This window comes from Mycolicibacterium sediminis, from assembly GCF_010731735.1.
Classification (GTDB): Bacteria; Actinomycetota; Actinomycetes; order Mycobacteriales; family Mycobacteriaceae; genus Mycobacterium; species Mycobacterium sediminis.
This window is the reverse complement of the sequence record NZ_AP022588.1, coordinates 6,043,617-6,100,537: the sequence shown is the minus strand read 5'-3', so window position 1 is coordinate 6,100,537 and position 56,921 is coordinate 6,043,617. Positions and strand designations below refer to the sequence as shown.

Sequence of the window (56,921 nt, the reverse complement as noted above, 5' to 3'; positions counted from 1 at the left end):
ATCCGGGAACGCATGGCGGGCAACATCTGTCGCTGCGGCGCATATGCGAACATCGTCGACGCCATCGCGTCGGTCGCGGGGGAGCGGTCGGCGTGAAGACCTTCGAGTTCCGCCACGCCACGTCCGTCGACGACGCCGTCGCAGGGGCCGCCGCGGGCGGTACCTACTTCGCCGGCGGCACCAACCTGCTGGACCTGATGAAGGGCGGGGTCGCCCAGCCGACCGCACTGGTGGACCTGCGGCGGCTGGGCCTGACCGACATCACCCCGACCGACGAGGGCGGGGTGTTCGTCGGGGCGGGCGCGAGCAACAGCGCCGTCGCCAACCACAGGCTGATCCGCAGCCAGTACCCGGTCGTGTCGCACGCGATCCTGAGCGGGGCGACGACGCAGCTGCGCAACATGGCCACGGCAGGTGGAAACCTGCTGCAGCGCACGCGGTGTCCGTACTTCATGCAGACGACGTTCACGTCGTGCAACAAGCGGATCCCGGGCAGCGGGTGCGCGGCCCGAGGTGGATTCCATCGCGAGCACGCGGTCTTCGGGGCCAGCGAGGAGTGCGTGGCGACCCATCCGTCCGACATGGCGGTCGCACTGGCCATCCTGGACGCGGTCGTGCACGTGCAGGGGCCCGACGGGCGGCGGGTGGTGCCGATCGACGGGTTCTTCGCGCTGCCGGGCGACACCCCCGACGTGGACAACACGTTGCGGCCCGCGGAGCTGATCCTCGGCATCGAGTTGCCGCCGTCGCGGTTCGCCGACCATTCCTGGTATCTGAAGGTGCGCGACCGGCACAGCTACGCGTTCGCGCTGGTGTCCGTCGCGGCGGGGCTGGCGATGGAGGACGGGGTCATCGCGTCGGCGGCGCTCGCGCTCGGCGGGGTGGCCCCGAAGCCGTGGCGGTTGCACGCGGCCGAGGCGGCACTGGTCGGCCGTCCCGCGGACGAGGCGGCGTTCCACGCGGCCGCCGCCCTCGCGATGGACGGCGCGGACCCACTGCCGCAGAACGAGTTCAAGGTCGACCTGGGGCGGCACGCGGTGGTGCGGGCGTTGACCCGCGCCGCCGCCGTCGAGTGAGCGGTGACGTGCACGGCCACTCGCGCTCTGGTCGCGTGAGCGCTATCTGAACGCGGGCATCGCGGCCGCGGGGGAGTGGTGTGTCTCCGGCGGGCGTCAACGATCGATGACGCCCCCGGGTGGACCGTGCCCTTCCTGGCCGTGCGTTCGCGCGTTTGCGCGTCGAGTGAGCGGTGACGTGCACGGCCACTCGCACTTTGGTCGCGTGAGCGCTATCCGAACGCGGGCATCGCGGCCGCGGGGGAGTGGTGTGTCTCCCGCGGGCGTCAACGTTCAGTGACGCCCCCGGGTGGACCGTGCCCTCGCTGTCCCGCCCGTTCGCGCGTCGAGTGAGCGCTATCCGAATCCGAGCGCGGACCCTACCGGCCGGGGATGTACTGCAGCGCCTTGACGAACGGCGGCATGATCTTCGCCCACAGCTTCGGCGGAAGCCCGCGCGGCCCACCGAGGTTCAGGATGCGCGTGGTGGCGATCGTCTGCGGCTCGGTGTACTTGATGAGCCCCTCGGGGCCGTGGCGACGGCCCATCCCGGACACTCCCATGCCACCCATCGGCGCACCGGTGCTCCCCCAGGTCGGCGCGTAGCCCTCGTCGACGTTCACGGTGCCGGCGTGGATGCGCGCGGCGATCTCCTCGCCCTCCCGCTTGCTGGCCGCCCAGACGCTGGCGTTCAGGCCGTACTCGGTGTCGTTGGCGCGGGCGACCGCCTCGTCGACATTGGCCACCGGGTAGATCGAGACGAGGGGTCCGAACGTCTCCTCGCGGTAGCACTCGGCGTCCTCGGGGACGTTCGTCAGCACGGTGGGCTCGAAGAACAGCGGCCCCAGGTCGGGCCGCGGCTTGCCGCCGGCCACGACGGTCGCACCCTTCACGACCGCGTCGTCGACGTGAGCGGAGACGGCCTTCACCTGCTCCTCGGAGATCAGGCTGCCCATCTCGACGCCGAACTCGTAGCCGCCGCGGAAGGTCATGTTGCGGACCCGCTCGCCGAACACACGGGTGAACTCGTCGGCGATGGACTGCTCGACGTAGATCCGCTCGATCGAGATGCAGAGCTGCCCGGAGTTGGCGAAGCAGGCGCGCACGGCGGCGTCGGCGACCTCGCGCAGGTTGGCGCCGGCCGTCACGATCATCGGGTTCTTGCCGCCGAGTTCGGCCGAGAAGCCGATCAGCCGGCGGCCCGCCTGCTCGGCGAGCAGCTGGCCCGTCGCGGTGGACCCGGTGAACATCAGGTACTCGGTGTTCTCGACCAGGGCCGTACCGACCACCGAGCCCTGCCCTGGGACGACGGCGAACAGGTCCCGCGGCAGACCGGCGTCGTACAGCAGCTCTACGCACGCCAGCGCGCAGTACGGCGTCTGGCTGTCGGGCTTGAGCACCACGGCGTTGCCGGCGAGCAGTGCGGCGATCGCGTCGGACACCGCCAGCGTCATCGGGTAGTTCCACGGCGAGATGACGCCGACGACGCCCTTCGGCTGGTACCGCACGACGGTCTTCGTGAGGCCCGGCAGCATGCCCGTCACCCGCTGCGGACGCAGCAGCTTCGGCGCGACGCGGGCGTAGTGCCGCGCCGTCATCGCGATGTCGAGGATCTCCTCCTGCGCGGCGTTGCGGGACTTGCCCGTCTCGGCCTGCGCCATGTCCATCAGCGAGTCGAGGTTCTTGAGCACCAGGTCGCGGTAGCGGTGGAAGATCGCGGCGCGCTCGGACACGGGCCGGGTCGCCCACTCCTTCTGCGCCACCCGGGCGCGGGCGATCGCGTCCAGGGCGTCCTGCGCGGTGCCGACCGGAATGGTGGTCAGCTCCTTGCCGGAGAACACCTCGACGACCGACCGGGTGGGCCGCTCGGACGCGTCGGGGATGGCGATCAGATCGGCGAGACGCCCAAACGTAGCTGCGGACGGTGCGGGCATGGCGACTCCTCGGAAGGTGTGTTACTGGCCAGTAACGCTATTTGCAGTTCTACCCGATCGGACGAGACCAGCGCCAGCGGCCAACTGCGTGCATCGCCCGGCCGATCTGAGCGCGGGTCACCGCAGCGACGTCCGCGGACCGGTGTATACCCGCGCGATCCGCCGACGCGACACGGCATCGGAGATCCCCGGCAGCAGGCGACTGGCGAGGACCGCGGCGCGCGTCCTTCGGCCGGGGACGATCATGCGACGGCCGGCGGCGACGCCCGAGATCGTCTCCGCCGCCACCTGTTCCACCGACAACTTGGGGATGGTTAACGTGTGCTCGCGGTTCTCGGGCGTGCGGTCGGCATCGAGCGAATCGACCATCGGCGAGTCGAACTCGCCGGGACAGACGAGGACGACGTGGACGCCTCGGGGTTCGACCTCGTAGGCCAGCGACCGCGTGTAACCCACGATCGCGTGCTTGCTCGACGAGTACGCGGTGTACCCGAAGACGCCGATGAGGCCGGCCACCGACGAGACGTTGACGATCGTCCCGGGGTCGTCGCCGAACGTGGCAAGGGCGGCGGTGCAGGCATTGACGGTCCCGAAGAGGTTGACGTCCATCACGGCGCGGTGATCGTCGATGGTGAGCTGTTCGGCGTGGCCCTCGATGAGGATGCCCGCCGAGTTGATCAGCGTGTCGATGGCGCCGGTGGTCTGCGCAAGTTCCTCGAACGCGGTGCGGGTGGCGGCCGCGTCGACGACGTCGAGGACGAGGGTGCCGACGTTCGCGCCGGGCATCTGGCGCCGCAGTCCGGCCGCAGCCATGCCCAGGCGGGTCTCGTTGCGCGCGACGAGGGTCACCGCGACGCCCTGCCGCAGGAGCTGCCGCGCGATCTCGAGGCCCAACCCCGACGACCCGCCGGTGATGACGCAGTGGTGCCACGGCGGGACGCGTTTCACGACGGGCCTGCAGGCTTCGGCGGAACGTGGCTGAGTGCCTCCTCGGCCATGGCCGTGATCGTGAGGCTGGGGTTCACCCCCACGTTGGCGGGCATCGTCGAGCCGTCGGTGATGAGGAGGTTCTCGTAACCGAACGCGCGACGGTACCTATCGACCACGCCCTCTCCGGCAGTCGTCCCGATGACGGCGCCGCCCAGGATGTGTGCGGTGGTCGGCGCCCCGAGCAGCGACTCGGCGATCGAGGACTGCGGGTATCCGCCGATGATGCGAGCTGCCCGCTGCGCCACCTCGTTCGCGATGGGCAGGTAGCTGCTCGGCGCGGGCCCGTGGGAGCGCTCGGTGACCAGCCGCCTGCCGAAGCGCGCGGGTCGCAGCCGCAGCGACGAGTCGACGCTCTGCATGACGGTGAAGATGACGGTCCGTCGCGACCAGCCGCGGATGCGGACGGGATTGAGCCACCGCCGTGGGTGTCGCACGATCTCCCAGAGGAACTTCACCGGCCGGCCCCGGCCGCCGGTGAGCGGGCCGAAGATCAGCCCGAGCGGGTCGCCGCCGAGGCCGTAGGTGTTGTTGGTGAAGTGGGTCTGCTCGTCGGGGTGCACGCTGGAGGTGATGGCGATGTCGGCGATCAGGTCGGCGTCGCGGCGCAGCGTGGTCGCCGCGACGATGGCCTCGCTGTTGGTGCGGACGACGTCGCCGACGCGCTCCGAGAGCCGGGGGAGGGATCCGGAGTCGCGCATCGTGTGGAGGAGTCGCGTGGTGCCCAGCGCGCCACCGGCCAGCACCACGCCGGCCGTGACGTCGCGCCGGCGGTCCCTGCGGAACCGCCGCCCGGTCCGGACGCTGGTGACGACGTAGCCGTCCGAGCCGTCGGCGCGACCTGCGGGCGCGATGTCGGTGACGGTCCGTTCGGCCCGGATGCGCGCGCCGTGTCCCCGCGCGAGGTGCAGGTAGTTCTTGACGAGGGTGTTCTTGGCGCCGTGCCGGCAGCCGAGCATGCACTGCCCGCAGTTGACGCAGCCGGTGCGATCGGGACCCGCGCCGTCGAAGTACGGATCGGTGACGGTGACCCCCGGCGTCCCCAGGAAGACGCCCACCTCGGTGGGGTGGTGGCCGGCGGCGACGCCGAGTTCCGCTGCGACCGAACGCATCATCTGCTCGCTCGGACCATCGGCCCGGCAGGTGACGGCACCGAGCATCCGCTGGGCCGTCGCGAAGTGCGGCGCGAGCACCGCGCGCCAGTCGGCGAGGCCGGCCCACTGCGGGTGCCGGTAGAAGTCGTCGGAGTGCGGGACGTACAGCGTGTTGCCGTACACCAGGGACCCGCCGCCGACGCCGACCCCGCTGAGCACCGACACGTGCCGCAGCGGCGTCAGCGCGAGGATGCCCTTGAGACCGAGGCCGGGCCCCCACAGCAGGCGGCCGACGTCGTAGGCCGTCCGGGCGAAGTCCGCGTCGGAGAACTCGCGGCCCTGCTCGAGCACGGCGACGTCATAGCCCTTCTCGGCCAGTCGCAGTGCGGCGACGCTGCCGCCGAATCCGGAGCCGACGATCAGCCAGTCCAGCCGGTCGCTCGCGTGTGCGGTCATCGTCGACGCACGCCTCCATCCCGGATCGGGCGACCCGAAGGCCGACGCTAGCGCCGCGTCGTCGCCGCGCACAGGTGCATTGCGGACCCAGAGTTACTACATTCGGCAACGGGGCCGTGAAAGGGGATCGCGTGGTCGAGTGGGACGTACCGCGCTCGGGTTCGGGCGCGCTGGTCATGATCGACCTCGCCCGGGAGCGTGGGTTGACCGTCGAGAACGCGCTGCGCGACACCGGGTTGACCATGTCGCGGCTGTCGGACCGGGGCAGCGAGATCTCCACCCGGCAGGAGTTCGCCGTCGTCGGCAACGTCGTCGAGGCACTCGGCGACCCTCCCGGTCTCGGCGTCGAGGCTGGCTCGCGGTTCCAGCTGCCGCTCTACGGCACGTTCGCGTTCGCGCTCATCAGCAGCGCCACCGTGCGCGCGGCCGTCGACACCCTGCTGCGCTCGATTATCCTGACGTTCGCCTTCAGCTCGGTCGCTCGGGCCGCGCGCGACGGACGGACGGCCTTCACGTTCACGGCCAACGGCATCCCGTCGCACCTGCGGCGCTTCGTGGTCGAACGGGACGTGGCCGGGCTGCGCCGGCTGCAGCGGGAGGTGTTCGCCGACCCGCCGCCGCTGCCGGTCGAGTTCGCCTTCCCCGCACCGGACGACGCCGGCGTCTACGACGACGCGTTCGGCGTGCGGCCGCTGTTCGGGGTGGCGGAGTCGGCGGTGGTGGCCGACGACGCGCTGCTGGACCTGCCGATGCCGCAGGCCAACGAGCAGGTGCTCGCCCTGGCGCTCGAGCAGTGCAGCGTCCTGCTCGAGCGGCGGAGACCGCTGCGGGAGACCGGGCGGCTGGTGCGCGACATCCTCGTCCGGAACCTGGGCAGCGTTCCGGACGCCCGGCTCGTCGCGCGGGAACTCCATGTCAGCGACCGGACATTGCGGCATCGGCTGGCCGCGGAGGGGACGTCGTTCCGGGCGCTGGTCGAGGAGGTGCGCGAGCGCTTCGCCGAGGAGTTCCTCGCCGGCGGGATGGCCGTCGCCGAGATCGCGGAGCGGCTCGGCTACCGGGAACTGTCGAGCTTCTCGCAGGCGTTCCGCCGGTGGAAGGGCGTCGGGCCGCGGGAGTACCGCAGGCTGTCGGCTACCGCGCGCGTGCGGTGAAGCGCTCCAGCAGCACCGACACCGTCAGCACGACGATGCCCGCCACGGCCAGGATGGCGCCCGCGGCCGCAGGTGCGCTGTATCCGAGGCCGGCCGAGATGACGAGACCGCCGATCCACGCTCCCGCCGCATTCGCGATGTTCAGCGCGGAGTGGTTCAGCGCCGCCGCCAGCGTCTGCGCGTCGTGCGCGACGTCCATGAGGCGGGTCTGCAGGGCGGGGCCGATCGAGGCGCCCGTCGCACCGATGAAGAACAGTCCGAGCATCGCCGTCCACGGGTTGTGGGAGGCGAACACGAACAGCGCGAGCACGATGCCCAGCGCGGTCATCGACGCGTACAGACCGCGGATGACGGACTTGTCGGCCATCCGGCCGCCGACGAGGTTGCCGACGACCATGCCGAGCCCGAAGGCCATCAGGCCGAGCGGGATCAGCGCGCGGGCCAGACCCGCGACGTCGGTCAGCGTGGTCGACACGTAGGTGTAGACGGCGAACATGCCGCCGAAGCCGACCATGCCGACCAGCAGCGACAGCCACACCTGGACGCGCTTGAGTGCGCCGAGTTCGGTGAGCGGACTGGTGACGTGCATGCCGCGCATCGTGGGCAGCCAAAACCAGATGGCCGTGAGGGTGAGGAGTCCGACGGCGACGACGAGTCCGAACGCGCTGCGCCAGCCGAAGTGCTGCCCGAGCCACGACGCCGCCGGGACGCCGATGACGGTCGCGACCGTGAGGCCGGTCAGCACGTGGGCAACGGCCTTGGCGCGGTTCTGCGGCCCCATCAGGTGGGCGGCGACGAGGGCCGCGATGCCGAAGAACGCGCCATGCGGGAGGCCCGCGATGAACCGGGCGGCCATTAAAGTCTCGTAGGAGGGCGCGAACATGCTCGCGAGGTTGGCGACGGTGAACACCACCATCAGGCCGAGCAGCAGCGTCTTGCGGCGCATCCGTGCGGTCAGCGATGCGATCAGGGGCGCGCCGACGACGACGCCCAGCGCGTATGCGGAGATGACGTGGCCGGCGATCGGCTCGGTGATGTTCAGGCTGGCGGCGATGTCGGGGAGCAGGCCCATCGCGACGAACTCGGTGGTACCGATGCCGAAGCCGCCCAGGGCGAGGGCCAGCACGGCGAGCCACCGGACCGTGGGGTCGGGCGCGACGACGGAGCGGGGCCCGACGAAGTCGTCTGGCTTGGCGAGAGTACGAGTCACGTCGTCAACGGTAGGCTTACTTCGGCCGTCATGTAAAACGACTTTTGCTTTTTTCGGGCGAAAGTGGCGCACCTTACGATCGTCGGGTTCAATCGAAGGCATGGCCAGCGTCGGCGACGTGTTCGCCCTGATCCGGGAACTCCGCGGCACCACCCGCGCCGAACTCGGTCAGCTCACCGGCCTGTCCCGGACGGCGATCGGTGCCCGCGTGGCAGTCCTACGGCAGCTCGGCCTGGTCGCGGAGAGCGAGCCCGCCGCCTCGACCGGCGGGCGTCCCGCTACCAAGCTCACCTTCGACGCCGACGCGGGCATCGTGGTGTGCGTGGCGATCGGCATCAGCCGGACGCGCATGGCGGTGTGCAACCTCGCGGGCGAACTCGTCGCGACGTCGGACATCGACCAGGAGGTCCCGCTCGGCCCCGACGATCTGATGCCCGACGTGGTGAAGGCGCTCGACCTGCTGCTCGACGGCTACGCGGGCGTGCCCGTCTACGGGGTGGGTCTGAGCCTGCCCGGGCCCGTTGACCGCGAACGCGGCTGCAGTCGCGACTCGCCGATCCTGCGCGGCTGGGACGGGGTCCGGTTGCGGCCGTACTTCGCGGAGCTGGCGAGTCTGGCCGCCGGTGGGCGGGAGCGTAGCGACCTGGGGTCTGACATCTCCGTGCCGGTGATCATGGACAACGACGCCAACGCCATCGCGGTGGGTGAGCGCGGCGGCGAATTGGAACGGCTCGACGACCTACTGGTGATCAAGGCCTCGACGGGCCTCGGCGCGGGCATCATCGCCGGAGGAGTGCTGCAGCGCGGGGCGACCCAGGCCGCCGGGGAGTTCGGGCACAACAAGACCGCTGCGGCGCATGGCCTTCCGTGCCGGTGCGGCGACACCGGCTGCCTCGAGGCCGTCGCGGGCGGATGGGCGCTGGTGCACCGGCTGCAGCAGCAGGGCCGCGCGGTGCGGCACATGCGCGACGTCGTCGACCTCGTCCACGCCGGTGACCCCGAGGTCCGCGGGATGGTCCGCGACAGCGGTAGGCACGTCGGCGAGGTGATCGCCGCGGCGGTCAACCTGCTCAACCCCGCGGTGCTGGTGGTCGCGGGCGACATGGCGGCCGCGTACGACGTGTTCGTTGCCGGCCTGCGAGAGACGTTGTACGGCAACGCGACCGCGATGGCGACGCGTGCGCTGCAGGTGGTGCCCGCGGCACACGGTGGGCACTCCGCGGTGGTGGGCATCGCCGCGCTGGTCCTCGACGAGGTGCTCAGCGCGCGCGCCGTCGACGCACTGACCACGAGGCCCTAGCCGGGGATCTGGGTCTGCTGGTAGAGCGCGAGCCGCCAGCCGGAGTCCGTGCGGTGGTAGACGCTCGACATGGCCCCGACGAACGCGGGCTCGTCACCGTCCCGGTATCCGGTCCCGACGTACACCAGCGCCGCGGTGTCGTCGTCGATCGTGACGAACCGGACGTCATCGATCTGGTACGTGCGCCACGGCGGCGACTGCGACAGCGACTCGACGACGGCGTCGCGATCCATCACCATGCCGTTCGCGAGCACCATGACCGCGTCGGGCAGCATCAGCGTGCCGTAGTAGCGGGAGCCGGAGGAGGTGCACAACGCATCCCAACCGCCGCGCTCCAGTTCGAGGAGTTCGTCGACCGAAGGATTCATGCCCTTCGGGTTACCCGCTCGGCGGGCCGTCAACGCGTCAGGTCGCCTTCGCGATCACGTTCTCCGCGAACCACTCCAGGTTGCGGATCTTGTCGTCGAGCGGCTCGGTGTCCGGCCCCATGACGTAGGGGATCCGGAAGCCGACGATGACGTCGGTGACACCCTTGTCCTCGAGCCGCTTGACCCCGTCGAGGGTGAACCCGTCGATGGAGATGACGTGGATCTCGAACTCGTCGGCGAGCCCGATCCGCTCCTCGGTCTCGCGATACTGCTGCAACTTCTTCAGCAGGGGGTCGAGTTCCTCGGGGTCGCCGCCGCCGTGCATCCACCCGTCGTTGCGGGCGGCACGCTTGAGAGCGGCGTCCGCGTGGCCGCCGATCAGGATGGGCAGCGGCTTGGTGGGCGCCGGCGTCATCTTGAACCTGGGGAAGTCGTAGAACTCCCCGTGGTACTCGAAGTAGTCGCCGGACGTCAGACCGCGGATGACGTCGATGCACTCGTCCATCCGCTTGCCGCGCTTGGCGTATGGGACGCCCATGATCTCGTAGTCCTCGGGCCACGGGCTCGTCCCGACGCCGAGGCCGAGGCGGTTGTCGAACAGCGCGGCCAGCGACCCGGCCTGCTTGGCCACCAGCGCGGGCGGCCGGATGGGCAGCTTGAGCACGAAGATGTTGAAGTGCAACCGGGTGGTCACCGCGGACAGGGCACCGATCAGCGCGAACGACTCGATGAAGGCCTTGCCGTCCAGGAACTCCCGGTTGCCGTCCTCGGTGTACGGATACGTCGAGTCCGACTCCTCCGGGTACGCGACGCTGTCCGGGATGGTCATCGCGTGGTACCCGGCCTCGTCGGCCGCCTTGGCCAACGGGATGTAGTACTTCGGGTCGGTCATGGCTTCCGCATACGTGAACCGCATGCGCCAATACTAGAACACGTTCTAATTCAGCGAGGCGGAACGGTGCGTCGCCGGGTCGGTCAGCCGAACGGCGGCGTGCCCATGCCCGTGACCGAGTAGCCGCCCTGCGCCGTGCGCTCGGCGATCCGCGCGGCCGCGGTGCGACCGTTGGCGGTCAGCAGGGCCTCCGGACGCTTGAGCGCCTCGTCGGTCAACGTCCCGAAAACCGTTCCGCGCCAGTGGTACTTGCCGTCGATGGGGCTGAGGTGTCCGGTGAGGCGGGCGCGGACGGCGTGATCCTCGTCGGCGACGCGGAGGGTGGCCGGTCCCTCGTAGACGTCCTCTGCGCCGTCCTCGACCGACTCGTCCGGTGCGGCAGGCGTCACCGGTCCGCCGGGCAGGAAGTTGGTCCGGCGCCACAGCCGCCGCGCGACCGGGCCCATGAGCCCGACCTCCTCGAGGAACGCCGCCAGCGGCGCGAAGCCCCCGGCCTGCACCTGGTGCCGGTGCGGGCTGCGGCGGGCCTGTGCCCGTGCCTCGAGGGCAGGCAGTCCGACGCGCCGGTACTGCACCGGGTTGGTGAAGAGGTGCTGGAAGAACACGCCGCCCACGCCGTTGAGGTTGGCCACCCACCACCGGTTGAGCCGGGGCATCTCCCGAACCCGGCGGCGGACTCCGTCGCGTGCGAACTGGATGTGCCGGGCCTCCTCCGTCACGTGAATCCGCATGAGGCGCTGGACCATCGGCTGCAGGTCCGGGTCGTCCATCATCTGGCGCTGCAGCGAGTCGAAGATCTCCTCGCCGACCAGGGCGGCCACCCACAGCAGGGAGCCCTTGAAGGTCAACGGCAGCGCGTTGATGATGATCCGCTGGTACCGCCGCGGCTGAACCGGCTTGGCCCCGAGCCGCTCGATCGCCTTGCCGAACATGACCATGTGGCGGGTCTCGTCGCCCATCTCGGTCAGCGCGTAGTGGGTGGCGTTCGAGGTGGGGTCGGCGTGCATCAGGTCGCGCAGCAGCGCCTGGTTGAGGATGTTCTCGAACCAGATGCCCGCCGACAGCGTGTTGACGAGTTCCTGGCGCGACAGCTCGATCTGCTGCGCCCGGGTCATGGCGTCCCACATCGGGGTCCCGTACAGCGACACCACCTTCGGCGGCAGGAAGAACTTGTCCGGGTCCAGCGGTGCGTCCCAATCGATGTCGACGATCGGCTCGAACGACTTCTTCACCGACCCCCGCAGTAGGCGACCGGAGAAGTCGTCGCGCGACGGAGTGGCGGAGGTCCTGATCGAAGCGGTCACCGTTGACGTCCCTTCGTTGGGTGCCCTCACGGTATGGATGCCGAGCCGACCGTGTCAATACCCCGGGTACCGGATACTCGAGGTAGCGAATTGACGCAGGCGTTTCGCGCCACCGGCCGCGGGTATCGGCTCGAGATGACCACCACCGACGGTGACGCGGCCCCGGACGTCGAGGACCGCATGCCGGACCCCGACGACCCACGCAAGCCCGAGTCGCCCGGCGACCTCACCAAGCCGTCCGTCCTGTTCGTCCTGCGCAAGACCGCCCGCGAGTTCAGCCGGGACCAGTGCACCGACCTTGCCGCAGCCCTCACGTACTACGCAGTGCTGTCCCTGTTTCCGGCACTCCTGGCGCTCGTCTCGCTGCTCGGCGTGTTCGGGCAGGGCCGGCGCACCACCGACGCGGTGCTGGAGATCGCGGGCGGCATCGCGCCCGCGTCCGTGATCGACACCATGCGTCCGACGATCGAGCAGCTCGTCAACTCGCCATCCGCGGGCTTCGCCCTCGTGCTCGGCATCCTCACCGCGCTGTGGTCCGCGTCCGGGTACGTCGGCGCCTTCGGCCGCGCGATGAACAGGATGTACGAGGTCGAGGAGGGCCGGCCGATGTGGAAGCTGCGGCCGCAGCAGCTCCTGCTCACGTTCGCGGGCCTGGTGCTGGCGGCCGCCGTCGCCTTCATGCTCGCGATCAGCGGGCCCGTCGCCCGCACCATCGGCGACACGCTAGGCCTGGGCGACGCTGCGGTGACGGTGTGGAACGTCGCGCGGTGGCCGGTGATCCTGCTGGCGGTGATCCTGGCCGTCGCGATCCTGTACTACGCCACCCCCAACGTGAAACAGCCGAAGTTCCGCTGGATCAGCATCGGTGCCGGGCTGGCGATCGTCACGTGGATCGTCGCCTCGATCGGGTTCGGCGTGTACGTGGCCAACTTCAGCAGTTACAACAAGACCTACGGTGCGCTCGCCGGTGTCATCGTCTTCCTGCTGTGGCTCTGGATCACCAACCTGGCGTTGCTGTTCGGCGCGGAACTCGACGCGGAACTCGAGCGCGGCAGACAACTTCAGGCCGGCCTGCCCGCCGAGCGCGACCTGCAGCTCCCGCCCCGCGACACCACCCAGATCGAGAAGGTTCGGGCGGCGGAGGAGAAGGACGTCGAGCGCGCCGCGGCACTGCGTCGCACCCGAGGTGGCGACGACGGAGACTGATCGTGATGGCAGGATCGGCCCATGGGTTCGTTCCTGCTGCGCGCCGCGACGACCGGTGTCGCACTGTGGATCGTGACCCAGCTGGTCGACGGGATCCGATTCGTCGGCGGCGACGACGTGGTCCAGCGGGTCGCCATCGTCTTCGTCGTCGCGGTGCTCTTCGGTCTGGTCAACGCGATCGTCAAGCCGGTCGTGCAGCTCATCTCGATCCCGCTCTACGTCGTCACGCTCGGCCTGATCCACGTCGTCATCAACGCGGCGATGCTGTGGCTCACCTCGTCGATCACCGAGCACACCACCCACTGGGGCCTCTACATCGACGACTTCTGGTGGACGGCCATCTGGGCGGCCATCGTGCTGTCCATAGTGAGTTGGCCGCTCTCGCTCATCACCGGCCGCTAGTGCGGCACACTGGATGACATGCCCGAACTCCCCGAGGTTGAGGCGCTCGCCGACCACCTGCGGCGCCACGCGGTCGGCCTGACCGTGGGAAGGGTCGACGTGGCCGCGCTGTCGGTCCTCAAGACGTTCGACCCGCCCGTCGCCGCGCTGCACGGCCGCGAGGTCACCGGCGCCAACCGGTGGGCCAAGTACCTCGGCTTGGAACTCGGCGACCTGCACCTCATTACCCACCTCTCGCGGGCCGGCTGGCTGCGCTGGTCGGACAAGCTCTCGGCCGCACCGCTCAAGCCCGGCAAGGGGCCCATCGCGCTGCGCGTACACCTCGGAACACCCGGCGAGGCACCCGGATTCGACCTCACCGAGGCCGGCACGCAGAAGCGGCTGGCGGTGTGGCTGGTCGACGATCCGACCAAGGTGCCCGGCATCGCCGTACTCGGGCCCGACGCCCTCACCCTTGACCTCGACGGCCTCGCGGCCGCGCTGAAGGGCAACGCCGGTCGGATCAAGACCGTGATCACCGACCAGAAGGTCATCGCGGGGATCGGCAACGCCTACAGCGACGAGATCCTGCACGTGGCGCGACTCTCGCCGTTCGCGAGCGCCAACAAGCTCACCGAGGCGCAACTCGACGCGCTGCACGCGGCGATGGTCACGGTGCTGACCGACGCGGTGACCCGCTCGGTCGGGCAGCAAGCCGCCACGCTGAAGGGCGAGAAGCGGTCCGGCATGCGCGTCCACGCGCGCACCGGCCTGCCCTGCCCGGTGTGCGGTGACACCGTGCGCGAGGTGTCGTTCGCCGACAAGTCCTTCCAGTACTGCGCGACGTGTCAGACCGGCGGCCGGGTGCTCGCCGACCGGCGGATGTCGAAACTGCTCAAGTAGCCGGGCAGTACGACGCGGTGGCGCTGTCGAGCGCCCGCGCGTAGAGCGGGTCGAGTCGGCGTTCCGCCACCACGACCGCGCGCGCGTCGCCGAGTGCCTGCCGGCAGTACGGACCCGCCAGGACGTCCCGCTGGGCGGCCATCTCCGCGACCATCGTGCGGTTGTAACCGTCGATGGCGGTGCGTGATTCGGCCAGATCGGGTGCCGTGGACGGAGCCGTGGCCGGGTCGAACTTCCACTGGCCGAAGCGGGTGTACTCGACTCCCTCCGTGGCGTGGATCTGATCCTCGAAGGCCCGCCGGACGAACGCCGCGTCGATCCCACGTTCGTGGGCGTCCTTGCCGACGGCGTCGAGCACCTGGGTCACGCGGGCAGGGTCCTCGATGGACCCACCCTTGATCCACTTGAACGCCGCCACCGGGTCGGCGGTCAGGAGTCGCTGCGCGGCGGTGTCGACCAAGCCGTGCAGCGGGTCGTACTCGTCGGCGCGGGCCGGGGACGCGACGCCGAGCGCCGTGCTCAGGGCGGCCGTGGCGATCAGCAGTTCGAGGGACCACATGACCGACGATCTTGGCTCGTGGGAGGCGGTTACGTCGAGGTCCACCCACCCGACCGGTTAGTTGACAGGTGTCCAGGCGAGCTACCCTGCTCGCATGACTCGGCAGAAGATCCTCATCACCGGCGCCAGCTCGGGCCTCGGTGCGGGCATGGCCCGCCAGTTCGCCGCCAAGGGCCGCGACCTCGCCCTCTGCGCGCGCCGGGCCGAGAACCTCGAGGAACTCAAGGCCGAGCTGACGGCGAAGCACCCGAACATCACCGTGGCCGTCGCGGCGCTCGACGTCAACGACCACGAACGCGTCCCCGTCGTGTTCCGGGAACTATCCGACGAACTGGGTGGCGTCGACTGCGTGATCGTCAACGCCGGCATCGGCAAGGGCTACCCGCTCGGTGGCGGCAAGCCGTGGGCCAACAAGGCGACCATCGAGACCAACCTGGTCAGCGCGCTGGTGCAGATCGAGACGGCACTCGAGATGTTCAAGGCCTCCGGCCGCGGGCATCTCGTCCTGGTGTCGTCGGTCCTGGGCAACGTCGGCGTGCCGGGCGTCAAGGCCGCCTACGCCGCGAGCAAGGCCGGCGTCACGTCGCTGGGCGAGTCGCTGAGGGCCGAGTACCCGACCGGGCCGATCAAGATCACCGTGCTCGAGCCGGGATACATCGAGTCCGAGATGACCGCCAAGTCCAACTCGACGCTGCTGATGGTCGACAACGAGACGGGCGTCAAGGCCATGGTCGACGCCATCGAGAAGGAGAAGGGCCGCGCCGTCGTCCCCGGGTGGCCCTGGTGGCCGCTCGTCGAGGTCATGAAGGTCCTCCCGCCCCGCTTCACCAAGCGCTTCGCCTAGCCGGCGAGGGACAGATACGCCGACATCGCGAAGCCCAGCACCGCGGCCAGGCCCGCGCGGTCGCCGAACTTGTCGTTCGCGTCCGGGATCATCGACCCCACGAGCATGACCAGGAGCGCACCGGCGGCGAAACCGTCCACTGCGCCCTCGAATCCGGGTCCGGTCGCCTGCTTGAGTGCGAAGCCGCCCGCGGTGGCCACCGCGCAGAGCACCGTCACCGCAGCCCAGCCGCCCAGGACGACGCGGCGGCGCGAGCCCGCCTTCCTCATCTCCGATGCGGAGCCGATCGCCTCGGGGAGGTTCGACACGAAGATCGCCACCAGCAGCGCCGGACTCACCGATCCCGTCGTCGCGATCGCGATTCCCAGGGTGGCCTGCTCGGGGACTCCGTCGAGCAGTGCGCCCAGCGCCAGGGGCCAGCCCGCCCGACTCGAACGGTCCCGTCCGTTGAGTCGCGCGACACCGCGGTCGGCGAGGAAGAAGGCCAGCGCTCCGGCCGCGAGGCCGAGCGCCACCGCCACTGCGCCGGCGCGCTGAAAACCCTCCGCGGCGAGCTCGAAGGAGATGCTCGAAACCAGGGCTCCTGCACCGAAACCGAGGACCGCTCCGACCAGGGCGTCGCTCCAGTTGCGCCACACGCCGAGTGCGGCGCCGATGACCAAGGACGACGCTGCCAGCAGGCCCCACAGCAGTGCGGCGAACACCTCTCAACTATGTCACGCGCTCCGGCCGATTCGTGCACGCGCAACCGCGCTCACCGCGGCTTCGGGTGCACAAATCGCCCAGGCGACTAGGCCGATCGCCCTCGCTCCGCCCGGTAGTGCCGCACGAGGGCGTCGGTCGAGCTGTCGGTCTGCTCGGCGGGCGCATCGTCGTCGGTGAGGACCGGCAGCAGCGCCTTCGCCTGCGTCTTGCCGAGTTCCACGCCCCACTGGTCGAACGAGTCGATGCCCCAGATGACGCCCTCGGTGAACACCTGATGCTCGTACAGCGCGATGAGCTGGCCGACGACCGACGGCGTCAGCGTCGTCGCGAGAATCGATGTGCTGGGCCGGTTTCCGGGCATGACCTTGTGCGGCACGACGTCAGCCGCGGTGCCCTCGGCGGCGATCTCCTCGGCGGTCTTGCCGAAGGCCAGCACCTGCGTCTGGGCGAAGAAGTTGCTCATCAGCAGGTCGTGCATGCTGCCCGTGCCGTCGGCGGTGGGCAGATCGTCGGTGGGTTCCGAGAAGCCGATGAAGTCGGCCGGGATCAGGCGGGTGCCCTGGTGCAGCAGCTGGTAGAAGGCGTGCTGGCCGTTGGTTCCCGGCTCGCCCCAGTAGATCTCGCCGGTCTCGGTGGTCACGGGGGTGCCGTCGGCGCGCACCGACTTGCCGTTGGACTCCATCGTCAGCTGCTGCAGGTAGGCGGCGAACCGGGACAGGTCGTTCGAGTAGGGCAGCACCACGCGGGACTGCGCGCCGAAGAACTCGTTGTACCAGAGGCCGATGAGGCCAAGCAGCACAGGCGCGTTCGCCTCCAGCGGGGTCGTGCGGAAGTGCTCGTCGATCAGGTGGAAGCCCGCGAGGAACTCGGCGAACCGTTCCTTGCCGATCACCGCCATCACCGACAGTCCGATCGCGGAGTCCACCGAGTAGCGGCCGCCGACCCAGTCCCAGAAGCCGAACATGTTGGTGGTGTCGATGCCGAACTCGTCGACCAGCTTCTCGTTGGTCGAGACCGCCACGAAGTGCTTGGACACCGCGGCGTCGCCGAGTGATTCGGTGAGCCACCGCCGCGCGGCGGTCGCGTTGGTCAGGGTCTCGAGCGTCGTGAAGGTCTTGGACGCGATGACGAACAGCGTCGTCGCCGGGTCGAGGCCGTCGAGCTTCGCGACGAGGTCGGCGGGGTCGATATTGGAGACGAAGCGCGCGGAGATGCCGGCGTCGGCGTAGTGCCGCAGGGCCTGGTAGACCATCACCGGCCCGAGGTCGGATCCGCCGATGCCGATGTTGACGACGGTCGTGATGCGCTGGCCGCTGGCACCGGTCCACTCGCCGGTGCGCAACCGGTCGGTGAAGTCGCCCATCGCGTCGAGCACCTCGTGCACGTCGGCGTTGACGTCCTGGCCGTCGACGACCAGCGTGGCGTCGCGCGGCAACCGCAGCGCGGTGTGCAGCACCGCGCGGTCCTCCGAGGTGTTGATGTGTTCGCCGGCGAACATGGCGTCGCGCTTGGCCTCGAGCCCCGCGGTCCTCGCGAGGTCGACGAGCAGGTCCAGGGTCTCGCGGGTGACGCGGTGCTTGCTGTAGTCGACGTACAGGTCGCCGACGGTGAGGGCGAGTTCGCGTCCACGGTCCGGATCCTGATCGAAGAACTCGCGCAGGTGCTTGGAGCCGATCGTTTCGTGGTGCCGGACCAACGCGTTCCACGCCGGTGTCGTCGAGATGTCGGGATTCTGGTCCGTCGGGGAAGCCATATCCCAACCCTAATGCGGGCGCCGGAAGGAAGGTGTAAATGATGAATGTATGGACACCAGCCAGCTTCTGAAGTCAGTTCCCACCGGGCTGTGGATCGGTGGTGAGGAACTTTCACGCACGTCGACCTTCGACGTCCTCGACCCCTCGTCGGACGAATCCCTGATCAGCGTCGCCGACGCGACCCCCGAGGATGCCATCGCCGCACTCGACGCGGCCTCGGCGGTGCAGGCCGACTGGGCCGGCACCGCGCCCCGCAAGCGCGGCGAGATCCTGCGTTCGGTGTTCGAGGCGATCACCGCGCAGGCCGACGACATCGCGGCGCTGATGACTCTGGAGATGGGCAAGGTCGTCGCCGAGAGCAAGGGCGAGGTCACCTACGGCGCCGAGTTCTTCCGCTGGTTCGCCGAGGAGGCGGTGCGCATCGGCGGCCGCTACACCCCGAGCCCTGCGGGCACCGGTCGGATCATCGTCACCAAGCAGGCCGTCGGGCCCTGCTACGCCATCACGCCGTGGAACTTCCCGCTGGCCATGGGTACTCGCAAGATGGGCCCCGCGTTCGCCGCCGGCTGCACGATGATCGTCAAGCCCGCGCAGGAGACGCCGCTGACGATGCTCTACCTGGCCAAGTTGATGGACGAGGCCGGTCTGCCGAAGGGCGTGCTGTCGGTGCTGCCGACCAGCGATCCGGGCGGGGTGACGAGCGCGCTCATCGACGACGGCCGGTTGCGCAAGCTCACGTTCACCGGCTCGACCGGCGTCGGCAAGGCACTGGTGAAGCAGTCCGCGGACAAGCTGCTGCGGACGTCGATGGAGCTCGGCGGCAACGCTCCCTTCATCGTGTTCGACGACGCCGACGTGGATGCCGCCGTCGACGGCGCGATCCTCGCCAAGATGCGCAACGGCGGCGAGGCGTGCACGGCGGCCAACCGCTTCCACGTCGCCAACGCGGTGCGCGACGAGTTCACCGAGAAGCTCGTCAAGCGGATGAGCGAGTTCACCCTCGGCAACGGTCTCGACGAGTCGTCGACGCTGGGCCCGCTCATCAACGCCAAGCAGCTGAACAAGGTCACCGAACTGGTGTCCGACGCGGTGTCGCGCGGCGCCGAGGTCGCCGTCGGTGGCGTGGCGCCCGAGGGGCCGGGCAACTTCTACCCCGCCACCGTGCTCGCCGACGTCCCCGCCGACGCGCGGATCCTCAAGGAGGAGGTGTTCGGCCCCGTCGCGCCCATCACCGGCTTCGACACCGAGGAGGAGGGCATCGCCGCCGCCAACGACACCGAGTTCGGTCTCGCGGCGTACATCTACACGCAGTCCCTGGACCGCGCGCTGCGGGTCGCCGAGTCGATCGAGTCGGGCATGGTCGGGGTGAACCGGGGCGTGATCTCCGATGCCGCAGCACCGTTCGGCGGCATCAAGGAGTCCGGGTTCGGTCGGGAGGGCGGCACCGAGGGCATCGAGGAGTACCTCGACACCAAGTACATCGCGCTGACGAAGTAGGACGGTCACGGGCGGTCGACGTCGCGGGCGCGGATCGCCGCGGCTGCGGATAGAGTCCGCCCGTGTCCACCCCCGTCGAGGCGGCCTCCCGGTCGCGGCGCACCCGGGTCTACGTCGGCGTGGCGGCGTTCGTCGCCGTGGCAGCGGTGCTGCACCTGCTCGTCCAGCTCGTCGTGTATCCGTCGGCCATCTACTGGCTGTCCTACTACGTGCCGACCTACGAGTTCGGGTTCGTGCGGCGGGGACTGGGTGGGGAACTCGTCCGCCTGCTCCCCGCGGGGTGGTACTTCCCGGCCACCTACACGATGATGTGGGCGCCGGTGGTGGCGTGGTTCGTCGCGCTCGGCGTCCTGATCCGGCACGTCCTCGGCGGCCGGGCCCCGTCGCAGCGGCGCATCCTCCTCGCCATCACGATTCCGGTGCTGCCGTTCGCCCTGTCCTACGCGCTGTACTCGCCCCGGCCCGAACTGTGGGCGATGACTGCCCTGGTCGCCTACGCGCTCCACCTGACCCGCGCCCGGACCGACCGGCCCGTGCTGATCGCAAGCGCGGTCTACGGCGTCCTCATCGCCGTACTCGCGTTCGCCCACGAGGGCATCCCGCTGCAGCTCGGTCTCGGCGTCGCGGTGGCCATCGTCGCCCTGGCCGGCTGGATGACGCCGCTGCGGCAGGGGCTGGCCGCGATGCTCGCCGTCGGACCCGGTCTCGTCTCGATCGCGGCGATCGCCGTGCTGGGCGGGTCGACGACGACGGGTCCGCTGCTGTGCCGGTCGCTACCCCACCGCATGCTCGACGACCCGTACGCGGCATCGAACACGCCGGCGGAGCACATCGCCTACCTCCTGGGCAGCCGGGAGAGCCTCGCCGACTACCACGACTGGATGTGCCGGGTGGCCGCCCCGATGGTCGACTCGACGGTCGGCGACGGGCTGAGCCTGGTCGCCAGTTTCGGGTTCGGGCCGCTGTTCGCCTCGACCCTCCTCGGGCTGGTCTACCTCGCGGTCACCCTGTGGGCGGTCCAGACGTTCTCCGGCACTCCGGCGCTGGACTACCTGCGCGACGTGCGACGCCGACCGCTGCTGCCGCTTCTCGGGCTGTGCCTCGTCGTGCCGCTGTTCGTCACCGGAGTCGACTGGACCAGATGGTGGGTGCTGATCACCTTCGACCTCGTACTGCCGTACGTCCTCTACGCCGTCGGGCGGCCCGCGATGGACGAGCCCGTCCCCGCGCGCACCGTGCGGCTGTTCGTGGTGACGGTCGTCGTCCTCGCGGTGCTCCCGACGGGCGCGGCGCTACACGTCGGGGGACCGAACTTCCAGTAGCCCGCGGCGTCAGTGGCCGAGGCGGCCGCGGCCCAGGCGCAGGAGGAGCATCGCCAGGTCCTTGCCCTCGGGGCCGAGCGCGCTGTAGCGCTCGATGACCTTCATCTCGCGGCTGTGCACCAGCCGGGTGCCGCCGGAGGCCATCCTGGCCTTGCCGATCACCTTGGACACCTCGGCTCGGCGGGCGACCGCGGCCAGGATCTCGGCGTCGAGCCGGTCGATCTCCAGGCGCAGTTCATCGATGTCGATGTCGTCGGTCTGCTCAGTTTCGATACTCATGGGTGGCTCCGAATCGTCGTCTCGGGTGAATGGTGGTCTCATCCGGTTCGGGCCTCGCAAAAGAAGAAGAGCCCCGGATCCGGAAGCGGACCGCGGGGCTCTGGGGAAGCAGCTAGACCACGGACACCGGCGGCCGGTATCCGTAAAAAAATCGTCCCTGCATTACGAGCACGGATCGAGTGTGCCACCTCGGATGGGTCCGTGCAAAGACCTCTTCCGACGGCCGCGCGCAGCGGGTGGGGCGACTGCGTTCGCGGTGTCCCCGTGCAGCGGTAAGTTCGGAGGCGCTATGTCGATCGCCACCGAAACAGATCAGCTGCTCGACGGGCTCAACCCGCAGCAGCGCCAGGCCGTGCTCCACGAGGGCACGCCGCTGCTGATCGTCGCCGGCGCGGGGTCGGGCAAGACTGCGGTTCTGACGCGTCGCATCGCCTACCTGCTCGCCGCCCGCGACGTCGGGGTGGGCCAGGTCCTGGCCATCACGTTCACCAACAAGGCGGCCGCCGAGATGCGCGAGCGCGTCGCCGGGCTCATCGGTCCGCGCGCACGGTCGATGTGGGTGTCGACGTTCCACTCCACCTGCGTGCGCATCCTGCGCAACCAGGCGTCGCTGCTGCCCGGCCTGAACTCCAACTTCTCGATCTACGACAGCGACGACTCGCGTCGCCTGCTGACGATGATCTCCAAGGACATGGGCCTCGACACCAAGAAGTACTCGTCGCGGCTGTTGGCCAACAACATCTCGAACCTGAAGAACGAGCTGATCGACCCCGACGCCGCGACGGCTGACCTCACCGACGCCAGCGACGAGCTGACGCGCATCGTCGCCGAGGTGTTCTCCGAGTACCAGAAGCGGCTGCGGGCGGCCAACGCGCTCGACTTCGACGACCTGATCGGCGAGACGGTCGCAGTGCTGCAGGCGTTCCCGCAGATCGCGCAGTACTACCGCAGGCGGTTCCGGCACATCCTGGTCGACGAGTACCAGGACACCAACCACGCCCAGTACATGTTGGTGCGCGAACTCGTCGGGCACGACCTCGCCGACACCGAGGTGCCGCCCGCGGAACTGTGCGTCGTCGGCGACGCGGACCAGTCGATCTACGCGTTCCGCGGTGCGACGATCCGCAACATCGAGGACTTCGAGCGCGACTACCCGAACGCGACCACCATCCTGCTGGAGCAGAACTACCGGTCGACGCAGAACATCCTGTCCGCCGCCAATGCCGTCATCGCCCGCAACTCCGGACGGCGCGAGAAGCGGCTCTGGACCGATTCCGGCGCAGGCGAACTGATCGTCGGGTACGTCGCCGACAACGAACACGACGAGGCGCGTTTCGTCGCGGGGGAGGTCGATGCGCTCGCCGACCGCGGCGAGATCTCCTACAACGACGTCGCCGTCTTCTACCGGACCAACAACTCCTCGCGCGCCATCGAAGAGGTGTTCATTCGCGCGGGGATCCCCTACAAGGTGGTCGGTGGCGTTCGGTTCTACGAGCGCAAGGAGATTCGCGACGTCGTCGCCTACCTCCGCGTCCTCGACAACCCCGGTGACGCGGTCAGCATGCGGCGCATCCTCAACACCCCTCGCCGCGGCATCGGCGATCGCGCCGAGGCGTGCGTCGCGGTGTACTCCGAGAACACCGGCGCCACCTTCGCCGACGCGCTGCAGGCGGCCGCCGAGGGCAAGGTGCCGATGCTGAACACCCGCTCGGAGAAGATGATCGCGGCGTTCGTCGAGCTGCTCGACGAGTTGCGCGGCAAGCTCGACGACGAACTGGGCGACCTCGTCGAGGCAGTGCTGGACCGGACGGGCTACCGCCGCGAACTCGAGGCGTCCAACGATCCGCAGGACCTCGCCCGGCTGGACAACCTCAACGAACTCGTCAGCGTCGCACACGAATTCAGCATCGACATGGCCAATGCCGCCGCCCTGCGCGACGAGGAGGGCGTGCCCGTCGACGAGGACGTCCCCGACACCGGCATCCTCGCCCAGTTCCTGGAGCGGGTGTCGCTGGTCGCCGACGCCGACGGCATCCCCGAGCACGGCTCCGGGGTGGTGACGATGATGACGCTGCACACCGCCAAGGGGCTGGAGTTCCCCGTCGTCTTCGTCACCGGGTGGGAGGACGGCATGTTCCCCCACATGCGGGCCCTCGGCGATCCGATGGAACTGTCGGAGGAACGTCGCCTCGCCTACGTCGGGCTGACCCGTGCGCGACAGCGCCTCTACCTGAGCCGCGCGAAGGTGCGGTCGTCGTGGGGACAGCCGATGCTGAACCCGGAATCGCGCTTCCTGCGCGAGATCCCGCAGGAACTGATCGACTGGCGTCGCGTCGAGGCCCCGCCGTCGACGTTCGGTGCGCCGGTCAGCGGCGCGGGCAGGTTCGGGCCGCCGGAGTCGCGCCGGCCGTCACCGTCGCGCGCGGGGGCTCGCAGCAAGCCGCTCGTGACGCTCGAACCGGGGGACCGGGTGACGCACGACAAGTACGGTCTCGGCCGGGTCGAGGAAGTGTCGGGTGTCGGCGAATCGGCGATGTCGCTCATCGACTTCGGCAGCGCGGGCCGGGTCAAGTTGATGCACAACCACGCGCCGGTGCAGAAGCTCTGAGTCGTCAGCGGCACCAGCGGCCGGTCGCGGGCAGTGCCGCGAGCACGACGGTGGCGACGGGCAGCACGGGGATCGCGTAGACGATCGTGGGCAGCGCCGCTCCGGCGACGAAGAGGCCGGCGAAGATCATCAGCGCCACGATGGAGCCGACGCCGACGAGCAGCCGTCCGATGCGGCGTCGCAGCAGCAGCGCAATCAGGCCCCCGATGGTCGCCGCGGCGGACACGGCGGTGAGGAAACCGACTGCAATGCAGAACAATTCGTCGGTCTTCCACCAGTTCGCGATCAGCGACGTGGCGATGACGGCGGTGGCCCAGCCGCTGATGATCGCGAGCGTGGCGGTGGCGGCGGCCGCCTTGGGGTCGGGCCGGTCGCGCCGGAGCGAGCCGATGGCCTCGGGGGTGGGGCGGGGGACGTAGGTCGTCGGCGGCTCGTCGGGCGGTCGGATGAGAGCCGTGTGCGTCTCGGTGGGCGGCGCCGAGGCGACCACCGGGAACGGTCCGGTCGGACTGCGCCGGATGATGCTCGTCTGGGGAGCGTGATCGCCGAGTGGGGCGTCCGGCTGCCGGCGGATGATGCGGGTGCGGTCTGACGGTGGTCCCTCTGAGGACGTCCGGTCAGCCACCCGATCAGCCTACGTAACCGCCCGGGCTCAGGCCACGCTGGGCGAGCCACGGCACCGGATCGATCCGGTTCTGGCCGTTGACGAGGACCTCGAAGTGCAGGTGCGGTCCGGTGGAGTTGCCGCGGTTGCCCATGGTGGCGATCTGGTCGCCGGCCATGACGCGCTCTCCCACGCTGACGAGCCACGTGTTGATGTGGCCGTAGAGCGTCACCGTGCCGTCCGAGTGGCGCAGCTTGACCCAGGCGCCGTACCCGGCGGTGGGGCCGACGTCGATGACGACGCCGTCCGATGCGGCCTGGATCGGCGTGCCGATCGAATTCGCGATGTCGATGCCGGCGTGCAGAACGCCCCAGCGGTAGCCGAAGCCCGACGTCCACACGCCCTTGGTCGGCATGACGAACATCGGCCGGACCAGACGCGCTTCGCGCTCCGCACGCTCCTGCGCGTAGGCGGCGCCGTTGGCCAGTTCCTCGCTGTGGATGGCCGCGCTCGCCGCGGGCGTGACGGTGACGATCTGCATGCCGTCGACCGAGCCGGTGATGGTGCCGCCGTCGACGAACGCGCCCTGCCCGGCAGCCAGCATGGTCTCCGCGGGGGGAGGTGCGGTGGAGTCGGCGACCGAGTAGGCGGCGGCGGCGGTGGCGCCGGCGGCCATCGCCGCGGCGACCAGACGGCCCTTGACCTGGCCGCTGTCGAACTTGCGGTGCGCGCCGCGCCGTGACGCCGTCATGTCGATGACGTCGGTCTTGGCCATGCCGTCGCTGGTGTCGATGTCGCTGTCGCGGTAGGCGTGTGCGGCGCGACGATCGGCGCGGGACACGGCCTGGAACTGGGTGGGGACGACCAGACGGAGCGGGACGAGGTCGTCGGTGTCGTGCATGTCGTCGAGTTCGGGAGCGTGGATCACGCGCGCTTCGCGGTCGAACGCCGACGAGTTGTTGAAGGTCAGCTCACCGTCCGGTTCGGACAGGTCGCCGAACTCGTTGAACGGGATGATGTCGGTGACGGTGGCGTCGTAAGCACCTGTCGAGACCCCTCGCGAGGTTCGGGACGAACTGTGCTCTACCAACCGAAATGTCCTTCGTTCCGTAACCATACCGTTATCGAGGCCCCAGGCACGTTAACCAAATTCCAATGTTGGTGGCAACCCGAGATTTGATTCCAATCAAGAATGTGATCCGTATCACTCGTAGGGCCCGGTGAGATGTGCCACATGACTGGTAGGCGGTGCCGGAGCCGTTGGCGCGTGTGGATAAAGTTTCCCTTGGTTTGAGGCCAGCGCCAAATCTGGCCACCGCGCCATTTCAACGCATACGTCAACGCAGACAGACAGTGAGCCCATGGATCTCTTCGAATACCAGGCGAAAGAACTGTTCGCCAAGCACAACGTGCCGACCACGCCGGGCCGGGTCACCGACACCGCCGAGGACGCCAAGGCGATCGCCGAAGAGATCGGCAAGCCGGTCATGGTCAAGGCGCAGGTGAAGGTCGGCGGCCGCGGCAAGGCCGGTGGCGTGAAGTACGCCGCGACCCCGGAAGACGCGTTCACGCACGCGCAGAACATCCTCGGCCTCGACATCAAGGGCCACGTCGTCAAGAAGCTCCTCGTCGCCGAGGCGAGCGACATCGCCGAGGAGTACTACATCTCCTTCCTGCTCGACCGGTCGAACCGCACCTATCTCGCCATGTGCTCCGTCGAGGGCGGCATGGAGATCGAAGAGGTAGCCGCCACCAAGCCCGAGCGTCTCGCGCGCGTGCCGATCGACGCAGTGAAGGGCGTCGACGAGGCCACCGCCCGCTCCATCGCCGAGCAGGGCCACCTGCCCGCCGAGGTGCTCGACGCCGCCGCGGTCACCATCGCCAAGCTGTGGGACGTCTTCATCGGCGAGGACGCCACCCTGGTCGAGGTCAACCCGTTGGTGCGCACCCCCGACGACCAGATCCTCGCCCTCGACGGCAAGGTCACCCTCGACGCGAACGCCGACTTCCGCCAGCCGGGCCACGAGGAGTTCGAGGACAAGGACGCCACCGATCCCCTCGAGCTGAAGGCCAAGGAGAACGACCTCAACTACGTCAAGCTCGACGGCCAGGTCGGCATCATCGGCAACGGCGCGGGTCTGGTCATGTCGACCCTCGATGTCGTCGCGTACGCCGGTGAGAAGCACGGCGGCGTGAAGCCCGCCAACTTCCTCGACATCGGTGGCGGCGCCTCGGCCGAGGTGATGGCCAACGGTCTCGACGTCATCCTCGGCGACGAGCAGGTCAAGAGCGTCTTCGTCAACGTGTTCGGCGGGATCACCGCCTGCGACGCGGTGGCCAACGGCATCGTCGGCGCGCTGAAGAAGCTCGGCGACAGCGCCAACAAGCCGCTCGTCGTGCGTCTGGATGGCAACAACGTCGAAGAGGGCCGCCGCATCCTCGACGAGGCCAATCACCCCCTGGTCATCCAGGCCGAAACCATGGACGCCGGGGCCGACAAGGCCGCCGAGCTGGCGAACAAGTAAGGAATCGCAGAGATGTCTATCTTCCTGAACAAGGACAGCAAGGTCATCGTCCAGGGCATCACCGGCGGCGAGGGCACCAAGCACACCGCGCTCATGCTCAAGGCGGGCACCCAGGTGGTCGGCGGCGTCAACGCGCGCAAGGCCGGCACTGAAGTCACGCACAAAGACAAAGAAGGCAAGGACATCAACCTGCCGGTGTTCGGCAGCGTCGCCGAGGCGATGAAGGAGACCGGCGCCGACGTGTCGATCGCCTTCGTCCCGCCGGCCTTCTCCAAGGACGCCATCATCGAGGCCATCGACGCCGAGATCCCGCTGCTGGTGGTCATCACCGAGGGCATCCCGGTGCAGGACAGCGCCTACGCGTGGGCCTACAACGTCGAGAAGGGCGAGAAGACCCGGATCATCGGGCCGAACTGCCCCGGCATCATCACCCCCGGTGAATCGCTCGTCGGCATCACGCCCAACAACATCACCGGCAAGGGCCCGATCGGCCTGGTGTCCAAGTCCGGCACGCTGACCTACCAGATGATGTACGAGCTGCGTGACCTCGGTTTCTCGACCGCCATCGGCATCGGCGGCGACCCGGTCATCGGCACCACCCACATCGACGCCATCGCGGCGTTCGAGAAGGATCCCGACACCAAGGTCATCGTGATGATCGGCGAGATCGGCGGCGACGCCGAGGAGAAGGCCGCCGACTACATCAAGGCCAACGTCACCAAGCCGGTCGTCGGCTACGTCGCGGGCTTCACCGCTCCCGAGGGCAAGACCATGGGCCACGCCGGCGCCATCGTCTCCGACGGTGCCGGTACCGCGGCGGGCAAGCAGGAGGCCCTCGAGGCCGCGGGCGTGAAGGTCGGCAAGACGCCGTCCGAGACCGCGCGCAAGGCCCGGGAGATCTTCGAGAACCTGTAACCCCCTCTGCGCGAGCAGTCACGAACTCCCCTCAATCCGGTGGATTGAGGGGAGTTCGCGTCTTCTGGGCGGGGTCAGCCGTAGTCGCGCAGCGTCATGACGACGCCGACGCAGGTCGCGACGGCCGCGGCGACGTAGATCGCCGCCGACACCCAGGCGACGTGGATCGACGCCGCGAGCCAGCACGACAGGAAGGCCGTCGCCAGCAGGCAGGCGCCGTAGAAGGCCGTGCGCTGGGGATGCTCGCCTCTGGCCACCTCCGGTGCGTACCCCATACGGGGGCGCTCACCCGATTCGCAAAACAGGAACGTGTTCTATTAGCCTCACGAATTAACACCTGCCTGGAGGTTTGTCATGGTCGATCCACGTACCCCCGTGCTCGTCGGCGTCGGCCAGTTCACCGAGCGCATCGACGACCCCGGCTACCGGGGGATGTCGGCCGTGGACCTCGCCACCGAGGCCACCCGCGCCGCGCTCGCCGATACCGGTGCGGACGTGGCGGCAGTCGCCCGGGCGATCGAGGTCTTCGTCGGGCTGCGGCAGTTCGAGATCTGCACGCCGTTCGCCGATCCGCCGCTCGGTGCTTCCGACAACTACGTGCGGTCGGTGGCCAAGCGGGTAGGTGCCGACCCCGTGCGCGCGGTGCTCGAACCCATCGGCGGCAGCGGGTCGCAGAAGGTGGTGACGGAGTTCGCGGCGGCGATCGCGGCGGGCGAGATCGAGGTGGCGCTGGTCCTCGGCTCCGAACCGGGATCCACCGCCAAGTACTTCTCCACGCGGGACGACAAGCCGGACTTCACCGAGCACGTCGGTGGCCAGCTCGAGGACCGAGGGTACGGCTTCGAGCAGTACATGAGTGAGTACACCGCCAAGCACGGCCTCACCGGCGCGCCCGTGCAGTACGGCCTGCTGGACAATGCCCGCCGTGCGCACCTCGGTCTCGGCGTCGACGACTACCGCCACGAGATGGCCGAACTCTTCGCGCCCTTCTCCCAGGTTGCGGCCAAGAACCCGTTCTCGTCGTCGCCGGTCGAGAGGTCCGTGCAGGAGATCGAGACGGTCACCGACGAGAACAGGATGATCTGCGACCCGTATCCGCGTCTGATGGTCGCCCGCGACACCGTGAACCAGGGCGCGGCGGCACTCGTCATGTCGGTGGCCGCGGCCCGTCGGCTCGGCGTACCCGAGGAGAAGTGGGTGTACCTGCGCGGGCACGCCAACCAGACCGAACAGGATCTCCTCGACCGCGTCGACCTCCACGTCAGCGTGTCCGCGCGGCAGGCGGTGGCCGAAGCGCTCCGCGTCGCGGGCATCGGCATCGACGACGTGTCGACCTTCGACCTCTACAGCTGCTTCCCGTTCCCGGTGTTCGCGGTGTGCGACGAGTTCGAGCTGGCGGCCGACGACCCACGCGGCCTCACCCTCACCGGCGGGCTGCCGTACTTTGGTGGTCCCGGCAACAGCTACTCACTGCACGGCATCGCCGAGACGGTCACCGAGATGCGTGCCACGCCAGGGGCATTCGGACTGGTCGGCGCCAACGGCGGTGTGATGAGCAAGTACTCGGTGGGCGTCTACTCGACCGAACCCGCCGACTGGGCGCCGGACCGAAGCAGTGAGCTGCAGGCCGACGTCGCCGCGCTGCCGACGATCCCCGTCACCCGCGACGCCGAGGGCCGGGGGACCATCGAGACGTACTCGGTGCGCTACGACTGGCCGGAGACGACGGGCATCATCATCGGGCGGCTCGACGCCGACGGCAGCCGGTTCATGGCCGTCACCGACGACGAGGAACTCGTGGCACTGATGACCGACGGCGACCCGCTGGGTGCGGCCATCTCGGTGACGCCGACCGAGGACGGGGTCAACCGCGCGACCCTGGCCTAGAACACAGCGTGAGCGTGCGCGAAATCGGGTTACGGCCCGGCGTGTCGGCCGCAGACTGGGGTACCCCGCTTGCGGGGAGCACGCTCGCCGAAGGTCAGATCAGACGAGCGCAGCGAGCTTGCCCGCCAACCTCTCCACGTACGCCGCGACGTCGGACTCCGACTTGTCCGGCAACCCGAACAGCACCTCGGTGACGCCGAGATCGGCCCAGCGGGCCAGCTTCTCGGGGTCGGGCTTGAAGTCGAGCGCGACGATCTGCGGCGCACCGTCGCGTCCCGCGGCGGCCCACGTGTCCTGCAGCAGCTTCACGGGTGCGTCGATGTCGAAGTCCCGCGGCGTGGTGATCCACCCGTCGGCCGATCGCGCGATCCACTTGAAGTTCTTCTCGGTGCCCGCGGCGCCGACGAGCACCGGTACGTGCGGCTGAACGGGTTTCGGGAACGCCCACGACGGCCCGAAGTCCACGAACTCGCCGTGGTACTCGGCTTCCTCCTGCGTCCACAGGGCGCGCATCGCCTCGAGGTATTCGCGCAGCATCGTGCGGCGTCGGCCCGGTGGCACGTTGTGGTCGGCCAGTTCGTCGGTGTTCCAGCCGAATCCGACACCGAGGCTCACCCGTCCGCCCGAGAGGTGGTCGAGCGTTGCGATGGACTTGGCGAGGGTGATGCAGTCGTGTTCGACGGGCAGCGCCACGGCCGTCGACAGCCGCACCCGCGAGGTGACCGCCGACGCGGCGCCCAGCGACACCCATGGATCGAGGGTCCTCGTGTAGCGGTCGTCGGGCAGCGTCTCGTCACCCGTCGTGGGGTGGGCGGCTTCGCGCTTGATCGGGATGTGGGTGTGCTCGGGCACGTAGAAGGTGGTGAAGCCGTGGTCGTCGGCGAGCTTCGCCGCGGGTGCCGGCGCGATGCCGCGGTCACTGGTGAAGAGAACGAGCCCGTAGTCCATGGCGAGAATTAGAACGTGTTTCAGTCCGTGCGCGCAAGGTGGTGCGCAGGTCGGCAGCCGCAGCGACCGCAAAAGTTGAACACGGGGCGCCTGCGAGGGTCATTACGATCCGTCAGATCCTTACCCGTGACCTCGCCGTCCGGTGTTGCTGACATTGCAGTCATGACCACCGAACGCATCGCCGACTCCGTCAAGTTCGCCTATTGGGTGCCCAACGTCAGTGGCGGCCTGGTGACCAGCGACATCGAGCAGCGCACCGACTGGAACTACGAGTACAACAAGAAGCTCGCGCAGACCGCGGAGAACAACGGCTTCGAGTACGCGCTGTCGCAGGTGCGCTACGAGGCGAGCTACGGCGCCGAGTACCAGCACGAGTCGACCAGCTTCTCGCTCGCGCTTCTGCTCGCGACCGAGCGCCTCAAGGTGATCGCCGCCGTCCACCCCGGACTGTGGCAGCCGGCCGTTCTGGCCAAGCTCGGCGCCACCGCCGACCACCTGTCCGGCGGACGGTTCGCGGTCAACGTCGTGTCGGGCTGGTTCAAGGACGAGTTCACCCACCTGGGCGAGCCGTGGCTCGAACACGACGAGCGCTACCGCAGGAGCGGGGAGTTCCTCCAGGTGCTGCGCAAGATCTGGACCGAGGACGACGTGGACTTCCGCGGCGATTTCTACCGCATCCACGACTTCACCCTCAAGCCCAAGCCGCTCAACACCCCGGAGCGCCCGAACCCGGAGATCTTCCAGGGCGGCAACTCGACGGCCGCCCGCCGCAACGGCGGTCTCTACTCGGACTGGTACTTCTCCAACGGCAAGGACTTCGACGGCATCACCGAGCAGGTCGTCGACGTGCGCGACCACGCCCGCGAGGCGGGCCGCGAGGTGAAGGTGGGCCTCAACGGCTTCATCATCGCGCGCGACACCGAGAAGGAGGCACGCGACACCCTGCGGGAGATCATCGAGAAGGCCAACAAGCCGGCGGTCGAGGGCTTCCGCGGCGCGGTCCAGCAGGCCGGCGCCTCCACCGGCGACAAGAAGGGGATGTGGGCCGACTCGTCGTTCTCCGACCTCGTCCAGTACAACGACGGCTTCCGCACCCAGCTGATCGGCACCCCGGAGCAGATCGCCGAGCGCATCTCGGCGTACCGCAAGCGCGGCGTCGACCTGATTCTCGGCGGCTTCCTCCACTTCCAGGAGGAGATCGAGTACTTCGGTGCCAACGTGCTCCCGCTGGTGCGTGAAATCGAGGCGGCCGAGGATGATTCACGCAAGGAGCCGGTGCTGGTGTCGGCCTGACCGAAGGCGTCGGCTCGCGCCGTCGGTCGTGGCGCCGCCAGCCGGGTGCGCTAGCGTGGGTGAGCAATCGAGGAGCACAGGAGAGGTCATGAGCTACCCGTCCGGTAACCCCGGTTACCCCCCGCCCGCCGCGCCGACCACACAGTTCGCCGCGCCCACCCAGCAGTTCGCCAAGCAGCCCGAGCCGGGCCAGCCCAGCGACAGCAAGCTGCCGCTGTTCCTGAGCATCGGCATCGCGGTCCTCGGACTCGCGGCGTATCTCGCCAGCTTCGGACCGATCTTCGTCGTCGACATCTCGGGCGCGATCGCCCAGTTCCCCGGCATTCCCCAGGAGTCGCTCGACATCCCCTCGCAGAAGGTGAACGGGGGAGCGTTCCTGACCTCCGGCGGCGGCACCGCCATCATCGCCATCCTGCTCGGCGCACTGATCGCAGGCGTCGGTGCGCTGCCGCGCCAGAAGCCGCGGCGCGCCATCGTCGCCGTCCTGTCGGTATTCGGCTTCCTGGTGATCCTGCTGCAGCTCGTCGGACCGGCGAACAACAACTCCGCGGGGTGGGCGCTCATCACCATCACGGTGCTGGCCTTCCTGCAGGCCGCTGCATCGATCGCCAACCTGCTGCTCGACGCGGGCGTCATCACCGCGCCGGAGCCGAAGCCCAAGTACGACCAGCAGCCCTACGGCGGGTACGCACCGCCGCAGTACTACGGGCAGCAGCCCGGTCAGCCCGGTCAGCAGGGTGGCCCGCACCAGGGTCAGCCGCAGCAGCAGCGCCCCGGTTACGCCCCGCAGTACGGGTACGGCAACGGACCGTCCACCGGTGGCTTCCCCGGCTCGGCCCCGCAGTCGGGTCCCCACGGTGGTCCTCCGACGCCTCCGACCGGCTTCCCGGCCTACGGCCAACCGCAGCCCCCGGGAAACTCGGACAACACCGGTCCCCAGGCTCAGGTGCAGCCCTCGCCGGGTCAGCCGACACAGCAGCCGCAGCAGTCGCCGTCGCAGCAAGCAAGTCCTCCGCCGTCGTAGTCTCTAGCGGCGCGCGCGAGAACCTCGCGCGCATCCGCACGCGCGAGGAGTGACCCGTCTAGTGGACAACCGGCCGGTGGGCACCCGACAGGCCCGCGATCTCCTGCGGGTCGCGTTCGGGCCGTCGATCGTGGCCCTGGTGATCATCGCCGCGGTCGTGTTGCTGCAGCTGTTGATCGCGAACAGCGACATGACGGGGGCCTTCGGCGCCATCGCCAGCATGTGGCTGGGCGTGCACCAGGTGCCGGTGTCCATCGGGGGCCGCGAACTGGGCGTGATGCCGCTGCTGCCCATGCTGCTGATGGTCTACGGCACGGCCCGGACGACCGCCGCGGCGCTCGCCCCCAACGCCTCGTGGTTCGTGGTGCGGTGGGTGGTCGCCTCAGCGCTCGGCGGGCCGCTGCTGATCGCCGCCATCGCCCTCGCCGTCATCCACGACGCCTCCTCGGTGCTCACCGAACTGCAGACGCCCGGCGCGCTGCGGGCCTTCGGCGGTGTCGTGGCGGTGCACCTCGCGGGCGCGCTCATCGGCGTCGCGCGCCGCATGCAGCGTCGCCTGGCGAGGCTGCCCGGGGTGCCCGCGTGGCTGCCCGAGTCGATCCGCGCCGGGCTGACCGGTGTCCTCGCACTGTGCGGCCTGTCGGGTGTGATCGCCGTCGGGTCGCTCGTCGTGCACTGGGGCACGATGCACGACCAGTTCACGATCACCGACTCGATGTTCGGTCAGTTCAGCCTCAGCCTGCTGTCGGCGCTCTACATCCCCAACGTCATCGTCGGCACCGCCGCGGTGGCCGTCGGCTCGAGCGTGCACGTGGGGCTCGCCACGTTCAGTTCGTTCACCGTGCTCGGTGGCGACGTTCCACCGGTGCCGGTGCTGGCCGCCCTGCCCACTCCGCCGCTCGGTGCGGTCTGGGTGGCGCTGCTCATCGTCGCGGCCGCGTCCGCGGTGGCCGTGGGCCAGCAGTGCTCGCGTCGGCCGGAGCCGCTGCCGGCGGCGGCGGCCAAGGTGCTCGTGGCCGCGGTCGTGGCGGCAGTGATCATGGCGCTGCTCGGGTACGCCGGGGGTGGGAGGCTCGGCAACTTCGGCGACGTCGGGGTGGATCAGGCGACCTTCGGTCCCGCGATCGTGCTGTGGTTCGTCGCCGTCGGCTTCCTGACGGTGGCGATGGCGGGCGGCATCTCCAGGGTCCGCCGGCCCCGGCCGGTCGCGACGGCGCCGAGGCCGCAGCCGGACGCGGAGTCCCAGACGCGACCCGTCATCCTCGGCCCGCGCCCGTCCGACCCCGAGCCCGCCGAATCCGAGCCAGCCGACCGGGAGGAACTCGAGCCCGACGAGGGCTACGACGACCCCCTGCCGGCCGACGACGAGGAGCCGGTCGCCGACGTCGCACCGCCACCGATGGTGCCGCGCGAACCCCGCGCCGTCGACCTCGACGACGACCCTGAGGCGCACTTCATCACCGACGACGACTCGGGCGTCGACTGGCCGGGCCCCACCAGCGGAGAGAGCCGGCGACCGGCAGATTAGGCTGCTTCGCGTGCAGCCCGCGCTCCATGTACCCCCCAGTGCACCCGCGCGGCTCGTGGTACTCGCATCGGGCACCGGCTCGCTCCTCGAATCACTGCTCGAGGCCGCCGTCGGCGACTTTCCGGCGCGCGTGGTCGCGGTGGGCACCGACCGGGACTGCCGAGCGCTCGAGGTCGCGTCCGCGGCGGGCATCCCCTCCTACACCACCCGGCTCGGCGACCACGGCGATCGCGACGCCTGGGACGGCGCGATCACCGGTGCGACGGCGGACCACGAACCCGACCTGGTCGTCTCGGCCGGCTTCATGAAGATCCTTGGGCCACAGTTCCTCTCACGCTTCCTCGGACGCGTCGTGAACACTCATCCCGCGTTGCTGCCTGCCTTCCCCGGCGCGCACGCGGTGCCCGACGCACTTGCCTACGGGGTCCGGGTGACGGGCTGCAGCGTGCACCTGGTCGACGCGGGGGTGGACACAGGGCCGATCCTGGCGCAGGAGGCGGTGGCGATCCTCGACGACGACGACGAGGCGAGCCTGCACGAGCGGATCAAGGTCGTCGAGAGACGGCTGCTGGTAGACGTACTCGCCGCCATGGCGACACGTGGCGTGACCTGGACGGGACGAAAGGCGGCATTGGGATGAGCGACGGCAGCGAGGGCCGGCGTCCGGTCAAGCGGGCACTGATCAGCGTCTACGACAAGACGGGCCTCGCCGACCTCGCGCGCGGTCTGCACGACGCGGGTGTCACGATCGTGTCCACCGGATCGACCGCGAAGACGATTGCGGCCAGCGGTGTTCCGGTCACTCCGGTCGAGGACGTCACCGGGTTCCCCGAGGTGCTCGACGGCCGAGTCAAGACGCTGCACCCGCGGGTGCACGCCGGCCTGCTCGCCGACACCCGCAAGCCCGAGCACGTGGCCGCGCTGACCGAACTCGGCGTCGAGGCCTTCGAACTCGTCGTCGTCAACCTCTACCCCTTCTCCGAGACCGTGTCGTCCGGTGCGGGCGAGGACGAGTGCGTCGAGCAGATCGACATCGGCGGCCCGTCCATGGTCCGCGCCGCCGCCAAGAACCACCCGAGCGTCGCGGTGGTCGTGGAGCCGATCGGCTACGACGGCGTGCTCGCCGCCGTCCGGTCGGGTGGGTTCACCCTGGCGCAGCGGAAGCGGTTGGCGTCGTTGGCCTTCCGGCACACCGCCGAGTACGACGTCGCCGTCGCCGGCTGGATGGCCGAGACCCTCTCCCCCGAGGAGCCCGCCCAGCCGCTGCCCCAGTGGTACGCGGGGACGTGGCGGCGCAGTTCGGTGCTCCGGTACGGCGAGAACCCGCATCAGCAGGCCGCCCTCTACGTCGACGACGCCGGCTGGCCGGGTCTGGCTCAGGCCGAACAGTTGCACGGCAAGGAGATGTCGTACAACAACTACACCGATGCCGACGCCGCCTGGCGCGCCGCGTTCGACCACGAGGACACGTGCGTCGCGATCATCAAGCACGCGAACCCGTGCGGCATCGCCATCTCGTCGGTGTCGGTCGCCGATGCCCACCGCAAGGCCCACGAGTGCGACCCGCTCAGCGCCTTCGGCGGCGTCATCGCGGCCAACACGACGGTCAGCGTCGAGATGGCTGAGACGGTCGCCGACATCTTCACCGAGGTGATCATCGCGCCCGCCTACGAGCCGGGCGCCGTCGAGATCCTCGCGCGCAAGAAGAACATTCGCGTGCTGGTGGCCGCCGAGCCGCAGATCGGCGGCACCGAGTTCCGCGCGGTCAGCGGTGGTCTGCTGGTGCAGGAGCGCGACGCCATCGACGCCGAGGGTGACGATCCCGTCAACTGGACGCTGGCCACCGGGGACCCCGCCGACCCGGCGCTGCTCGCGGAGCTGAAGTTCGCGTGGCGCGCCTGCCGGGCGGTCAAGAGCAACGCCATCGTCGTCGTGAAGGACGGCGCCACCGTCGGCGTCGGCATGGGCCAGGTGAACCGGGTCGACGCGGCCCGGCTCGCGGTCGAGCGCGGCGGTGACCGGGTGGCCGGCGCGGTCGCGGCGTCCGACGCCTTCTTCCCGTTCCCCGACGGCCTCGAGACGCTGACGGCGGCGGGCGTGGCCGCGATCGTGCATCCGGGTGGCTCCATGCGCGACGACGTCGTCACCGAGGCGGCTGCGGCGGCGGGCATCACGCTCTACCTGACCGGTGCGCGGCACTTCGCGCACTAGGACACCGGTGGGGTCTGAGCTGGCGTTATGGGGCTATTCCCGCAATCGCTGACCAACTCGTCATTTCGCTTGTAGCGGGGAAGACATGCTTAGCCCCGTTAGCAGTCGTAGCGTGGAGTGGTGACGTCACCCTTGCCATCACCTGCAGACCTCCCACGTACCGTCGGCGAACTCCGCGCATCCGGCCACCGAGAGCGTGGCGTCAAGGACGAGATCAGGGAGAACCTGCTCGCCGCGCTGTCCGAGGGACGCGACGTGTGGCCCGGCATCCTGGGTTTCGAGGACACCGTCCTGCCGCAGCTGGAGCGGGCGCTGATCGCCGGTCACGACATCGTCCTGCTGGGTGAACGCGGACAGGGCAAGACGCGCCTGCTGCGGGCACTCACCGGTCTGCTCGACGAGTGGACCCCGGTGATCGACGGCTCCGAACTCGGCGAGCACCCGTTCTCGCCCATCACGCCGGAGTCGATCCGCCGCGCCGCGACCTCCGGTGACGATCTGCCGGTCACCTGGCGGCACCGCAGCGAGCGGTACACCGAGAAGCTGGCGACCCCGGATACCGGCGTGGCCGACCTCGTCGGCGACATCGACCCGATCAAGGTGGCCGAGGGCCGCAGCCTCGGCGACCCGGAGACCATCGCCTTCGGCCTGATCCCGCGTGCCCACCGCGGCATCGTCGCCATCAACGAGCTGCCCGACCTCGCGGAGCGCATCCAGGTGTCGATGCTCAACGTGATGGAGGAGCGCGACATCCAGGTCCGCGGCTACACGCTGCGTCTGCCGCTCGACGTCCTGGTGGTCGCGAGCGCCAACCCCGAGGACTACACCAACCGCGGACGCATCATCACCCCGCTCAAGGACCGCTTCGGTGCGGAGATCCGCACGCACTACCCGCTCAAGCTCGAGGCCGAGGTCGGCGTCATCACCCAGGAGGCGAACCTGACGGCGGCCGTGCCGGAGTACCTGCTCCAGGTGCTTGCCCGGTTCGCGCGCTCGCTGCGCGAATCCCAGTCGATCGATCAGCGGTCCGGCGTGTCCGCGCGGTTCGCGATCGCGGCGGCCGAGACGGTCGCGGCGGCAGCACGGCACCGTTCGACGGTCCTCGGCGAGCAGGATCCCGTCGCCCGCGTCGTCGACCTGTCCACGGTGGTCGACGTACTGCGCGGCAAGCTCGAATTCGAGTCCGGCGAGGAGGGCCGCGAGCAGGCCGTGCTCGAGCATCTCCTGCGCCGCGCCACCGCCGACACCGCTCAGCGACTGCTCGGCGGGTTGGACGTGGGTCCGTTGGTGGCCGCCGTCGAGGAGGGCGCGCCGGTCACGACGGGCGAACGCGTCTCCGCGAAGGACGTCCTCGCGGCCGTACCGGGGCTGCCGGTGGTCGACGAGATCGCGACCCGCCTGGGTGCTTCCAGCGACGGCGAGCGCGCCGCCGCCCTCGAGTTGGCGCTCGAGGCGCTGTACCTGGCCAAGCGCATCGACAAGGTATCCGGCGAAGGTGAAACGGTCTATGGCTAAACGCCTCTCGCGCTACTCGCGCTACACCGGCGGACCCGATCCGCTGGCCCCGCCGGTCGACCTGCGCGAGGCGCTCGAGCAGATCGGGCAGGACGTGATGGAGGGCAGCTCGCCCCGGCGGGCGCTCCAGGAGCTGATGCGTCGCGGCACGGAGAACATGCGCGGGGCGGACCGGTTGGCCGCCGAGGCCAACAGCAAGCGGCGCAAGCTGCTGCAGAAGAACAATCTCGACGGCACGCTGCAGGACATCAAGAAGCTGCTCGACGAGGCCGTGCTGGCCGAGCGCAAGGAACTGGCGCGGGCACTCGACGACGACGCTCGGTTCGGCGAACTGCAGATGGAGTCGCTGTCGCCGTCACCGGCCAAGGCCGTTCAGGAACTCGCGGAGTACGACTGGCGCAGTCAGGAGGCGCGCGAGAAGTACGAGCAGATCAAGGACCTGATGGGTCGCGAGATGCTGGATCAGCGTTTCGCGGGCATGAAGCAGGCGTTGGAGAACGCGACCGACGAGGACCGCCAACGCGTCAACGAGATGCTCGACGACCTCAACGACCTGCTGGACAAGCACGCCCATGGGTCGGACTCGCAGCAGGACTTCGACGACTTCATGTCCAAGCACGGCGAGTACTTCCCGGAGAACCCGAAGAACATCGACGAACTCCTCGACTCGCTGGCGCAGCGGTCGGCGGCTGCCCAGCGGTTCCGCAACAGCCTCACCGAGCAGCAGCGCGCGGAGCTGGATGCGCTGTCGGAGCAGGCATTCGGATCGCCCTCGCTGATGAATGCGCTCAACAAGCTCGACTCGCACCTGCAGGCGGCGCGGCCGGGTGAGGACTGGTCGGGCTCCGAGCAGTTCAAGGGCGACAACCCGATGGGCATGGGTGAGGGCGCGCAGGCGATGGCCGACATCGCCGAACTCGAGCAGCTCGCCGATCAGCTGTCGCAGAGCTACGCCGGCGCCCAGATGGACGACGTCGACCTCGACATGCTGGCGCGCCAGCTCGGCGACGACGCCGCCGTGGACGCGCGGACGCTGGCCGACCTGGAACGCGCGCTGATGAACCAGGGCTTCCTGGATCGCGGCGCGGACGGCCAGTGGCGGCTGTCTCCCAAGGCGATGCGCCAGCTGGGCCAGGCGGCGCTGCGGGACGTGGCTCAGCAGCTCTCCGGGCGGCACGGGGAGCGCGAGACCCGGCGGGCCGGCTCGGCGGGGGAGCTGACGGGCGCGACGCGGCCGTGGCAGTTCGGCGACACCGAACCGTGGAACGTGACGCGCACGCTGACGAACGCGGTGCTCCGCCAGTCCGGCACGGGCGTCGCGGAACGGCCGCTGCGGATCAGCGTCGACGACGTCGAGGTGTCCGAGACCGAGACCAGGACGCAGGCCGCGGTCGCGCTGCTGGTCGACACGTCGTTCTCGATGGTGATGGAGAACCGCTGGCTGCCGATGAAGCGCACGGCGCTGGCGCTCAACCATCTGGTGAGCACGCGGTTCCGCTCCGACGCGCTGGAGATCATCGCGTTCGGCCGGTACGCCCGCACCGTCTCGGCGGCCGAACTGACCGGTCTGGAGGGCGTGTACGAGCAGGGCACCAACCTACACCACGCGCTCGCCCTGGCGACGCGGCATCTGCGCCGCCACCCGAACGCGCAGCCGACGGTGCTGGTCGTGACCGATGGCGAGCCCACGGCGCACCTGGAGGACTATCGCGACGGGCAGGGCTCGTCGGTGTTCTTCGACTACCCGCCGCATCCGCGCACGATCGCGCACACGGTTCGGGGCTTCGACGAGGTCGCCCGGATGGGCGCGCACGTGACGATCTTCCGGCTGGGCAGCGATCCCGGGCTGGCCCGCTTCATCGATCAGGTCGCGCGACGGGTGGAGGGCCGGGTCGTCGACCCCGAACTCGACGGGCTCGGTGCCGCGGTCGTCAGCGACTACCTGCGGTCACGCAAGCGCCGGTAGCCGCGGACGACGGGTCAGGTGGCCTTGCGCTTCTTGCGCTTGATGCCGACGCTGCCCCACAGCGAGAAGCCGCGGATCGTGACGTGCGGTGCGCCGGGCGAGCCGATGTCGTCGACCCCGTGGTCGAACGCGCCCATGACGCCCACGCCGTGGACGTCGACGTTGACCTCGGGCGGCAGCAGGATCGTCTGGCCGCCGAAGATCGAGTAGGAGTGGATCTCCACGTCGGGTGAGGTGAAGTCCGCGTAGCGCAGATCGATGACGCCACCGCCGAACAGCGTGAACGACGTCAGCCGCTTCGGGACGTTCCAGCGCCCGCGCCGTTCGAAGCCGCTCATGATCGCCAGCAGCAGCGTGGAGGGGGCCGGGTGGGCGGGCCCGGTGTTGCGCGTCGCCGAGAACGCGACGGGAAGGTCGGCGCTGAGGCGTTCCAGTTCGCCGTAGGTCTTGGCGGCGTAGGCCTTGGTCAGCCGCTCCTCGTATTCGGGCATCGGGAGCTGGCCCTGCGCGGCGGCCTCGGTGAGCAGCTGCGCCGCCTGGATGCGGTCCGCGTCGGCAGCGCGCATCGACTCGTTGCCCGCCGCTGGAGTGGTCATCACCGACGAGCCTACGACTAACGCCGGTACACGCAAGGGGATGGTCGGATCCCTGATGGTTTCCATCAGAGAGGCGTTGCCAAAGCGGCCGCCGGGCAAACGTCGACAGGACGTCGAGGCTCAGCCCCGAGCCCACCTCGGCGGCCGCTTCTCGAGGAACGCGAGCATTCCCTCCCGGGCCTCCTCGGAGACGAACAGCTGTGCCGACTGCTCGCCCAGGGCGTGGGCGTCGCGGTCGAAGGACTCGAGGATCGGCGCCGTCACCAGCGCCTTCGACGCCGCCAGACCCTGCGGGGATCCCTTGGCCACGTCGGCGGCGAGGCCGTCCACCGCACCCGCGACGTCGTCGGCGGCCACGGTGATCAACCCGATCGCCGCGGCCTCGGCCGCCCCGAACTTCTCGCCGGTGACGAAGTAGCGGCCGGCGCCCCGAGCCGTCATCTTCGGCAGCAGGGTGAGCGAGATGATCGACGGCGCGACGCCGATGCGCGCCTCGGTCAGCGCGAACGTGCTCGACGGACCGGCGACCACGACGTCGCAGGCGCCGATCAGTCCGAGGCCGCCGGCCCGCACGTGTCCGTCGACGGCGGCGATCACCGGCACGGGCAGTTCCAGGATCGCGCGCAACACCTGGGCCATCTCCCGGGCGCGCGACACGGCGAGTTCGCCGGGGTCGCGTCCGGCCGCCTCGCTCAGGTCGGCGCCCGCGCAGAACGTGCCGCCCTCGTGGCCCAGCACGACGCAGCGCACGCTCGGGTCGGCGGCCGCCGCGGACAGCCCGTCGTGCAGCTGCCGGACGAGGACCGCAGACAGGGCGTTGCGGTTGTGCGGGGAGTCGAGGACGAGACGGGCGACGCCCGCGTCGACGGAGTAGCGGACGAGCGGATCCGGCGGGCTGGAGCGGAGCGACTCGGGGAGTGGATCGGTCATCAGTACGACCGGGGGAGGCCCAGCGACGTCTGTGCGATGAAGTTGAGGATCATCTCCCGGCTCACCGGGGCGATGCGGGCCAGCCGCGAGGCCACCAGCACCGACGCGATGCCGTACTCCTTCGTCAATCCGTTGCCGCCGAGCGACTGCACCGCCTGGTCGACCGCGCGGACCGACGCCTCGCCCGCCGCGTACTTCGCCATGTTCGCGGCCTCGGCCGCACCGCCGTCGTCGCCGAGGTCGTAGAGGGTGGCGGCCTTCTGCATCATCAGCTTGGCCAGCTCGACCTCGATGTGGTTCTGCGCCAACGGGTGTGAGATGCCCTGGTGCGCGCCGATCGGGGTCTTCCACACCTGCCGGGTCTTGACGTAGTCGGTGGCCTTGTTGATGGCGAAGCGGCCCATGCCGACGGCGCTCGCGGCGCCCATGATCCGCTCGGGGTTCAGCCCGGCGAACAACTGCGCGATCGCCGCGTCCTCGGACCCGACCAGCGCGTCGGCGGGCAGCCGCACGTCGTCCAGGAACAGCTGGAACTGGTTCTCCGGGCTGACGATCTCCATGTCGATCTTGTTCCACGACAGCCCCGGTGCGTCGGTGGGGACGATGAACAGCGCGGGCTTGAGGTTGCCGGTCTTGGCCTCCTCGGTGCGGCCGACGACCAGGATCGCCTGCGCCTGATCGACGCCGGAGATGTAGACCTTCTGCCCCGACAGGATCCAGTCGCTACCGTCGCGCCGTGCGGTCGTGGTGATCCGGTGCGAGTTCGACCCGGCGTCGGGCTCGGTGATGGCGAAGGCCATCGTGATCGATCCGTCGGCGATGCCCGGGATCCAGCGCTGCTTCTGCTCCTCGGTGCCGAACTTGCTGATGATGGTCCCGTTGATCGCGGGGGAGACGACCATCAGCAGCAGCGCGCAGCCGCCCGCCGACATCTCCTCCATGACCAGCGAGAGCTCGTACATGCCGGCACCGCCACCGCCGTATTCCTCCGGCAGGTTGACCCCGATGAAGCCGAGCTTGCCCGCCTCCTCCCACAACTCGGTGGTGTGCTCACCGGCGCGGGCCTTCTCGAGGTAGTACTTCTCGCCGTAGCTGGCCGAGAACTGGGCGACGGCCTTGCGCAGTTCCTTCTGCTCGTCGGTTTCGATGAAGCTCATCGTGACTCTCCTTGGGGTTCTTCGGATTCTTCGGGATCGAGCACTCGAGCCATGACCAGGCCCACGTCCACCTGCTGGCCGGCTTCGACGTTCAGTTCCACGAGCACGCCACCGGTCGGCGCGGTGATGGTGTGCTCCATCTTCATGGCCTCGAGCCAGATCAGCGGCTGGCCCGCCGTGACCTGGTCGCCGACGGCGGCGGCGATCCGGATCACCGAGCCGGGCATGGGCGCGAGCAGCGAGCCGTGCGCCGCGGCGGCGTCCGGATCGCCGAAGCGGGGTTGGGCGACCAGTTTCGTACTGCCCAGCGGGCTGTCGACGAACGCGGTGTCGCCGTAGGTGGTGACGGCGAAGCTGCGCTCGACGCCGTGGGACGACAGCACGACGCGGTCGGGCGTCGACGACACGAGGCCGATGCCGTCGTCGTCGGGCAGGACGAGGCGGCCCCGGGTGAACCGGTAGCGCACCTCGTGGTCGGCTCCGCCGGCGTCGACGTAGCGCTTGGTCTGGTAGCCGGAGGCGAGTTTGCGCCAGCCACCGGGTACGTCGCGCAGCGCCGTGGCGGCAGCACGGTTGCGGGCGGCGTCGGCCAGCGCGGCGGCCACCGCGGACAGTCGAGGCGCGTCGGCCTCCGTCGACGGCGCGGCCAGATCGGCCAGGCCGTGCGTCTCGAAGAACGCGGTGTCGGTCTCGCCGTCGAGGAAGGCGGGGTGCCGCAGCACGTTCACCAGCAGGTCGCGATTGGTCGTGATGCCGTGCAGGCGGGTGCGGACCAGCGCGTCGGCGAGCACCCCGGCGGCCTGGGTCCGCGTCGGCGCGTACGAGATCACCTTGGCCAGCATGGGGTCGTAGAAGATCGACACCTCCGACCCGTCGACGATGCCGGTGTCGAGCCGGACCCCCACGCCGCCGAGCGTGGTGAACTCGGCACGCGCCGAGGGGACGTCGAAGCGGTGCACCGCGCCGGCCTGCGGCTGCCAGTTCTTCGCCGGGTCCTCCGCGTAGAGCCGCACCTCGATCGAGTGTCCGCGATTGGCAGGCGGTTCGGGATCGAGCCGGCCTCCGTCGGCGACGTGCACCTGCAGTGCCACGAGGTCGAGCCCCGTCGTCTCCTCGGTGACGGGATGCTCGACCTGCAGGCGGGTGTTCATCTCGAGGAAGAAGAACTCGCCGGCGTCGTCGGCCATGAACTCGACGGTGCCCGCCCCGGTGTAGTCGATGGCCTTCGCCGCCAGCCGGGCCGCCTCGAACAGCCTGTCCCGCATCCCCGGGACGCGTTCGACGAGCGGGGACGGCGCCTCCTCGACGATCTTCTGGTGGCGGCGCTGGATCGAGCACTCGCGCTCGCCGACGGCCCACACCGTGCCGTGGGCGTCGGCCATCACCTGCACCTCGACGTGGTGGCCCGTCGCGAGGTACCGCTCGCAGAACACGGTGGGATCGCCGAAGGCGGACTGGGCCTCCCGCCGCGCGGCCTCGACCTGGCCGGGCAGGGCGTCGAGATCGCGCACGACGCGCATGCCGCGGCCACCGCCGCCCGCCGACGCCTTGATCAGCACGGGCAGCTGCGCCTGGGTGACGGTGTTCGGGTCGAGTTCGGCCAGCACCGGGACACCGGCCGCCGACATCATCTTCTTGGCCTCGATCTTCGAGCCCATGGCGCGGACCGCCGCTACCGGCGGGCCGATCCACGTCAGTCCGGCGTCCTGCACGGCGGCCGCGAATTCGGCGTTCTCCGAGAGGAATCCGTACCCCGGGTGGACGGCGTCGGCGCCGGCGGCCGTCGCGGCGGCGATCAGCTGCGCCGCGTCGAGGTAGCCGTTGCGACCCTCGAGTCGCACGCGGACGTCGGCCTCGGCCACGTGCGGGCTCGCGGCGTCGGGGTCGGTGTAGACCGCCGCCGTGCCGATGCCGAGGCGACGGCACGTGGCGAACACGCGGCGGGCGATCTCGCCGCGGTTGGCGACCAGGACTCTGGTGATCATGGCTTCCCCATCGAGGTCATGGTGGCGCTCACATCCGGAAGACGCCGAAGTTCGACGTCCCCTCGATCGGACCGTTGGCGATGGCGGACAGACAGATACCCAGGATCGTGCGGGTGTCGCGCGGATCGATGACACCGTCGTCGTAGAGCCTGCCCGACAGGAACATCGGCAGCGACTCCGCCTCGATCTGCGCCTCGACGGCGGCGCGCAGAGCGGCGTCGGCGTCCTCGTCGACCACCTGTCCGCGCGCCTCGGCGGCCGCACGGCTGACGATCGACAGCACGCCCGCGAGCTGCGTGCCACCCATGACCGCGGACTTCGAGTTCGGCCAGGCGAACAGGAAGCGGGGGTCGAACGCACGCCCGCACATGCCGTAGTGGCCCGCGCCGTAGGAGGCGCCGATCAGCAGGGAGATGTGCGGCACGGTCGAGTTCGAGACGGCGTTGATCATCATCGAGCCGTGCTTGATCATGCCGCCTTCCTCGTACTGGCGGCCCACCATGTAGCCGGTCGTGTTGTGCAGGAACAGCAGTGGCGTGTTCGAGCGGTTGGCCAGCTGGATGAACTGGGTGGCCTTCTGGCTCTCCTCGCTGAACAGCACGCCGCGGGCGTTGGCGAGGATGCCGATGGGGTAGCCGTGCAGCGTCGCCCAGCCCGTGACGAGTGACCCGCCGTAGAGGGGCTTGAACTCGTCGAAGTCGGAACCGTCGACGACGCGGGCGATGACGTCACGCGGGTCGAACGGGATGCGCAGGTCGGCGGGGACGATGCCGAGCAGTTCCTCGGAGTCGAACAGCGGCGGCGTGACGGGTCCGGGCGTGGGGCCGTGCTTGCGCCAGTTCAGGCGTGCCACGATGCGGCGGCCGATGCGGATCGCGTCGAGTTCGTCGACGGCGAAGTAGTCGCCGAGACCCGATGTACGCGAGTGCATCTCGGCTCCGCCGAGTGACTCGTCGTCGGACTCCTCGCCGGTCGCCATCTTGACCAGCGGAGGACCCGCGAGGAAGACCTTCGACCGTTCCTTGATCATCACGACGTGGTCGGACATGCCGGGGATGTAGGCGCCTCCCGCGGTCGAATTGCCGAACACCAGCGCGACGGTCGGGATGCCCGCCGCGGACAGCCGGGTGAGGTCGCGGAACATGCGGCCACCCGGGATGAAGATCTCCTTCTGGGTGGGCAGGTCGGCGCCGCCGGACTCGACCAGGGAGATCACCGGCAGGCGGTTCTCGAGCGCGATCTGGTTGGCGCGCAGGATCTTCTTCAGCGTCCACGGGTTGCTGGTGCCGCCCTTGACGGTGGGGTCGTTCGACACCACCAGGCACTCGACGCCCTCGACGACGCCGATGCCGACGACGACGCTCGCCCCGACGGTGAAGTCGGTGCCCCACGCCGCCAGCGGGCTGAGTTCCAGGAACGGCGAATCGGGGTCGAGGAGCACCTCGATGCGTTCGCGCGCGGTGAGCTTGCCGCGGGCGTGGTGGCGCTCGACGTACTTGGTGCCGCCGCCCAGCAGGGCCTTGTCGTGTTCGGCGTCGAGTTCGGCGAGCTTGGCCGACATCGCCTCGGCGGCGGTGCCGTATCCGGTCGATCGGACGTCGAGAGTCGACTTGAGCCGAGTCATGGGCGATCTGCTCCGATCATCCCTGATATCCGAGCGTCTTGGCCGCCAGCGCCGTCATGATCTCGGTGGTCCCTCCGCCGATGCCGATGATGCGCATGTCACGGTACTGCCGTTCGATCTCGGACTCGGCCATGTAGCCCATGCCGCCGAACAATTGGACGGCCGCGTTCGCCACCCACTCGCCCGCCTCGACGGCGGTGTTCTTGGCGAAGCAGACCTCGGTGATCAGGTTCTGGTCACCGGCGAGTTGCCGTTCGACCAGGGCGTGGGTGTAGACCCGGGCCACGTCGATGCGACGGGCCATCTCGGCGAGCGTGTTCTGCACCGACTGCCGCGAGATGAGCGGTCGGCCGAAGGTCTCGCGGTCGCGACACCACTGCACCGTGATGTCCAGGCAGCGCTGCGCACTGGCATAGGCCTGCGCGGCGAGGCCGACGCGCTCGGAGACGAAGGCGCTGGCGATCTGGAGGAAGCCGGTGTTCTCGACGCCGATGAGGTTCTCGGCGGGCACGCGCACGTCGGTGTAGGACAGCTCCGCCGTGTCGGACGAGCGCCAGCCCATCTTCTCCAGCTTGCGCGTGACCTCGAAACCCGGTGTGCCCTTGTCGACGACGATCAGCGAGACGCCTCCGGCGCCCGGTCCGCCCGTGCGCGCCGCGGTCACCACGAAGTCGGCGCGCACACCCGAGGTGATGTAGGTCTTCGCGCCGTTGAGGACGTAGTGGTCGCCGTCGCGGTCGGCCCGCGTGGTGAGGTGCCCGACGTCGGACCCGCCGCCCGGCTCGGTGATGGCCAGCGATCCGATCTTCTCGCCGCGCAACGTCGGCCGGACGTAGGTCTCGATCAGCCGCTCGTCGCGGGACTCGATCATGTGCGGCAGCGCGATGCCGCAGGTGAACAGCGAGGCGAAGACGCCGCCGGGAACCCCGGCCTGGTGCAGCTCCTCGCAGATCACCACGGCGTCCGCGCCGTCACCACCACCACCGCCGACCTCCTCGGGGTGGTTGGCGCCGAGCAGACCCGCCTCGCCGGCCGCGAGGTGGAGGTCGCGCGGCAGTTCGCCGGCCTTCTCCCAGGCGTCGACGTTCGGCAGGATCTCGCGTTCGGCGAAGGTGCGCACCGTCTTTCGCAGTGCCTCGCGCTCGGGTGTGGTCCAGATGCTCGTGCTCGTGGTCGTACTCATAGCTCCAACAGTCCTTCCGGGATGTCGACGTGTCTCGAACGCAGCCACTCGCCGAGCCCCTTGGCCTGCGGGTCGAAGCGCGCCTGGTGCGCGACCCCCCGGCCGAGGATGCCCTCGATGACGAAGTTCACCGCGCGCAGGTTGGGCAGCAGGTGCCGGGTGACCGCCAGATCGGCCGTCTCGGGCAGGAGTTGGCGCAGCGCGTCGACGGTGAGCGTGTGTGCCAGCCACTGCCATTGGGCGTCGGTGCGCACCCAGACGCCGACGTTGGCGTCGCCGCCCTTGTCGCCGCTGCGCGCGCCGGCGATGGTGCCCAGCGGCAGCCGTCGGGTGGCGCCGCCCTCCGGTGGATCGGGGAGCGGGGGCGGGTCGACAGGCTCGAGTTCGCGGGTGTCGGTGGCGGGTGGGACGTCGACGCGTACCCCGTCGGCGTGTACGGCGACGTGTGGCACCGCGGTCGCGTCGACGTACCCGGGGGTGAACAGGCCGTAGACCTGCCCCTCGCCCGGTGGTGCCGTGGTGGTGAACCCGGGATAGCTGGCGAGCGCGAGTTCCACTGCTGCCGAGGAGAAGTGGCGTCCGACCTTGGCCGGGTCCGGGTCGCGGACGACGCAGCGCAGCAGGGCGCTGGCGGCTTCCTCGGTGTCGGCGTCGGGATGATCGGTGCGGGCAAGGGTCCACTCGACCTCGTCGGGCGTCACGGTCATGTTGGCCTCGAGCTGGCGTCGCACCAGGTCGGCCTTGGCCTCGATGTCCAGACCGGTCAGCACGAACGTCATGGAGTTGCGGAACCCGCCCACCGAGTTGAGCGACACCTTGAGCGTCGGTGGGGGAGCCTCGCCACGGACGCCGCTGATGCGCACCCGGTCGGGGCCGTCCTCGGCGAGCGTCGCGCTGTCGATGCGCAGCGTCACGTCGGGGTTGGCGTACCGGGGTCCGCCGATCTCGTAGAGCAGCTGCGCGGTCACCGTGTCCACGCTGACCAGTCCGCCGGTGCCCGGATGCTTGGTGACGACCGACGAACCGTCGGCCGCGATCTCCGCGATCGGGAAACCGGCGTGCATCAGGTCGGAGACCTCGGTAAAGAACGCGAAGTTGCCGCCGGTGGCCTGCGTGCCGCACTCGATGACGTGCCCTGCGGCGACGGCACCGGCGAGCGCGTCGTAGTCGGTGCGGGTCCAGCCGAAGTGTGCGGCGGCGGGTCCGACGATCACCGAGGCGTCGGTGACGCGGCCCGTCACCACGACGTCCGCGCCGGACTGCAGGCAGTCCGCGATGCCCCACGCCCCGAGGTACGCGTTGGCCGAGAGCACGGCGCCGAAGCCGAGTTCGTCCGCACGGGAGATCAGGTCGTCGCCCTCGACGTGGGCCACGGTCACCGCGAGCCCGAGCCGCTCGGCCAGCGCGCGTACCGCCGTCGCCAGCCCGGCCGGGTTGAGGCCGCCCGCGTTCGCGACGATCTGGACGCCGCGCTCGAGCGCGAGGCCCAGTGACTCCTCGAGCTGGGTCAGGAAGGTCTTGGCGTAGCCGCGCTCCGGGGACTTCGCGCGGTCGCGGGCCAGGATGAGCATCGTCAGCTCGGCCAGGTAGTCACCGGTGACGTAGTCGAGGTCGCCGCCGGTGATCATCTCGCGCATCGCCGCGTGGCGGTCGCCGTAGAACCCCGAGCAGTTGCCGATCCGTACCGGGCTTCCACCCTCACCAGACGCCACGCACCACGCTCCCATCTCCATCGACGGCTCAACCAACCGGTAGGTTAGCCGATACCATCGGTACCGAGTCAAGGGCGGGGCCGACGCGTCATCCAGTCCCCGGGGCGTTCCCCGGGTGGGACGTTTTGGAGACCGTGCAGGTCGACCGCTATCCTGAACGGCAACCGTTGGCCGCTGTCGTATGCGCGGCAACACCCCTGATCAAGGAGAGTCCGCATGGCTGTGCCCAAGCGCAGGATGTCGCGTTCGAACACCCGTAGCCGGCGTGCGCAGTGGAAGGCCACCGCCACCGGTCTGGTCGGCGTGACCGTCGCAGGTCAGCAGCACAAGGTGCCGCGTCGCCTGCTCAAGGCCGCCCGCCTCGGCCTGATCGACCTCGACCGTCGCTGACTGACGGCGCGCCTCTCAGCCCACTCTCAGTCGATGGGTTGAGACTGTGGCTGTGCGAATACTTGTCGTAGACGACGATCGCGCCGTGCGCGAATCCCTGCGCCGTTCGCTGTCGTTCAACGGCTATGCGGTCGAACTGGCGCAAGACGGTGTGGAGGCGCTGCAGGCGATCGCCACCGACCGGCCCGACGCCGTGGTCCTCGACGTGATGATGCCCCGACTCGACGGGCTCGAGGTCTGCCGCCAACTGCGGAGCACGGGCGACGACCTGCCCATCCTGGTCCTGACTGCCCGGGACTCCGTCTCCGAACGCGTCGCCGGCCTCGACGCCGGTGCCGACGACTACCTGCCGAAGCCCTTCGCGCTCGAGGAACTGCTCGCCCGGATGCGGGCTCTGCTGCGTCGTACCGGTCCGGACGACTCGTCCGACTCGATGACGCTGAGCTTCTCCGACCTGAGCCTGGACCCCGTGACGCGCGAGGTCATGCGAGGCGCCCGCTCGATCAGTCTGACCAGGACCGAGTTCTCCCTGCTGGAGATGCTGATCGCCAATCCGCGGCGGGTCCTGACGCGCAGCCGCATCCTCGAGGAGGTGTGGGGCTTCGACTTCCCCACGTCGGGCAACGCTCTCGAGGTGTACGTCGGATACCTGCGCCGCAAGACCGAAGCCGAGGGGGAGCCGCGTCTGATCCACACCGTCCGCGGGGTGGGTTACGTGCTGCGCGAGACACCGCCCTGATGGTGCGGTTCCCATCCCTGCGCGGTCGGCGACCGTCGTCGTGGTCCGGTCCCGGCGAGGCGACGCGGCACGCCGCGAGTTCGGTGTCGCTGAGATGGCGCGTGATGCTGCTGGCGATGTCGATGGTCGCGATGGTCGTCGTACTCATGGCGGTCGCGGTCTACATCGTCGTCTCCCGTGCGCTGTACCAGGACGTGGACAGCCAGCTGCAGAGCCGGGCCCGGCTGCTCATCGAGAGCGGGTCGCTGGCCGCGGACCCCGGCAAGGCCATCGAGGGCACGGCCTACTCCGACGTCAACGCCATGCTCGTCAATCCCGGCCGGTCGATCTACACGGCCAACCAGGAGGGCCAGACGCTGCCGCTGGGCGAGCCGGAGAAGGACGTCATCCAGGGCAACCTGCGGATGTCGCTGCGCACGGTGAACTACCAGCGGGTGCTGGCCTATCACCTGTCGAACGGCAGTTCGCTGTTGATCTCGAAGAGCATGGAGCCGACGGGCAAGGTGCTCAAACGGCTGGGCACCATCCTGCTGTTCGTGGGCGGTGGCGGCATGGCGGTGGCCGCGATCGCGGGCGGCATGGTCGCCCGGACCGGGCTGAGACCCGTGGCCCGTCTGACCCAGGCGGCGGAGCGGGTAGCCAGGACCGACGACCTCAGACCGATCCCCGTGCACGGCAGCGACGAGCTGGCCCGGCTGACCGCGGCGTTCAACATGATGCTGCGCGCGCTCGCCGAATCCCGGGAGAGACAGGCGCGGCTGGTGTCCGACGCGGGACACGAGCTGCGAACGCCTCTGACCTCGCTGCGCACCAACGTCGAACTGCTCATGGCGTCGTCGCAGCCGGGCGCTCCCGCCATCCCCGAGGAGGAGATGGCCGGCCTGCGCACCGACGTCATCGCCCAGATCGAGGAGCTGTCGACCCTGGTCGGCGACCTGGTGGACCTCACCCGCGACGACGAGGGCGTGGCGATCCACGAGCCCATCGACGTCAACGAGGTGGTCGAGCGCAGCCTCGAACGCATCCGCCGGCGCCGCAACGACATCGACTTCGACGTCTCGGTCACCGGCTGGCAGGTGCACGGCGACGTCGCCGGCCTGTCGCGGGCGGTGCTGAACCTCATGGACAACGCGGCGAAGTGGAGCCCGCCCAACGGTCGGGTGGGCGTCCGGCTCGTCCAGGTGGACCCGGTCAACGCCGAACTGGTGGTCACCGACCAGGGGCCGGGCATCCCGCCCGAGGAGCGGGCGCTGGTCTTCGAGCGCTTCTACCGATCGACGGCCGCCCGCGCGATGCCGGGATCCGGGCTCGGTCTCGCCATCGTCAAGCAGGTGGTCCTCAAACACGGTGGGACGCTGTGGATCGAGGACACCGCTCCCGGAGCCGACCCGCCCGGCACCGCCATCCACGTCCTGCTGCCCGGCCGGCCCGTCGCGACACGCGCGGACGGTGCGGTGGACGCATCGGTGGTCAGCGCCGACAATTGACCGATCCGAGGCGACTCGTCGAGGGCGTAGCCCGCCGACCGGTCACGGGGAAGTCTCGGTGTGTCCCGAGCGTTCTCTAAGTGGATTCTCAGCCCGGCCGGGCACTGTCGGGTTCAGACGTTCGTTCACACCGTGAAGCATTCCGACCGAGCAGGCACCACCGAAGGAAGAGCACCGACCACACATGAGCAACCAGCCGAGGTACTCACCGCCACCGCCGCCGCCGGGTCAGCGCCCGGGCGGCTACGACCGCGCGGTGCCGGGCTACTCCGATGGCGCACCTCGGTCCGTGCCTCAGGGGCCGGGCTACGACTGGCGCTACGCCACGCAGCAGCAGGCCTACCGCGGCCCGAACGACCCCTACCGCGGTGCACCGCAGACCCGGGTCATGCCCGGCGCGCACGTCGCACCCAAGAAGCGGTCACGGGCAGGCGCCCTCACCGTCGGTGCGCTGGCCATCGCGGTGATCTCCGCGGGCATCGGCGGCGGCGTCGCCACGCTCGTCCAGCCCGAGCGGGCCACGACCACCACCTCCGCGCTCGGTGCGGCACCCAGTCAGCCCGCCGCCAGCCTGCCCGCCGGATCCGTCGAGCAGGTCGCCGCCAAGGTGGTCCCCAGCGTCGTGAAGCTCGAGACCGACATGGGCCGGCAGTCCGAGGAGGGTTCGGGCATCGTGCTGTCCTCGGACGGCCTCATCCTGACCAACAACCACGTCGTCGCGGCGGCGAAGGACGGCGTGCCCGGCGGTGGACCGGTGCAGACGAAGGTGACCTTCGCCGACGGCAACACCACCTCGTTCACGGTGGTCGGCACCGACCCGAGCAGCGACATCGCCGTGGTGCGCGCCGACAACGCGGCCAACCTGACCCCCATCACGCTGGGGTCGTCGGGCAGCCTCCGCGTCGGCCAGGACGTCGTGGCCATCGGCTCGCCGCTCGGCCTCGAGGGCACCGTCACTACCGGCATCGTCAGCGCGTTGAACCGGCCCGTCGCCGCCGGTGGGGACGCCAGGAACCAGAACACGGTGCTCGACGCGATCCAGACCGACGCCGCGATCAACCCGGGCAACTCCGGCGGTGCGCTGGTCAACATGAACGGCGAGCTGGTGGGCGTCAACTCGGCGATCGCCACGCTCGGCGGGGACTCCGCGCAGTCGCAGAGCGGGTCGATCGGCCTGGGCTTCGCGATCCCGGTGGACCAGGCCAAGCGCATCGCCGACGAACTCATCCAGAGCGGGACCGCCTCGCACGCCTCGCTGGGCGTGCAGGTCGGGAACGACGCCACCGTCGACGGCGCCAAGATCGTGGACGTCACGGGCGGCGGTGCCGCATCGGCGGCGGGGCTGCCCAGCGGCGCCGTCGTGACCAAGGTCGACGACCGGGTGATCGGCAGTGCCGACGCACTGGTCGCCGCCGTGCGGTCCAGGGCACCCGGGGATCAGGTCACGCTGACCTACCTCGACCCGTCGGGCAAGCCCGCGACCGTGCAGGTGACTCTCGGAAAGGCACAGCAGTGACGATCGCCCCGGGTCGACCGCCCCTCAAAATGGTCACGCCTGCGTCGGTCGCTACCTATACGGTTGAGATCATGGAACAGCCGTCGGAGTTGGTTGGCCGCGCGTTGGTCGTGGTCGTGGACGATCGCACCGCACACGGGGACGAGGAGGACCACAGCGGTCCGTTGGTCTCCGAACTGCTTGGTGAGGCCGGCTTCGTGGTGGACGGCGTCGTCGCCGTCTCCGCGGACGAGGTCGAAATCCGCAACGCCCTCAACACGGCGGTCATCGGCGGCGTCGACCTGGTGGTGTCGGTGGGTGGCACCGGTGTCACCCCGCGCGACGTGACACCGGAGGCCACCCGGACCATCCTCGACCGCGAACTGCTCGGCATCTCGGAGGCGCTGCGTGCCTCCGGTCTGTCGGCGGGCATCGTCGACGCCGGTGTCTCCCGAGGGCTCGCGGGTATCTCGGGCAGCACCCTGGTGGTGAACATCCCGGGTTCCCGCGGTGCCGTACGCGATGGCATGGCGACGCTCGGCCCGTTGGCCAGTCAGGTCATTGCACAGCTATCTCGTTTGGACATCTGACCAGGTGTCCCCAGCGCCGACGGTGTGTCCGCACCGTCGGCGCCTTCGTGCGCCCGGAATCGCCGTGACGCCAACCATCGCTGGATCCGCCGGAGTCGTGTTAACGCAGGGTGAACGGGTCCCATCGACTAACTGTGATCTTCATCACACCACCTCGGGCCGATGAGCGAACCGTCGAGTCGCGACCGCGACGCAGTTAACAAGATTTTCGGCGAATCCCTTCCCAATATCACCAGTGACGAACGCGACGATGCGCGCCCCGACGACGACGACGAGCGAGAGCGCTGGTTCCGGGACAACATTCCGCCGCACCACGGTTGATCAGTGCTTATCCGCGCCCGAGGGGAAGGGCCGGTGATCCCGCGCACCGGGCGCGACGGATACCTTCGGTACGTGATCGGCGGCCTTCCTGTGCGCGACGACCGGACTCCGACCGCGCGCCCTCCCGCCCGCTGACCGCCAGCAAATTCTTCGGTGCCGACGCCCGGCGTTCGGCGTGCGGATTGCTTGCGTTGCCGGGGGGATGCCTCACCGTTATGTTTCTCCCGTCAACGATGAGCAGTTAGTAAGAGCAACATGTGAGCTTTCTAATTCCAGTCACATGGACCTCTTGCGAGGTGTGTGGTGGTGCGTGCACAGCCCCACACCGAATACCGCGGTGAGCCTGCCGGATCACCTTCAACACATAGGGAGAACATGAAGGCAATCAGTCGGGTGCTGATCGCGCTGGTCGCGGCAATCGCTGCGTTGTTCGCGACGACGGGCACCTCACACGCAGGCCTGGACAACGAGCTGAGCCTCGTTGACGGCAAGGACCGCACGCTGACCGTTCAGCAGTGGGACACGTTCCTCAACGGAGTGTTCCCGCTGGACCGCAACCGTCTGACCCGTGAGTGGTTCCACTCCGGCAAGGCCCGGTACAACGTGGCCGGCCCGGGTGCAGACGAGTTCGAGGGCACCTTGGAGCTGGGCTACCAGATCGGCTTCCCCTGGTCGCTGGGCGTGGGCATCAACTTCTCCTACACCACGCCGAACATCCTGATCGACGATGGCAACTTCGAGAACGGCTTCGCCCAGATCATCACCCCGAACCTGTTCCCGGGTGTGTCGATCAGCGCTGACCTGGGCAATGGCCCGGGCATCCAGGAAGTGGCGACGTTCTCGGTCGACGTCTCGGGTGCACAGGGTGCGGTCGCGGTGTCGAACGCTCACGGCACGGTGACCGGTGCTGCCGGTGGCGTGCTCCTGCGTCCGTTCGCCCGCCTCATCGCCTCGACCGGTGACAGCGTCACCACATACGGCGAACCCTGGAACATGAACTAACACCTGCACCACCACTAACAAAAGTCACACCCGTGGCGATCAAGTAGTAGCGATGCGCATCGGCTGGCCTCGGCCGGCCGGTGCGCTCGCCTCTTGGATCGCTGTCAACGCAAGGCTTACGAGGAGGTCAACCCAGAAATGAAGGCAATCAGTCGGGTGCTGATCGCGCTTATCGCGGCAATCGCTGCGTTGTTCGCGACGACGGGCACCTCACACGCAGGCCTGGACAACGAGCTGAGCCTCGTTGACGGCAAGGACCGCACGCTGACCGTTCAGCAGTGGGACACGTTCCTCAACGGAGTGTTCCCGCTGGACCGCAACCGTCTGACCCGTGAGTGGTTCCACTCCGGCAAGGCCCGGTACAACGTGGCCGGCCCGGGTGCAGACGAGTTCGAGGGCACCTTGGAGCTGGGCTACCAGATCGGCTTCCCCTGGTCGCTGGGCGTGGGCATCAACTTCTCCTACACCACGCCGAACATCCTGATCGACGATGGCAACTTCGAGAACGGCTTCGCCCAGATCATCACCCCGAACCTGTTCCCGGGTGTGTCGATCAGCGCTGACCTGGGCAATGGCCCGGGCATCCAGGAAGTGGCGACGTTCTCGGTCGACGTCTCGGGTGCACAGGGTGCGGTCGCGGTGTCGAACGCTCACGGCACGGTGACCGGTGCTGCCGGTGGCGTGCTCCTGCGTCCGTTCGCCCGCCTCATCGCCTCGACCGGTGACAGCGTCACCACGTACGGCGAACCCTGGAACATGAACTGATCTACTGAGTCAGACGTGAACAGCCCCCCGGCTCCGGCCGGGGGGCTGTTTCGTCGTTCAGCGAGATCAGTCCTTGTCGGCGCTGGTCACCTTCGCGGTGTCCGGGCTGGGGCCGGTGCCGGGTCCGGTGACCGTCTCGGCGCTGACGCCGTCGGCCAGCAGGTTGCGAATCTCGGTCAGCAGGCTCAACTCGGTGTCCTGGGCCTGCTCGACCTCGCCCTTCTTGCGGAGGCGGTTGTACGGCACGACGACCAGGAAGTAGACGACGGCCGCGACCAGGAGGAAGTTGATGGCCCCCGACAGGAGGACGTTCAGGTCGATGGTCTGGCCGCCGTAGATCGGAATGCGCAGGATGCCGTAGTCCGCGTCCTTGCCGGCGCCGATGCCGTCGATCAGCGGTTGGACGACGCTCTTGGTGAAGTTGGTGACCAGTGCGGTGAACGCGGTGCCGATGACCACCGCGATGGACAGATCGACGATGTTCCCGCGAGCGAGAAACTCCTTGAAGCCCTTCAACACGAACTGCTTCCTTCCTGACGTTGACGTTCGGACACGCAACGGTAGCCCTGCCGGGTGCCGACGGCGCGTCGTCACCGCAGCGTGAGCGTGACCGCCTGCGTCAGTGACGCGCCCGCCACCTCGACGGCGGTACGGGAGGGCAGTGCCACCAGCACCACGCGGTGGTCTCCGCTGGTGGGTGAGGCCGATCGTTGCGTC

The 56,921-nt window shown here is 69.5% G+C and carries 53 protein-coding genes (2 of these 53 cut by a window edge); 29 read left to right on the top strand and 24 right to left on the bottom strand.

All coding sequences use genetic code 11. From position 1 onward, the window contains the following. Nucleotides 1-96: the end of a (2Fe-2S)-binding protein gene (locus tag G6N64_RS29050; RefSeq protein WP_163801206.1), read on the top strand. Its footprint begins 444 nt before the window's first position; the window shows 96 of its 540 coding nt (coding positions 445-540); the start codon falls outside the window, past its left edge; it ends in the stop codon at nt 94-96. Next, a complete protein-coding gene (locus G6N64_RS29045; protein WP_163801205.1) occupies nt 93-1,076 on the top strand; it encodes an FAD binding domain-containing protein in 984 nt (327 codons plus the stop codon). Before G6N64_RS29050 ends, G6N64_RS29045 begins: the two co-directional genes overlap by 4 nt. Nucleotides 1,077-1,435: 359 nt before the next feature. Here the strand turns inward: G6N64_RS29045 and G6N64_RS29040 are convergent, their stop codons facing one another. The 3 genes from G6N64_RS29040 to G6N64_RS29030 form a co-directional block, all read right to left on the bottom strand. After that, the gene (locus tag G6N64_RS29040) at nt 1,436-2,989 is read right to left on the bottom strand and encodes a succinic semialdehyde dehydrogenase (protein WP_163801204.1); all 1,554 of its coding nucleotides are present in this window, start codon (nt 2,987-2,989) and stop codon (nt 1,436-1,438) included. 117 nt (nt 2,990-3,106) lie between these two features. Continuing rightward, nucleotides 3,107-3,937 (bottom strand): SDR family NAD(P)-dependent oxidoreductase, encoded by an 831-nt coding sequence (locus G6N64_RS29035; RefSeq protein ID WP_163801203.1) that lies wholly within the window; start codon nt 3,935-3,937, stop codon nt 3,107-3,109. Further along, nucleotides 3,934-5,526, bottom strand: coding sequence for an FAD-dependent oxidoreductase (locus G6N64_RS29030; protein ID WP_163801202.1), 1,593 nt, complete (start codon nt 5,524-5,526; stop codon nt 3,934-3,936). Before G6N64_RS29030 ends, G6N64_RS29035 begins: the two co-directional genes overlap by 4 nt. Nucleotides 5,527-5,657: 131 nt before the next feature. Between G6N64_RS29030 and G6N64_RS29025 the strand changes: the two genes are divergently transcribed. Beyond that, a complete protein-coding gene (locus tag G6N64_RS29025; protein ID WP_163801201.1) occupies nt 5,658-6,680 on the top strand; it encodes an AraC family transcriptional regulator in 1,023 nt (340 codons plus the stop codon). Here the strand turns inward: G6N64_RS29025 and G6N64_RS29020 are convergent. Then, nucleotides 6,661-7,890, bottom strand: coding sequence for an MFS transporter (locus G6N64_RS29020; RefSeq protein WP_246230847.1), 1,230 nt, complete (start codon nt 7,888-7,890; stop codon nt 6,661-6,663). The genes G6N64_RS29025 and G6N64_RS29020 overlap by 20 nt on opposite strands. 100 nt (nt 7,891-7,990) lie before the next feature. Here G6N64_RS29020 and G6N64_RS29015 point away from each other — a divergent pair, with 100 nt between their 5' ends. Further along, nucleotides 7,991-9,190 (top strand): ROK family transcriptional regulator, encoded by a 1,200-nt coding sequence (locus G6N64_RS29015; protein ID WP_163801199.1) that lies wholly within the window; start codon nt 7,991-7,993, stop codon nt 9,188-9,190. Here the strand turns inward: G6N64_RS29015 and G6N64_RS29010 are convergent. The 3 genes from G6N64_RS29010 to G6N64_RS29000 are packed head-to-tail and all read right to left on the bottom strand — an operon-like array spanning nt 9,187 to nt 11,754. Continuing rightward, on the bottom strand, nt 9,187-9,558 hold the full coding sequence (locus G6N64_RS29010) for a nuclear transport factor 2 family protein (protein ID WP_163801198.1): 372 nt from the start codon (nt 9,556-9,558) through the stop codon (nt 9,187-9,189). The two genes, G6N64_RS29015 and G6N64_RS29010, sit on opposite strands and share 4 nt — an antisense overlap. 37 nt (nt 9,559-9,595) lie before the next feature. After that, nucleotides 9,596-10,474, bottom strand: coding sequence for an LLM class flavin-dependent oxidoreductase (locus G6N64_RS29005; protein ID WP_163801197.1), 879 nt, complete (start codon nt 10,472-10,474; stop codon nt 9,596-9,598). Nucleotides 10,475-10,533: 59 nt separating this feature from the next. After that, on the bottom strand, nt 10,534-11,754 hold the full coding sequence (locus G6N64_RS29000) for a diiron oxygenase (RefSeq protein WP_163801196.1): 1,221 nt from the start codon (nt 11,752-11,754) through the stop codon (nt 10,534-10,536). A gap of 135 nt (nt 11,755-11,889) precedes the next feature. Between G6N64_RS29000 and G6N64_RS28995 the strand changes: the two genes are divergently transcribed. The 3 genes from G6N64_RS28995 to G6N64_RS28985 are packed head-to-tail and all read left to right on the top strand — an operon-like array spanning nt 11,890 to nt 14,244. Beyond that, nucleotides 11,890-12,960 (top strand): YihY/virulence factor BrkB family protein, encoded by a 1,071-nt coding sequence (locus G6N64_RS28995; protein ID WP_163801195.1) that lies wholly within the window; start codon nt 11,890-11,892, stop codon nt 12,958-12,960. Nucleotides 12,961-12,981: 21 nt separating this feature from the next. After that, nucleotides 12,982-13,362, top strand: coding sequence for a phage holin family protein (locus tag G6N64_RS28990; RefSeq protein ID WP_163801194.1), 381 nt, complete (start codon nt 12,982-12,984; stop codon nt 13,360-13,362). An 18-nt stretch (nt 13,363-13,380) separates the two neighbouring features. Continuing rightward, nucleotides 13,381-14,244 (top strand): Fpg/Nei family DNA glycosylase, encoded by an 864-nt coding sequence (locus tag G6N64_RS28985; RefSeq protein ID WP_163801193.1) that lies wholly within the window; start codon nt 13,381-13,383, stop codon nt 14,242-14,244. On the opposite strand, the gene G6N64_RS28980 is transcribed toward G6N64_RS28985, so the two are convergent. Then, nucleotides 14,237-14,803, bottom strand: a complete 567-nt coding sequence (locus G6N64_RS28980; protein ID WP_163801192.1) for a chorismate mutase — start codon at nt 14,801-14,803, stop codon at nt 14,237-14,239. The two genes, G6N64_RS28985 and G6N64_RS28980, sit on opposite strands and share 8 nt — an antisense overlap. A gap of 94 nt (nt 14,804-14,897) precedes the next feature. On the opposite strand from G6N64_RS28980, the gene G6N64_RS28975 reads away from it, so the two are divergent. Continuing rightward, the gene (locus G6N64_RS28975; protein WP_163801191.1) at nt 14,898-15,647 is read left to right on the top strand and encodes an SDR family oxidoreductase; all 750 of its coding nucleotides are present in this window, start codon (nt 14,898-14,900) and stop codon (nt 15,645-15,647) included. Here the strand turns inward: G6N64_RS28975 and G6N64_RS28970 are convergent. Continuing rightward, on the bottom strand, nt 15,644-16,351 hold the full coding sequence (locus tag G6N64_RS28970; protein ID WP_163801190.1) for a ZIP family metal transporter: 708 nt from the start codon (nt 16,349-16,351) through the stop codon (nt 15,644-15,646). The two genes, G6N64_RS28975 and G6N64_RS28970, sit on opposite strands and share 4 nt — an antisense overlap. 86 nt (nt 16,352-16,437) lie before the next feature. After that, nucleotides 16,438-18,105 carry a glucose-6-phosphate isomerase gene (gene pgi / locus G6N64_RS28965; protein ID WP_163801189.1) on the bottom strand — a complete coding sequence of 556 codons (1,668 nt, stop codon included), beginning with the start codon at nt 18,103-18,105 and terminating at the stop codon, nt 16,438-16,440. A gap of 49 nt (nt 18,106-18,154) precedes the next feature. Here pgi and G6N64_RS28960 point away from each other — a divergent pair, with 49 nt between their 5' ends. Beyond that, a complete protein-coding gene (locus G6N64_RS28960; RefSeq protein WP_163801188.1) occupies nt 18,155-19,603 on the top strand; it encodes an NAD-dependent succinate-semialdehyde dehydrogenase in 1,449 nt (482 codons plus the stop codon). A 62-nt stretch (nt 19,604-19,665) separates the two neighbouring features. Continuing rightward, nucleotides 19,666-20,925: an Rv1490 family membrane protein gene (locus G6N64_RS28955; protein ID WP_163801187.1), complete on the top strand. Its 1,260-nt coding sequence runs from the start codon at nt 19,666-19,668 to the stop codon at nt 20,923-20,925. A 9-nt stretch (nt 20,926-20,934) separates the two neighbouring features. Here G6N64_RS28955 and G6N64_RS28950 read toward each other — a convergent pair whose 3' ends face one another. Then, nucleotides 20,935-21,204: a chorismate mutase gene (locus G6N64_RS28950; protein ID WP_163801186.1), complete on the bottom strand. Its 270-nt coding sequence runs from the start codon at nt 21,202-21,204 to the stop codon at nt 20,935-20,937. A gap of 289 nt (nt 21,205-21,493) precedes the next feature. Between G6N64_RS28950 and pcrA the strand changes: the two genes are divergently transcribed. Then, nucleotides 21,494-23,812 carry a DNA helicase PcrA gene (gene pcrA, locus G6N64_RS28945; RefSeq protein ID WP_163801185.1) on the top strand — a complete coding sequence of 773 codons (2,319 nt, stop codon included), beginning with the start codon at nt 21,494-21,496 and terminating at the stop codon, nt 23,810-23,812. Between the two features lie 4 nt (nt 23,813-23,816). On the opposite strand, the gene G6N64_RS28940 is transcribed toward pcrA, so the two are convergent. Beyond that, complete coding sequence (locus tag G6N64_RS28940) at nt 23,817-24,437, bottom strand: hypothetical protein (protein ID WP_163801184.1); 621 nt, start codon at nt 24,435-24,437, stop codon at nt 23,817-23,819. 4 nt (nt 24,438-24,441) lie between these two features. Then, nucleotides 24,442-25,506, bottom strand: coding sequence for a M23 family metallopeptidase (locus G6N64_RS28935; RefSeq protein WP_246230846.1), 1,065 nt, complete (start codon nt 25,504-25,506; stop codon nt 24,442-24,444). A 271-nt stretch (nt 25,507-25,777) separates the two neighbouring features. Here G6N64_RS28935 and sucC point away from each other — a divergent pair, with 271 nt between their 5' ends. Together sucC and sucD are read left to right on the top strand one after the other, a co-directional pair. After that, nucleotides 25,778-26,941, top strand: coding sequence for an ADP-forming succinate--CoA ligase subunit beta (gene sucC / locus G6N64_RS28930; protein ID WP_163801182.1), 1,164 nt, complete (start codon nt 25,778-25,780; stop codon nt 26,939-26,941). 12 nt (nt 26,942-26,953) lie between these two features. Next, entirely contained in the window at nt 26,954-27,856 is a 903-nt protein-coding gene (gene sucD / locus G6N64_RS28925) for a succinate--CoA ligase subunit alpha (protein WP_163801181.1), read from the top strand. Between the two features lie 74 nt (nt 27,857-27,930). Here the strand turns inward: sucD and G6N64_RS28920 are convergent, their stop codons facing one another. Continuing rightward, nucleotides 27,931-28,113: a hypothetical protein gene (locus tag G6N64_RS28920; RefSeq protein WP_246230845.1), complete on the bottom strand. Its 183-nt coding sequence runs from the start codon at nt 28,111-28,113 to the stop codon at nt 27,931-27,933. Nucleotides 28,114-28,210: 97 nt separating this feature from the next. Between G6N64_RS28920 and G6N64_RS28915 the strand changes: the two genes are divergently transcribed. Further along, nucleotides 28,211-29,743 carry an acetyl-CoA acetyltransferase gene (locus tag G6N64_RS28915; protein WP_163801179.1) on the top strand — a complete coding sequence of 511 codons (1,533 nt, stop codon included), beginning with the start codon at nt 28,211-28,213 and terminating at the stop codon, nt 29,741-29,743. A gap of 99 nt (nt 29,744-29,842) precedes the next feature. On the opposite strand, the gene G6N64_RS28910 is transcribed toward G6N64_RS28915, so the two are convergent. Then, complete coding sequence (locus G6N64_RS28910) at nt 29,843-30,691, bottom strand: LLM class F420-dependent oxidoreductase (protein ID WP_163801178.1); 849 nt, start codon at nt 30,689-30,691, stop codon at nt 29,843-29,845. A gap of 162 nt (nt 30,692-30,853) precedes the next feature. Between G6N64_RS28910 and sfnG the strand changes: the two genes are divergently transcribed. The 7 genes from sfnG to G6N64_RS28875 all read left to right on the top strand — a co-directional run bounded on the left by sfnG (nt 30,854) and on the right by G6N64_RS28875 (nt 40,228). Further along, nucleotides 30,854-31,984: a dimethylsulfone monooxygenase SfnG gene (gene sfnG / locus G6N64_RS28905; RefSeq protein ID WP_163801177.1), complete on the top strand. Its 1,131-nt coding sequence runs from the start codon at nt 30,854-30,856 to the stop codon at nt 31,982-31,984. Between the two features lie 88 nt (nt 31,985-32,072). Next, complete coding sequence (locus G6N64_RS28900; protein WP_163801176.1) at nt 32,073-33,008, top strand: DUF5336 domain-containing protein; 936 nt, start codon at nt 32,073-32,075, stop codon at nt 33,006-33,008. Between the two features lie 61 nt (nt 33,009-33,069). Further along, on the top strand, nt 33,070-34,536 hold the full coding sequence (locus tag G6N64_RS28895; RefSeq protein ID WP_163801175.1) for a cell division protein PerM: 1,467 nt from the start codon (nt 33,070-33,072) through the stop codon (nt 34,534-34,536). Nucleotides 34,537-34,546: 10 nt separating this feature from the next. Next, complete coding sequence (gene purN / locus G6N64_RS28890) at nt 34,547-35,176, top strand: phosphoribosylglycinamide formyltransferase (RefSeq protein WP_163801174.1); 630 nt, start codon at nt 34,547-34,549, stop codon at nt 35,174-35,176. Continuing rightward, entirely contained in the window at nt 35,173-36,747 is a 1,575-nt protein-coding gene (gene purH, locus G6N64_RS28885; RefSeq protein ID WP_163801173.1) for a bifunctional phosphoribosylaminoimidazolecarboxamide formyltransferase/IMP cyclohydrolase, read from the top strand. Before purN ends, purH begins: the two co-directional genes overlap by 4 nt. A 132-nt stretch (nt 36,748-36,879) precedes the next feature. Continuing rightward, on the top strand, nt 36,880-38,262 hold the full coding sequence (locus tag G6N64_RS28880) for a sigma 54-interacting transcriptional regulator (protein ID WP_163802196.1): 1,383 nt from the start codon (nt 36,880-36,882) through the stop codon (nt 38,260-38,262). Next, nucleotides 38,255-40,228 (top strand): vWA domain-containing protein, encoded by a 1,974-nt coding sequence (locus tag G6N64_RS28875; protein ID WP_163801172.1) that lies wholly within the window; start codon nt 38,255-38,257, stop codon nt 40,226-40,228. The genes G6N64_RS28880 and G6N64_RS28875 overlap by 8 nt, the downstream gene beginning before the upstream one ends. A 14-nt stretch (nt 40,229-40,242) precedes the next feature. On the opposite strand, the gene G6N64_RS28870 is transcribed toward G6N64_RS28875, so the two are convergent. The 7 genes from G6N64_RS28870 to G6N64_RS28840 all read right to left on the bottom strand — a co-directional run bounded on the left by G6N64_RS28870 (nt 40,243) and on the right by G6N64_RS28840 (nt 49,415). Then, entirely contained in the window at nt 40,243-40,824 is a 582-nt protein-coding gene (locus G6N64_RS28870) for a DUF1707 SHOCT-like domain-containing protein (protein WP_163801171.1), read from the bottom strand. A gap of 120 nt (nt 40,825-40,944) precedes the next feature. Then, the gene (locus G6N64_RS28865; RefSeq protein WP_163801170.1) at nt 40,945-41,754 is read right to left on the bottom strand and encodes an enoyl-CoA hydratase family protein; all 810 of its coding nucleotides are present in this window, start codon (nt 41,752-41,754) and stop codon (nt 40,945-40,947) included. After that, nucleotides 41,754-42,911: an acyl-CoA dehydrogenase family protein gene (locus tag G6N64_RS28860; RefSeq protein ID WP_163801169.1), complete on the bottom strand. Its 1,158-nt coding sequence runs from the start codon at nt 42,909-42,911 to the stop codon at nt 41,754-41,756. Before G6N64_RS28860 ends, G6N64_RS28865 begins: the two co-directional genes overlap by 1 nt. Continuing rightward, a complete protein-coding gene (locus G6N64_RS28855; RefSeq protein WP_163801168.1) occupies nt 42,908-44,896 on the bottom strand; it encodes an ATP-binding protein in 1,989 nt (662 codons plus the stop codon). Before G6N64_RS28855 ends, G6N64_RS28860 begins: the two co-directional genes overlap by 4 nt. Before the next feature lie 28 nt (nt 44,897-44,924). Continuing rightward, nucleotides 44,925-46,520 carry an acyl-CoA carboxylase subunit beta gene (locus tag G6N64_RS28850; protein ID WP_163801167.1) on the bottom strand — a complete coding sequence of 532 codons (1,596 nt, stop codon included), beginning with the start codon at nt 46,518-46,520 and terminating at the stop codon, nt 44,925-44,927. A gap of 16 nt (nt 46,521-46,536) precedes the next feature. Further along, the gene (locus tag G6N64_RS28845) at nt 46,537-47,703 is read right to left on the bottom strand and encodes an acyl-CoA dehydrogenase family protein (RefSeq protein WP_163801166.1); all 1,167 of its coding nucleotides are present in this window, start codon (nt 47,701-47,703) and stop codon (nt 46,537-46,539) included. Beyond that, complete coding sequence (locus tag G6N64_RS28840) at nt 47,700-49,415, bottom strand: acyclic terpene utilization AtuA family protein (protein ID WP_264002329.1); 1,716 nt, start codon at nt 49,413-49,415, stop codon at nt 47,700-47,702. Before G6N64_RS28840 ends, G6N64_RS28845 begins: the two co-directional genes overlap by 4 nt. A gap of 216 nt (nt 49,416-49,631) precedes the next feature. On the opposite strand from G6N64_RS28840, the gene rpmF reads away from it, so the two are divergent. The 8 genes from rpmF (at nt 49,632) to mspA (G6N64_RS28805) (ending at nt 56,204) form a co-directional block, all read left to right on the top strand. Beyond that, nucleotides 49,632-49,805: a 50S ribosomal protein L32 gene (gene rpmF / locus G6N64_RS28835; RefSeq protein ID WP_163801165.1), complete on the top strand. Its 174-nt coding sequence runs from the start codon at nt 49,632-49,634 to the stop codon at nt 49,803-49,805. A gap of 52 nt (nt 49,806-49,857) precedes the next feature. Continuing rightward, nucleotides 49,858-50,544 (top strand): response regulator transcription factor, encoded by a 687-nt coding sequence (locus G6N64_RS28830; protein ID WP_163801164.1) that lies wholly within the window; start codon nt 49,858-49,860, stop codon nt 50,542-50,544. Continuing rightward, the gene (locus tag G6N64_RS28825) at nt 50,544-52,031 is read left to right on the top strand and encodes a HAMP domain-containing sensor histidine kinase (RefSeq protein ID WP_163801163.1); all 1,488 of its coding nucleotides are present in this window, start codon (nt 50,544-50,546) and stop codon (nt 52,029-52,031) included. The genes G6N64_RS28830 and G6N64_RS28825 overlap by 1 nt, the downstream gene beginning before the upstream one ends. 184 nt (nt 52,032-52,215) lie before the next feature. After that, on the top strand, nt 52,216-53,547 hold the full coding sequence (locus tag G6N64_RS28820; RefSeq protein WP_163801162.1) for a S1C family serine protease: 1,332 nt from the start codon (nt 52,216-52,218) through the stop codon (nt 53,545-53,547). A gap of 29 nt (nt 53,548-53,576) precedes the next feature. After that, nucleotides 53,577-54,116, top strand: a complete 540-nt coding sequence (locus tag G6N64_RS28815) for a MogA/MoaB family molybdenum cofactor biosynthesis protein (RefSeq protein ID WP_163802194.1) — start codon at nt 53,577-53,579, stop codon at nt 54,114-54,116. A gap of 162 nt (nt 54,117-54,278) precedes the next feature. Next, nucleotides 54,279-54,437: a hypothetical protein gene (locus G6N64_RS30000; RefSeq protein WP_174266898.1), complete on the top strand. Its 159-nt coding sequence runs from the start codon at nt 54,279-54,281 to the stop codon at nt 54,435-54,437. A 375-nt stretch (nt 54,438-54,812) separates the two neighbouring features. Continuing rightward, nucleotides 54,813-55,439, top strand: a complete 627-nt coding sequence (gene mspA / locus G6N64_RS28810) for a porin MspA (RefSeq protein ID WP_163801161.1) — start codon at nt 54,813-54,815, stop codon at nt 55,437-55,439. A gap of 138 nt (nt 55,440-55,577) precedes the next feature. Beyond that, a complete protein-coding gene (mspA, locus tag G6N64_RS28805; protein WP_163801160.1) occupies nt 55,578-56,204 on the top strand; it encodes a porin MspA in 627 nt (208 codons plus the stop codon). A 66-nt stretch (nt 56,205-56,270) separates the two neighbouring features. Here mspA (G6N64_RS28805) and mscL read toward each other — a convergent pair whose 3' ends face one another. Beyond that, complete coding sequence (mscL, locus tag G6N64_RS28800) at nt 56,271-56,723, bottom strand: large-conductance mechanosensitive channel protein MscL (protein ID WP_163801159.1); 453 nt, start codon at nt 56,721-56,723, stop codon at nt 56,271-56,273. A gap of 71 nt (nt 56,724-56,794) precedes the next feature. After that, nucleotides 56,795-56,921, bottom strand: the 3' portion of a protein-coding gene (locus G6N64_RS28795; protein ID WP_163801158.1) for an SAF domain-containing protein. Its footprint extends 536 nt past the window's final position; the window shows 127 of its 663 coding nt (coding positions 537-663); the start codon falls outside the window, past its right edge — the gene reads right to left on this strand; the stop codon is at nt 56,795-56,797.

Bases quoted from the DNA above. Each gene is read 5' to 3' on its own strand.
- G6N64_RS29040 (WP_163801204.1), bottom strand. From the start codon at position 2,989: ATGCCCGCACCGTCCGCAGCTACGTTTGGGCGTCTCGCCGATCTGATC.
- G6N64_RS29030 (WP_163801202.1), bottom strand. From the start codon at position 5,526: ATGACCGCACACGCGAGCGACCGGCTGGACTGGCTGATCGTCGGCTCC.
- G6N64_RS29015 (WP_163801199.1), top strand. From the start codon at position 7,991: ATGGCCAGCGTCGGCGACGTGTTCGCCCTGATCCGGGAACTCCGCGGC.
- G6N64_RS29010 (WP_163801198.1), bottom strand. From the start codon at position 9,558: ATGAATCCTTCGGTCGACGAACTCCTCGAACTGGAGCGCGGCGGTTGG.
- G6N64_RS29005 (WP_163801197.1), bottom strand. From the start codon at position 10,474: ATGCGGTTCACGTATGCGGAAGCCATGACCGACCCGAAGTACTACATC.
- G6N64_RS28995 (WP_163801195.1), top strand. From the start codon at position 11,890: ATGACCACCACCGACGGTGACGCGGCCCCGGACGTCGAGGACCGCATG.
- G6N64_RS28990 (WP_163801194.1), top strand. From the start codon at position 12,982: ATGGGTTCGTTCCTGCTGCGCGCCGCGACGACCGGTGTCGCACTGTGG.
- G6N64_RS28985 (WP_163801193.1), top strand. From the start codon at position 13,381: ATGCCCGAACTCCCCGAGGTTGAGGCGCTCGCCGACCACCTGCGGCGC.
- G6N64_RS28980 (WP_163801192.1), bottom strand. From the start codon at position 14,803: ATGTGGTCCCTCGAACTGCTGATCGCCACGGCCGCCCTGAGCACGGCG.
- G6N64_RS28975 (WP_163801191.1), top strand. From the start codon at position 14,898: ATGACTCGGCAGAAGATCCTCATCACCGGCGCCAGCTCGGGCCTCGGT.
- pgi (WP_163801189.1), bottom strand. From the start codon at position 18,105: ATGGCTTCCCCGACGGACCAGAATCCCGACATCTCGACGACACCGGCG.
- G6N64_RS28960 (WP_163801188.1), top strand. From the start codon at position 18,155: ATGGACACCAGCCAGCTTCTGAAGTCAGTTCCCACCGGGCTGTGGATC.
- G6N64_RS28950 (WP_163801186.1), bottom strand. From the start codon at position 21,204: ATGAGTATCGAAACTGAGCAGACCGACGACATCGACATCGATGAACTG.
- pcrA (WP_163801185.1), top strand. From the start codon at position 21,494: ATGTCGATCGCCACCGAAACAGATCAGCTGCTCGACGGGCTCAACCCG.
- sucC (WP_163801182.1), top strand. From the start codon at position 25,778: ATGGATCTCTTCGAATACCAGGCGAAAGAACTGTTCGCCAAGCACAAC.
- sucD (WP_163801181.1), top strand. From the start codon at position 26,954: ATGTCTATCTTCCTGAACAAGGACAGCAAGGTCATCGTCCAGGGCATC.
- G6N64_RS28915 (WP_163801179.1), top strand. From the start codon at position 28,211: ATGGTCGATCCACGTACCCCCGTGCTCGTCGGCGTCGGCCAGTTCACC.
- G6N64_RS28910 (WP_163801178.1), bottom strand. From the start codon at position 30,691: ATGGACTACGGGCTCGTTCTCTTCACCAGTGACCGCGGCATCGCGCCG.
- sfnG (WP_163801177.1), top strand. From the start codon at position 30,854: ATGACCACCGAACGCATCGCCGACTCCGTCAAGTTCGCCTATTGGGTG.
- G6N64_RS28900 (WP_163801176.1), top strand. From the start codon at position 32,073: ATGAGCTACCCGTCCGGTAACCCCGGTTACCCCCCGCCCGCCGCGCCG.
- purH (WP_163801173.1), top strand. From the start codon at position 35,173: ATGAGCGACGGCAGCGAGGGCCGGCGTCCGGTCAAGCGGGCACTGATC.
- G6N64_RS28875 (WP_163801172.1), top strand. From the start codon at position 38,255: ATGGCTAAACGCCTCTCGCGCTACTCGCGCTACACCGGCGGACCCGAT.
- G6N64_RS28870 (WP_163801171.1), bottom strand. From the start codon at position 40,824: ATGACCACTCCAGCGGCGGGCAACGAGTCGATGCGCGCTGCCGACGCG.
- G6N64_RS28865 (WP_163801170.1), bottom strand. From the start codon at position 41,754: ATGACCGATCCACTCCCCGAGTCGCTCCGCTCCAGCCCGCCGGATCCG.
- G6N64_RS28860 (WP_163801169.1), bottom strand. From the start codon at position 42,911: ATGAGCTTCATCGAAACCGACGAGCAGAAGGAACTGCGCAAGGCCGTC.
- G6N64_RS28855 (WP_163801168.1), bottom strand. From the start codon at position 44,896: ATGATCACCAGAGTCCTGGTCGCCAACCGCGGCGAGATCGCCCGCCGC.
- G6N64_RS28850 (WP_163801167.1), bottom strand. From the start codon at position 46,520: ATGACTCGGCTCAAGTCGACTCTCGACGTCCGATCGACCGGATACGGC.
- G6N64_RS28845 (WP_163801166.1), bottom strand. From the start codon at position 47,703: ATGAGTACGACCACGAGCACGAGCATCTGGACCACACCCGAGCGCGAG.
- rpmF (WP_163801165.1), top strand. From the start codon at position 49,632: ATGGCTGTGCCCAAGCGCAGGATGTCGCGTTCGAACACCCGTAGCCGG.
- G6N64_RS28825 (WP_163801163.1), top strand. From the start codon at position 50,544: ATGGTGCGGTTCCCATCCCTGCGCGGTCGGCGACCGTCGTCGTGGTCC.
- G6N64_RS28820 (WP_163801162.1), top strand. From the start codon at position 52,216: ATGAGCAACCAGCCGAGGTACTCACCGCCACCGCCGCCGCCGGGTCAG.
- G6N64_RS28815 (WP_163802194.1), top strand. From the start codon at position 53,577: ATGGTCACGCCTGCGTCGGTCGCTACCTATACGGTTGAGATCATGGAA.
- G6N64_RS30000 (WP_174266898.1), top strand. From the start codon at position 54,279: ATGAGCGAACCGTCGAGTCGCGACCGCGACGCAGTTAACAAGATTTTC.
- mspA (WP_163801161.1), top strand. From the start codon at position 54,813: ATGAAGGCAATCAGTCGGGTGCTGATCGCGCTGGTCGCGGCAATCGCT.
- mspA (WP_163801160.1), top strand. From the start codon at position 55,578: ATGAAGGCAATCAGTCGGGTGCTGATCGCGCTTATCGCGGCAATCGCT.